The 47,933-nt window shown below is 68.6% G+C and carries 37 protein-coding genes and 2 tRNA genes (1 of these 39 running past the window's edge); 19 read left to right on the forward strand and 20 right to left on the reverse strand.

Annotated features, from left to right (window positions below; all coding sequences use genetic code 11):
- Positions 1–854 carry the 3' portion of a peptide deformylase gene (locus tag Aau02nite_RS43240; RefSeq protein ID WP_212994498.1) on the forward strand. Its footprint begins 706 nt before the window's first position, so the window shows 854 of its 1,560 coding nt (coding positions 707–1,560); the start codon falls outside the window, past its left edge; it ends in the stop codon at positions 852–854.
- Here the strand turns inward: Aau02nite_RS43240 and Aau02nite_RS43245 are convergent.
- The gene (locus Aau02nite_RS43245) at positions 851–1,960 is read right to left on the reverse strand and encodes a globin domain-containing protein (protein ID WP_212994499.1); all 1,110 of its coding nucleotides are present in this window, start codon (positions 1,958–1,960) and stop codon (positions 851–853) included. The genes Aau02nite_RS43240 and Aau02nite_RS43245 overlap by 4 nt on opposite strands.
- 156 nt (positions 1,961–2,116) lie before the next feature.
- On the opposite strand from Aau02nite_RS43245, the gene Aau02nite_RS43250 reads away from it, so the two are divergent.
- Positions 2,117–2,890, forward strand: a complete 774-nt coding sequence (locus Aau02nite_RS43250) for a CPBP family intramembrane glutamic endopeptidase (RefSeq protein ID WP_212994500.1) — start codon at positions 2,117–2,119, stop codon at positions 2,888–2,890.
- Here Aau02nite_RS43250 and Aau02nite_RS43255 read toward each other — a convergent pair.
- The gene (locus Aau02nite_RS43255; RefSeq protein ID WP_212994501.1) at positions 2,877–3,965 is read right to left on the reverse strand and encodes a hypothetical protein; all 1,089 of its coding nucleotides are present in this window, start codon (positions 3,963–3,965) and stop codon (positions 2,877–2,879) included. The genes Aau02nite_RS43250 and Aau02nite_RS43255 overlap by 14 nt on opposite strands.
- Before the next feature lie 735 nt (positions 3,966–4,700).
- Between Aau02nite_RS43255 and Aau02nite_RS43260 the strand changes: the two genes are divergently transcribed.
- A tRNA-Ser gene (locus tag Aau02nite_RS43260) sits at positions 4,701–4,794 on the forward strand.
- 54 nt (positions 4,795–4,848) lie between these two features.
- Here the strand turns inward: Aau02nite_RS43260 and Aau02nite_RS43265 are convergent.
- Both Aau02nite_RS43265 and Aau02nite_RS43270 read right to left on the reverse strand, forming a co-directional pair.
- Positions 4,849–5,529, reverse strand: a complete 681-nt coding sequence (locus Aau02nite_RS43265; protein WP_212994502.1) for a hypothetical protein — start codon at positions 5,527–5,529, stop codon at positions 4,849–4,851.
- Positions 5,526–6,071: a SigE family RNA polymerase sigma factor gene (locus Aau02nite_RS43270; RefSeq protein WP_246595873.1), complete on the reverse strand. Its 546-nt coding sequence runs from the start codon at positions 6,069–6,071 to the stop codon at positions 5,526–5,528. The genes Aau02nite_RS43265 and Aau02nite_RS43270 overlap by 4 nt, the downstream gene beginning before the upstream one ends.
- 228 nt (positions 6,072–6,299) lie before the next feature.
- Here Aau02nite_RS43270 and Aau02nite_RS43275 point away from each other — a divergent pair.
- Positions 6,300–6,375: transfer RNA gene (locus Aau02nite_RS43275), tRNA-Arg, on the forward strand.
- 359 nt (positions 6,376–6,734) lie between these two features.
- Here the strand turns inward: Aau02nite_RS43275 and Aau02nite_RS43280 are convergent.
- Positions 6,735–8,060: a helix-turn-helix domain-containing protein gene (locus tag Aau02nite_RS43280; RefSeq protein ID WP_246595874.1), complete on the reverse strand. Its 1,326-nt coding sequence runs from the start codon at positions 8,058–8,060 to the stop codon at positions 6,735–6,737.
- A gap of 172 nt (positions 8,061–8,232) precedes the next feature.
- Here Aau02nite_RS43280 and Aau02nite_RS43285 point away from each other — a divergent pair, with 172 nt between their 5' ends.
- Together Aau02nite_RS43285 and Aau02nite_RS43290 are read left to right on the forward strand one after the other, a co-directional pair.
- Positions 8,233–9,018 carry a DapH/DapD/GlmU-related protein gene (locus Aau02nite_RS43285; protein ID WP_212994503.1) on the forward strand — a complete coding sequence of 262 codons (786 nt, stop codon included), beginning with the start codon at positions 8,233–8,235 and terminating at the stop codon, positions 9,016–9,018.
- The gene (locus Aau02nite_RS43290) at positions 9,015–10,205 is read left to right on the forward strand and encodes an acyl-CoA dehydrogenase family protein (protein WP_212994504.1); all 1,191 of its coding nucleotides are present in this window, start codon (positions 9,015–9,017) and stop codon (positions 10,203–10,205) included. The genes Aau02nite_RS43285 and Aau02nite_RS43290 overlap by 4 nt, the downstream gene beginning before the upstream one ends.
- Positions 10,206–10,264: 59 nt before the next feature.
- On the opposite strand, the gene Aau02nite_RS43295 is transcribed toward Aau02nite_RS43290, so the two are convergent.
- Positions 10,265–10,738: an NUDIX domain-containing protein gene (locus Aau02nite_RS43295; protein WP_307857982.1), complete on the reverse strand. Its 474-nt coding sequence runs from the start codon at positions 10,736–10,738 to the stop codon at positions 10,265–10,267.
- Positions 10,739–11,352: 614 nt separating this feature from the next.
- Here Aau02nite_RS43295 and Aau02nite_RS43300 point away from each other — a divergent pair.
- On the forward strand, positions 11,353–12,093 hold the full coding sequence (locus Aau02nite_RS43300) for a DUF4839 domain-containing protein (RefSeq protein WP_212994505.1): 741 nt from the start codon (positions 11,353–11,355) through the stop codon (positions 12,091–12,093).
- Positions 12,094–12,108: 15 nt separating this feature from the next.
- Here Aau02nite_RS43300 and Aau02nite_RS43305 read toward each other — a convergent pair whose 3' ends face one another.
- The 5 genes from Aau02nite_RS43305 to Aau02nite_RS43325 all read right to left on the reverse strand — a co-directional run bounded on the left by Aau02nite_RS43305 (position 12,109) and on the right by Aau02nite_RS43325 (position 16,470).
- A complete protein-coding gene (locus Aau02nite_RS43305) occupies positions 12,109–12,939 on the reverse strand; it encodes a phosphotransferase (RefSeq protein WP_212994506.1) in 831 nt (276 codons plus the stop codon).
- Positions 12,940–12,954: 15 nt separating this feature from the next.
- Positions 12,955–13,098, reverse strand: a complete 144-nt coding sequence (locus Aau02nite_RS43310) for a hypothetical protein (RefSeq protein ID WP_246595875.1) — start codon at positions 13,096–13,098, stop codon at positions 12,955–12,957.
- Positions 13,099–13,416: 318 nt separating this feature from the next.
- A complete protein-coding gene (locus tag Aau02nite_RS43315; RefSeq protein ID WP_212994507.1) occupies positions 13,417–14,271 on the reverse strand; it encodes a hypothetical protein in 855 nt (284 codons plus the stop codon).
- A gap of 415 nt (positions 14,272–14,686) precedes the next feature.
- Positions 14,687–16,141 carry a tyrosine-type recombinase/integrase gene (locus Aau02nite_RS43320; RefSeq protein ID WP_212994536.1) on the reverse strand — a complete coding sequence of 485 codons (1,455 nt, stop codon included), beginning with the start codon at positions 16,139–16,141 and terminating at the stop codon, positions 14,687–14,689.
- On the reverse strand, positions 16,141–16,470 hold the full coding sequence (locus Aau02nite_RS43325; RefSeq protein WP_246595876.1) for a DNA-binding protein: 330 nt from the start codon (positions 16,468–16,470) through the stop codon (positions 16,141–16,143). Before Aau02nite_RS43325 ends, Aau02nite_RS43320 begins: the two co-directional genes overlap by 1 nt.
- Before the next feature lie 1,032 nt (positions 16,471–17,502).
- On the opposite strand from Aau02nite_RS43325, the gene Aau02nite_RS43330 reads away from it, so the two are divergent.
- The 10 genes from Aau02nite_RS43330 (at position 17,503) to Aau02nite_RS43375 (ending at position 40,673) form a co-directional block, all read left to right on the forward strand.
- Positions 17,503–18,369, forward strand: a complete 867-nt coding sequence (locus Aau02nite_RS43330) for a replication-relaxation family protein (protein ID WP_212994508.1) — start codon at positions 17,503–17,505, stop codon at positions 18,367–18,369.
- A gap of 298 nt (positions 18,370–18,667) precedes the next feature.
- Entirely contained in the window at positions 18,668–19,183 is a 516-nt protein-coding gene (locus tag Aau02nite_RS43335) for a DUF4365 domain-containing protein (protein WP_212994509.1), read from the forward strand.
- On the forward strand, positions 19,180–20,304 hold the full coding sequence (locus tag Aau02nite_RS43340; protein WP_212994510.1) for a hypothetical protein: 1,125 nt from the start codon (positions 19,180–19,182) through the stop codon (positions 20,302–20,304). Before Aau02nite_RS43335 ends, Aau02nite_RS43340 begins: the two co-directional genes overlap by 4 nt.
- 147 nt (positions 20,305–20,451) lie before the next feature.
- Complete coding sequence (locus Aau02nite_RS43345; RefSeq protein WP_212994511.1) at positions 20,452–23,319, forward strand: helicase-related protein; 2,868 nt, start codon at positions 20,452–20,454, stop codon at positions 23,317–23,319.
- Entirely contained in the window at positions 23,316–28,037 is a 4,722-nt protein-coding gene (locus Aau02nite_RS43350; RefSeq protein ID WP_212994512.1) for a class I SAM-dependent DNA methyltransferase, read from the forward strand. The genes Aau02nite_RS43345 and Aau02nite_RS43350 overlap by 4 nt, the downstream gene beginning before the upstream one ends.
- Complete coding sequence (locus Aau02nite_RS43355; RefSeq protein ID WP_212994513.1) at positions 28,034–34,414, forward strand: DEAD/DEAH box helicase; 6,381 nt, start codon at positions 28,034–28,036, stop codon at positions 34,412–34,414. The genes Aau02nite_RS43350 and Aau02nite_RS43355 overlap by 4 nt, the downstream gene beginning before the upstream one ends.
- Positions 34,414–36,552, forward strand: coding sequence for a UvrD-helicase domain-containing protein (locus Aau02nite_RS43360; protein WP_212994514.1), 2,139 nt, complete (start codon positions 34,414–34,416; stop codon positions 36,550–36,552). The genes Aau02nite_RS43355 and Aau02nite_RS43360 overlap by 1 nt, the downstream gene beginning before the upstream one ends.
- A 155-nt stretch (positions 36,553–36,707) precedes the next feature.
- Complete coding sequence (locus Aau02nite_RS43365; RefSeq protein WP_212994515.1) at positions 36,708–37,946, forward strand: hypothetical protein; 1,239 nt, start codon at positions 36,708–36,710, stop codon at positions 37,944–37,946.
- Between the two features lie 796 nt (positions 37,947–38,742).
- Positions 38,743–39,585, forward strand: coding sequence for a helix-turn-helix transcriptional regulator (locus Aau02nite_RS43370; protein WP_212994516.1), 843 nt, complete (start codon positions 38,743–38,745; stop codon positions 39,583–39,585).
- A 143-nt stretch (positions 39,586–39,728) separates the two neighbouring features.
- Complete coding sequence (locus Aau02nite_RS43375) at positions 39,729–40,673, forward strand: SDR family oxidoreductase (protein WP_212994517.1); 945 nt, start codon at positions 39,729–39,731, stop codon at positions 40,671–40,673.
- A gap of 56 nt (positions 40,674–40,729) precedes the next feature.
- Here the strand turns inward: Aau02nite_RS43375 and Aau02nite_RS43380 are convergent, their stop codons facing one another.
- Together Aau02nite_RS43380 and Aau02nite_RS43385 are read right to left on the reverse strand one after the other, a co-directional pair.
- A complete protein-coding gene (locus Aau02nite_RS43380) occupies positions 40,730–42,313 on the reverse strand; it encodes a hypothetical protein (RefSeq protein ID WP_212994518.1) in 1,584 nt (527 codons plus the stop codon).
- Between the two features lie 146 nt (positions 42,314–42,459).
- The gene (locus Aau02nite_RS43385) at positions 42,460–42,912 is read right to left on the reverse strand and encodes a winged helix-turn-helix transcriptional regulator (RefSeq protein ID WP_212994519.1); all 453 of its coding nucleotides are present in this window, start codon (positions 42,910–42,912) and stop codon (positions 42,460–42,462) included.
- Positions 42,913–42,994: 82 nt separating this feature from the next.
- Here Aau02nite_RS43385 and Aau02nite_RS43390 point away from each other — a divergent pair, with 82 nt between their 5' ends.
- Positions 42,995–43,501: a pyridoxamine 5'-phosphate oxidase family protein gene (locus tag Aau02nite_RS43390; RefSeq protein ID WP_212994520.1), complete on the forward strand. Its 507-nt coding sequence runs from the start codon at positions 42,995–42,997 to the stop codon at positions 43,499–43,501.
- 4 nt (positions 43,502–43,505) lie between these two features.
- Here Aau02nite_RS43390 and Aau02nite_RS43395 read toward each other — a convergent pair whose 3' ends face one another.
- On the reverse strand, positions 43,506–44,330 hold the full coding sequence (locus Aau02nite_RS43395) for a DUF1206 domain-containing protein (RefSeq protein WP_212994521.1): 825 nt from the start codon (positions 44,328–44,330) through the stop codon (positions 43,506–43,508).
- Positions 44,331–44,453: 123 nt separating this feature from the next.
- Here Aau02nite_RS43395 and Aau02nite_RS43400 point away from each other — a divergent pair, with 123 nt between their 5' ends.
- Complete coding sequence (locus Aau02nite_RS43400; protein ID WP_212994522.1) at positions 44,454–45,290, forward strand: phosphoribosylaminoimidazolesuccinocarboxamide synthase; 837 nt, start codon at positions 44,454–44,456, stop codon at positions 45,288–45,290.
- Positions 45,291–45,300: 10 nt separating this feature from the next.
- Here Aau02nite_RS43400 and Aau02nite_RS43405 read toward each other — a convergent pair whose 3' ends face one another.
- From Aau02nite_RS43405 to Aau02nite_RS43430, 6 genes are all read right to left on the reverse strand, one after another.
- A complete protein-coding gene (locus tag Aau02nite_RS43405) occupies positions 45,301–45,471 on the reverse strand; it encodes a hypothetical protein (protein ID WP_212994523.1) in 171 nt (56 codons plus the stop codon).
- Between the two features lie 20 nt (positions 45,472–45,491).
- Positions 45,492–45,785 carry a DUF3040 domain-containing protein gene (locus tag Aau02nite_RS43410; RefSeq protein ID WP_212994524.1) on the reverse strand — a complete coding sequence of 98 codons (294 nt, stop codon included), beginning with the start codon at positions 45,783–45,785 and terminating at the stop codon, positions 45,492–45,494.
- Between the two features lie 77 nt (positions 45,786–45,862).
- Positions 45,863–46,315 (reverse strand): hypothetical protein, encoded by a 453-nt coding sequence (locus tag Aau02nite_RS43415; RefSeq protein WP_212994525.1) that lies wholly within the window; start codon positions 46,313–46,315, stop codon positions 45,863–45,865.
- A complete protein-coding gene (locus Aau02nite_RS43420) occupies positions 46,312–46,623 on the reverse strand; it encodes a CU044_2847 family protein (protein WP_212994526.1) in 312 nt (103 codons plus the stop codon). The genes Aau02nite_RS43415 and Aau02nite_RS43420 overlap by 4 nt, the downstream gene beginning before the upstream one ends.
- Before the next feature lie 500 nt (positions 46,624–47,123).
- On the reverse strand, positions 47,124–47,321 hold the full coding sequence (locus tag Aau02nite_RS43425) for a hypothetical protein (protein WP_212994527.1): 198 nt from the start codon (positions 47,319–47,321) through the stop codon (positions 47,124–47,126).
- Positions 47,318–47,644, reverse strand: coding sequence for a hypothetical protein (locus tag Aau02nite_RS43430; protein WP_212994528.1), 327 nt, complete (start codon positions 47,642–47,644; stop codon positions 47,318–47,320). Before Aau02nite_RS43430 ends, Aau02nite_RS43425 begins: the two co-directional genes overlap by 4 nt.
- Between the last annotated feature and the right edge of the window lie 289 nt (positions 47,645–47,933).

Raw genomic sequence — 47,933 nt, forward strand, 5'->3', positions numbered from 1 at the left:
AGCGGGCCGTGCGCCTGCCCACCCGCAACCTCACCGTACGGCTGGACTTCCCGGTCGAGTTCGAGCCCCAGGTGTGGGGTGTCGAGACCTCGCTGGCCGCCGAGGTGCCCGTGCGTACCCCGCTGGAGCGCCACAACGACGCACGCCGCGCGGTCTTCGAATGGTCGACCGACGCTCCGCTGCTCAACGCCCGGTACCGCCTCGAGTGGCGGTTCCGGGGCCAGGCCGCACCGACCACCCCGGACGAAGGAGTCCCGAAGCCCCGGACCAACGGGAGCCAGTACGAGCAGCCCCACGAGCTGAGAGCGAGCCAGCGGATGCGTGGAATCGGCATCGTGCAGCGCGGCGCGGACCTGCTGCGGCAACGCGCCCGGCACTTCCAGCTGCCCCGGGAGGAGCTCGCCGCCCGCGACGCGGTCGCCGGTCTGCGGGCCACGCTCGACCGGCTGGAGGGACTGCACGACTTCAGCAAGGGGGTGGGACTGGCCGCGCCGCAGATCGGCCTGGCGGTTGCCGCCGCCGTGGTACGCCCACCCGAGCGCGGCGCGGAGTCCGTGGTCCTGCTGAACCCGCGGGTCGTCGACGAGTCGAGCGAGACCGACGAGCAGTACGAGGGCTGTCTGTCCTTCTTCGACTACCGCGGCCTGGTGGTCCGGCCGTTGCGCGTCGACGTGGAGCACGCCCGCTTCGACGGCACCCGGGTGATCACCTCCTTCGAGCAGGCCATGGCCCGCCTGGTCAGCCACGAGATCGACCACCTCGAGGGCCGGCTGTACGTGGACCGGATGGTCCCGGGAGCCAACCTCGTGCCGGTCGAGGAGTACCGCCAGACCGGCCAGCCGTGGAACTACTAGTCGGAGAAGCTGTCGTACTTGATCCGTACGGACGGGACCTGCAGCTCGGCCAGGGTCCGCAGGGTCGCCTTGACCATCTTGCCGGAGCCCGAGACGAAGAAGTCGTGCTCGTTCCAGGGGCCGTAGCGCGCCACCACGTCGGAGATGTTGCCCTGCTCGCCGGGGAACGTCGGGTCCTCGCTGCACGCGGTCACCACGGACAGCCAGGGGTAGCGGGCGGCGAGCCGGTTGAGCTCGGCCAGGTCGTAGAGGTCCTCGCGGGTGCGGGCGCCGAAGAAGACGTGCACCCAGCGGGTCCGGTTGTAGCGGGTCAGTTCCTCCAGCAGTGACTTGACCGGGGCCAGGCCGGTGCCGCCGGCGACGAAGACCGCGTCCCGGGTGGAGCGCCGGTCCAGGTTCATCGAGCCCATCGGCGCGGCCAGCCGGATCATGTCGCCGACCTCCAGCCGGCGCACCAGCGCGCTGGAGACCCAGCCCGCCCCGACCGCCCGGACGTGGAACTCCAGGGTGTTGTCGCGCCGGGGCGCGTTCGCCGGCGAGTAGGTCCGCCACAGCCGGGGCTGGAAGCGCGGGCACTCCAGGCTCAGGTACTGCCCGGCGCGGTACTCCAGGGGCTGCAGCGGCATGACGGTGAAGACCGCGATGTCGGTCGCGCGCCGTTCGTGCGCGGTGACCTCGGCATACCAGTACGGCGGGTTGGTGTCGGCCTCCGCGCCGGCCAGCATCTTGGCGGCGATCACCGCGTACGCGTCGGCCCACGCCTGGTCGTACTCGACGCCCCACTGCTCGCCCGCGAACTGCCGCATCGCCTCGATCAATGCCCCTCCGACGACCTCGTAGTGGGCTGGTTCCACGTGGAACTTGCGGTGATCACGACCGAGGGCCCGCAGATAGTCGTCGAACTTCTCCGGGTCCTCCAGGGTCTGCACGGCGGTGACGATCGCGTTGAGCAACCGCGCCCGCTGGACGTCCATGTGGACGGGGAACAGATCCCGCAGGTCCGGGTGTGACAGGAAGATCCGCGCGTAGAAGTAGCCGGCGACCTTGTCCTGATGCTCCTCGACGAGGCTCCAGCTCTCCTTGAGCAAACGCGCGAGGTCTCCCATGCCATTAGCCTGGGCACAACAGTGGGTGATGCATCGCACCCGAAGTGCGATGTACGCCGCACAATTGCCGACACCCGGCGCGTCGCTTGCCCGTTAGGTCCGAATGTGCATGAACGTGATCACCCGAACGGCTGAGCCCCTCCTACAGTGGGTCCCGTGACCGCAGCTCTTGATCGCCCCCCGGGCACCCGCAACCAGCTCCGCCTGGAGATAGTGATCGTTCTGCTGCTGTCCCTGGGCCAGTCCGCGGTCTATGCGGTGGTGTCGCTGGTGGCGAAGCTCACGGCCGGCAAGCCGCTCTCCCAGCAGACGGCCACGCTGAACCCGTCGCAGTCGCCGCGGCCGTACCTCGATCTCACGTACCAGTTGCTCGGGATCTTCTTCGCCCTCGTGCCGGTCCTGCTGGCGCTCTATCTACTGAGCCGCGACCGGCCGGACCCGGCACGCACGCTCGGCATCGACTTCCGCCGGCCCGCCGGCGACGCCGGCTGGGGCACCGCCCTGGCCGCAGCCATCGGCATTCCCGGCCTGCTCCTGGTGTACGCGGCAGCGGCGCTCGGCCTGAACGCGCAGATCGTGCCGGCCGCCCTGCAACCGGTGTGGTGGGCCGTCCCCGTGCTGATCCTGGCGGCGATGCAGAACGCCATCCTGGAAGAGGTCATCGTCGTCGGCTACCTGATGACCCGCCTGCGCGAGCTGAACTGGCGCATCGGCGCCATCGTGGCGGCCAGTGCGGTCCTGCGCGGTTCGTACCACCTCTACCAGGGCTTCGGCGCGTTCGTGGGCAACGCCGTGATGGGCGTGGTGTTCGCGCTGTTCTTCCTCCGCAAGGGCAGGGTCATGCCGCTGATCGTGGCGCACACCCTGCTCGACATCGCCGCCTTCGTGGGCTACACCCTGCTGCCCAAGGACTGGCTCAGCTGGCTGTGACCGCGCCCCGGCTCAGCGCGCGGTAGTGCACGGTCGCCCGTGCGGCCATGGCCCGCACGGCGCCCCGGCTGGTCAATGTGGCGACCAGCAGGCTGGTGCCAGGGAAGAAATGGTTGATCGCGCGGACGGCGGCCCACCCGCCGGCCTGCGCGGCGATCATCCGGCCCAGCCGCCAGGTGGCGTCGGTGAGCCCGCTGTTGTCGTAGCTGTGCTGCTCGGCCGTGGCCAGCGCCGCCACCGCATCCTCCCGGACCGGATGGACGCGGGTCAGGACCAGCAGCTCGACCGCGCGCTCCCGGTCGGTCGGGTCCAGGCCGTAGGCGGCGGCGACGTGCAACGCCAGCTCGGCGTGCGTGTAGGCGGCCGCACCGAGCAGGGCGATCGGCGCGTACGACCCGGCGACGGCGGCGAAGACGCTGCTGACACTGCCGAACCGGGTGAACTGGGAGACGGCCAGCCGGGCCAGGGCGTCGGGCGTGGCGCCGGGGTACGCGGCCCGGGTGCGGGCGGCCCACTCGCCGGCGCGCGGGCCGATGGTCTGGAGCGCGGCCAGAGCGAGCAGCTCGGGGGCGTGGCCGGGATCGGCGATCAGCGCCGGCCAGGCCTCCGTCCGGACACCGGACAGCGTGTCCGCCACGGCGGCGACGGCGGGCGGCAGGGTCGGAGCAACGGGGGCGGCTGCCCCCGGCTGCCCCGGGGCCGTAGCCGGGGGCTCGGCAGCCGGGGATGTCGCCCCGGTGCGTGCCTTTTCCTGTACGTCGGCAGCCAGGTTCGGCGTGTCGCCGGGCATCAGCTCGTCATCCGCCGAGGGAGCGTTGCCCTTCGGGGCTGTCCTCTCCCCGGCTGCCGGCTGCTCAGTCTTCGGAGCCGGCGTGGTTTCTGTCTTCGCCGGTGCCGGGGTGGCGGTGGGCGGCTCATCGGGCACTGTGGTCATGTCCGGGGTGACCACGGCCGGGGCGATCTCCGCGGCTGCTGCCTTGATGGTCGCGGCGGCTTTCTTCGCCGGCCGGGTCGCCTTGGCCGCGGCTTTCTTGGCGGGCGCTGCCTCTTCGCGCGCCGCCTTCGCCGGTGCCACCTCGGGCTGCGTTGCCTTGGCAGGTGCAGGCTCCGGTCGCGGTGACTCGGCTGGGCTTGCGCCGGCCGGAGTTGCTTTGGCGGGTGGTGTCGCCTTGCGGGGCTGGCGCTTCGCGGGTGCGGTCTTTCCTGCGGGCGTTGCCTTGGCGGGTGGGCGCTGGGCGCTTTCCGGAGTGTTCGCTGCTTGCTGGGCGGGAGCGTCCGCTGCGGCTTCGACGCGGGGCTGGGCGGACTTCGCGGCGGCCTGGGTCCGGCTGCGGCTCGGCGGGGTGGGGGCGGCCGGTGGGGTGGGGGCGGAGGCCGACTTCGCCGGGCGTTGCGGGGCCGTTGCCTTGCGGGGTGTGGACTTCGCCGGATTCCGTTGCGGGCGGGGCGACGGTGTTGCTTCTGGTGCGTCTGTGCCCGTACCGGAAGAGGGTTTGTCGGCAGCCGGTGGCCGGAAGGTCACCGCCGGGGGTGCCTTCGCGGGTTTGGCCGGAGCTGATTCGGTCGGGGGAGTGGGCTGGTCAGGCGTGCTGAACGCGGGGTTGGACGTCCGCGGACGGCGCTGTTTCGGCTCGTTCTCCTCCATGCCGAGGGAGCCTAGTCGCGCGGCGGCCGTTTCACCTGTTGGAAGACGGTGCGGTCTGTCGATTTCTCCGGATTTCGATGATCGGCGTGGCCGAGGGGCAACCTCTTTGCCGGGGCCCCGGGCGGTCCGGTATCCTCAACCGTCGGTGGCCTGCGAGTCATCGGAGGAGACTTCGCCTAGTCCGGTCTATGGCGCCGCACTGCTAATGCGGTTGGGGTTTTACAGCCCCTCCCGGGTTCGAATCCCGGAGTCTCCGCCACGCACGCGAAAGGGCCGTGAGCATCACGCTCACGGCCCTTTCTCATGGGCCGGATCAGCCGGCGCCCTGCTTCGCGGCCTTGGTGACGTGGACGCCGGCGCCGAAGTCGACCATCTGCTCGTGGCTCAGCCCGAGGTCCGCCCAGAACTGGATCTGCAGGTAGACGCCCGACGGCTGCTCGACCCACAGGGTCCGGCCGCTGTCGTTGTCGAGGCTCTGGGCGAGCACGCCGTCCCGGTCGCCGACCTCGACCTCGGTGCCGGCCGGCGGGCCGCCCTGGTCCCGGCTCTGCAGCATGACGGCGATCTTGCCTTCGAAGCTGTTCGGGTCGTAGAGCGGATCCGACGACGGGTCGACGCCCGGCTTGTTCCTGATCCGGCTGGGCGCCAGGACGATGCTGCCCGGGTCGTCCGCCTGCACGAACCAGCCGTCCGGAATCTTGTCGAGGACAAAACCCTTGGGCTGCTTGCCCTTGTAGGACACGAGCTGGGTCGTCGAGACCGCGGTGCCGCGGTCCGTCGCGGCGGGTCCGGGCGCCCCGGCGCCGAGGCCGGTCGCGAAGACGAAAGCGGCGACGACGGCGGCCGCGGCGAAGGCGGAACCCCCGAGCGTCTGAGCGGTACGGCGGCGGCGCAGCGCCCGCCGGCCCCGCGCCAGGTCGGCGTCCGCGTCGGCCGCGGTGGGGGCGACGGCCGGCCCGGCGATCGAGGCGAGCTGATCACGCAGGTCCATCACGAGGTCACTCCTTGACGAAGAAAAGTGCGGCTCTGCTCACTGGGCCGCGCCTGCAGAGCGGCACGCAGCCGGTCCAACGCGCGGGCGGTCTGGCTCTTGACGGTCCCCTGCGAGCACCCGAGCGCATCGGCGGTCTCGGCGACGTCCAGGTCGTAGAAGTAGCGGAACACAACGGCGGCCCGCATCCGCGGCGGAAGCTCACGCAACGCCGTACGCAGCCGATCGTCGAGCTCACCGGGCGGCTCGGACCCACCCGGATGCGGCCGGTCGGGCAACTCGGCGGTGGGCCGCTCCCGCCGCCACCACAACCGGCGCCGCTCATCGGTGAGGGCATTGACCAGTACCCGGCGTACGTAGCCGTCGGGGCTGTGCGCGCGCTGGAAAGCGGGCCAGGCGAGGTACAGCTTGGTCAGGGTGGACTGCACCAGATCCTCCGCGAGATGCGCATTGCCCGCGGTCAGCAGGGTGGCCGTCCGCACCAGAGCGGCCCGCCGAGCCAGCACGAACTCATGGAACTGCGCATCTCGCTCGCTACCACTCACGAGCTCTCCTCGTATCTCACAGCCCCCAGACGGATACGGGGCCGCAAGGGTTGCACGGGAGGTCGAGGAGTGCCGTGGGAGGCCAGGACCGGTTTGGGGGGCGTCCGGGACGTCGTGCTAGAGTCGTCGTCTAGCAGGTCCGGGTGCAGGAAAGGCTTGGACCAGCGGAAACGCAACCGCGACTCACTGGACGGTTCTTCACGTCCGGTCGGGGAAGTGGTGAGGTAAGCGCCCGTAGCTCAATGGATAGAGCATCTGACTACGGATCAGAAGGTTAGGGGTTCGAGTCCCTTCGGGCGCACCAGACTTGTAAGGCCGTCACCAGCGGAAACGTGGGTGGCGGCTTTCTTCTTTCCCATTTTCGGGGGCCCATTTCCCGGCGTTTGGGAGCGTGGTGCTCCGATGGTGCTCCGCCGTTCCGTGACCAGTGCTTTTGCGTCCGCTACTGCTCTTTGCGGACGACTTGACCGTCGTGAAGAGTGGAGCGACTGTTCGTGCACCCGGCCGCCTGGCGGCCGGCACCGTGGCGATTGGGTTCGCGAGCCGGACCCCGCTGCGGCAGCGTCGCCGGACCTTCCGTTGGCGGGGAGGCCCGGCGCGTGGCGCTTCTCGATAGCTCCCGGCTTCTCATATGTGTGCAGGTGGGATCCCCGATGGAAGCTGCTACGCGACGCCGACGCGGGTGGCGAAGTCGCGGATACCCGTGAGGCTGTGGCCGGTTGGGGCTTCCAACAGGTCGTGGGTGAGTTGCTGAGCCCAGGGCCGGTAACGGACCTCTTCGGGAACGTCGCGTTCGGCGGCGAGCAGCGCCTCAAATGCTGACTCTGGCCGTCCGCGGCCGTGTAGGGCGAGGGCGGTGTCCTCCCAGTAGCGGGCGCGGCGTTCGGCGTCGGTGATGGTGCGGGGATCGACCTTGCGGGCGAAGTCCACTGCGGCGCCGTAGTCGCCGAGCTTACGGGCGATGCTGATGCGGTAGACCGCGATCTCGGTGCTGTTGAATCGGCCGGAAGTTCCGGCGTGCCGTGCCGACTGCTCGGCTTCGGCCAGCAGTGTCCAGGCGGTGTCGCGGTCGTCGCGGATCGCCGCGGTGTAGGAGGCGACGGCGAGTAGCTGCCCGTACATTGCGGCGAACGCGGCGTCGGGCGCCGGGGTCGCGACGCGCAGCTGCTCGGCGGCGCTGAGCACGAGCTTCTGGGCGCTGTCGCGGTGATTGATGCGGCGCAGCACCGTGGCGGCCTGGCGCTGGCTCTCCGCCATGATCAGCGGGTCGTTGCCGGCGGCGGCGGCCTGCACGGCCCGATCGGCGGTGGCGCAGGCCATGCCGTTGTCGTGCAGCTTGATGAGCAACTGGGCGGTGACGCCGTACGCCTCGGCGAGCCGTTCGGAGGCGCCGGCGGTCTCGTCGGCGGCGGCCGCCGCGCGGCTGGACACCGCCTGGGCGAGCAGCTTCGGCAGGCGGCGAGCGAGCCGGGTGTAGCGGGCGGCCCGGTAGTCGGCGCGGGCCGCGGCGAGCTGCGCGGCGAGCTGGTGGGCCGGCAGCGGTTCAGCCGTGAGCCGGCCGAACAACACGTCCTCGATGGTGCTGGCGGTGGGCGCGGCCGCGGCGGGTGTCGCCTGCATTGCGGCGGACACGCCGACGGCGGCCGTACCTGCAAGGAAATTGCGTCGGTGCACGCTGTCGCCCCCTCCGTCTGCCCTTCCGGCCAGGTTAGACCCGTCAGCGTCTCCGGCCGCGGTAGCCAGGCCGAACAGATGCACAGGTACGTCGTACAGGTCCGCCAACTGGCGCAGTTCGTCGACGTCGCGGATGCGCCGGCGCCGACTCTCCAAGCGGGACAAGGTCGACGCCGAGTAGCCGCCGGCCGCGCCGAGCTGCTCGAGCGTCAGGCCGGCTGCCAGCCGGGAGAACCGCAGAATTGTGGCGTAGTCGCCGGCCCGTACCGCCTGCTGGACCGCCGGGTTCGCCGTCCACTGCTGAGGTGCGCTCACGGGATGCTCCGTTCACCAGCACGGGTCTTTGAGAGTGACCCGCCGGTTGCAGATCACGCAAGCCGCTTGCACAGAAAGTGACGTGCCTTCTTTGCGGCGGTGCCGGGCGGTGGACTCGATACACAGCCCGCCCCACCATCCCCGGCGGTGGGCACAGTCCCGAGGGAGCCTCATGTTGCACCCGACGACAACCACCGAGCGGATCACCGCGGCGCAGCTGGTCCAGGCTGGACTGCTCGAGATCGGCGCCGGCTGCCGCCTGCACCCCACCGCCGTGTTCCTGCCCGCCGACCTGCAGGGCACCCTGCGTCCGATCGTGCTGGCCGAGCAGGTCACCGTCGGCGCCTATGCCGTGCTGCACGGCGGGCTGCGCGTCGGCGCCCACACCCACATCGGCCACCGGGTGATCCTCGGCGAGCCGGAGTACGGCTACGCCGTTCGCGAGGTGCACCCCGGTGTGGGTGCCACCACGACCGTCGGCGCCGGCGTCGTGATCCGTGCCGGCGCGATCGTCTACGCGGACACGACGATCGGCGACGACATAACGATCGGGCACCACACCCTGCTGCGCACCGGTGTCAGCGTCGGCGCCGGCACGCAGCTGGCCGCGAACCTCACCGTCGAGCGCGGTACCCGCATCGGATCCGGGGTGCGATGCTCGCCCGGCTCGCACCTGACCGCCGACACCATCGTCGGCGACCGCGCCTTCATCGGCGCCGGCGTCCGCACGATCAACGACAAGCAGCTGATCTGGCGCGACCCCGGCAACGAACTGCCGCTGACCCCGCCGATCTTCCGTGAGGGTTGCAAGGTCGGCACTGGCGCGGTCGTGCTGGCCGGCGTCACCATTGGTGCAGGCGCCTTGGTCGGCGCGGGCTCGGTAGTCACCCGCGATGTCGCCGACGACGCGATCGTCTACGGGGTGCCCGCCGCGGTGCACGGGCAGGTGACCCGGTGAACGCGCTAACCTGGCTGGAGCCGCTGCGCAGCAGCGTGGCCGAGCTCGACCCGGCCGACTGGGCGGCACTGGAGCACTTTGACCACGACCTGCAGGTGCTGTGCCCGGCCGCGCCACAGGCGAACGACGCCGGCTGGTCGCGGTGGCTGCTCGAGCTGCGCCGCGAGCTCGCCGCCCGCGGGCACCGCGCGCCGCCCGGTCCCGCGGGCCCGGTATGGCAGACCCTCGCTCAGTTCCTCGCCGGCACTCGTGACCTCGACCTGCGCGACTGCACCGGGCTCGGCCACGGCGCCATGGTGCTCACCCACGCCACCGCTGGCACCGCCCGGGCCTGGACCCGGCGCCTGCACGCCGGCGACCTGGTCGGTATCGCCGCCAGCGAGCGCCGCGGTGGCTCCCGTATCCGGGAGATCACCACCCAGGCCCGGCTCGGCCGCGGCGGGCATTGGCGGCTGACCGGCGAGAAGTGCTGGGTGTCGCGGCTGACCGAGGCCGCCGCGTTCGTCGTGTTCGTGCGCGACCCCGACGGACGCATCAGTGCCGTGCTCGTCGACGCCGAGCATGCCGGCGTCGAGCGGGAGGTGATCGAGCCGTTCGGGCTCGGCGGCTGGGGCTGGGGCGTGCTGCGCCTGCACGACGTGCCCATCGACCCGGCCACTGCGCTGCTCGGCAACCCCGGCTCCGGGCTGGAGATTTTCCACGAGCACTTTGCCGGGTTCCGGCCGCTGGTCACCGCGACGGCGCTGGGCACCGCTGCCGGCGTGCATGGCCTGGTCGCCGACGAGCTGGCCGCCCGCCGCGATGTCGGCATCCTGCCGCGCATCCGCGACAACGCACTGATCACCCTGGGACGCGCCCACGCCGCGATCACCGCGAACCTGCTCGCCGCGCTGACCGCCAGCCGGCTGGCCGCGGCTGGTCACCCGGACGCCGGCCTGCTCGCCCGGCTCGGCAAAGCCGCCGGCATCGACACCGCCGTGCAAGCGGTGGCCGACCTGGCCCCGCTGATCGGCGCGAGCGGCTTCAAGCGCAGCCACCCCGCTGCCAAGGCCCGCGCGGATCTCACCGGCCTGCTCTACGCCGACGGCATCCACGACAGCCTTTACCGCTCCGGCGGTGTCACCCTGCTCGCCTCCGCCTCCGCCGGCGCCCCGACGCAAACGCCGGCCTTGGCGGCCGCTACCTGACCCCGTACGACAACAGGCTCCGCAGCCTCAGCTGCGGAGCCTGTTCACGTCCTCGCACGTCAGGCGACGAAAAACCCGTTCTCCAGGTAGACGACAGTTTCCTCGGCCCGAGCCCGAACCGCTGCGGCGATCCGCCGGGCCAGCAGCTCCGACAGGCGCTCGCCGGCCTCCCGCTCGGTGCACCAGGCCCAACTGCGCAGCTCCTCGACCGGCAGCCTGATCTGCGCCGTCTGCTCCGGCGTCAGAACCCCGCCGTCGAACACCATCATCAAGCCCTCGGTGCGCTCCGGACGAGGCGGCACCCAGTCGGTCACCAGCAGCCGGCCCGGCTGCACCACCAGCCCCAGCTCCTCTTTGAGCTCCCGCCCCACCGCGGTGTACGGCGACTCGTCGGCCTCGACCGCACCGCCCGGGATCTCCCAGTAGTCCTTATACGTCGGCTCGACCAGCAGCACTCGGCCGCGATCGTCGGATAGCAGCACTCCAGCTCCCATCCGCTTGCGGGGCAACGTGGCGGTGAAGTCCTTGCTCATCGCGACAGGTTAACCGCGGGCTGTGGCGCTCGGTATCTGATGAGTCTTCGCCGTCCCCGGCGACGAAGAGCACGTCGATTCCAGCCCGGTGCAGGCTGGTCTTGGTGCGTTGGAAGAGGCTGCGGTAGGTGGGCACGTCGGGAAGGGCGATCGCGGCATCGAGGTCTGGCTGTTCGTCGCGGATGAGCATGCACTTGAGTACGACCTGGGCGTACCAGTGCCTTGCCTGCGTGGCGGGGCTGGGTGGGCTTGAGTTTGCCGGCTCGGCGGGGGTCCGCCATGCCGATGGTGTCTACGACCGGATCAACGGGGCTGTCATCAGGTATGTGCTCGGCTATCGCCGAGCGATGCGCCCCCGGATCGACACCCTCATCGCCGGGCATGGAAGTCGTCTGCAGGCGGTGAGGCTGACCGGCCGTCGACAGGTACAGCGGTTCCTCGAAGAGCTCCGCCCGCGGATGTAGGCGGATGCTGCTCGTCGTGCGATCAGCCGTGGCGAGCAGCCCGAACGGCTCGATGGCGCGACATTGCGGCCAGGGCCGCATCGGTAATGTCGAAAGCCTGGCGGTGATCCCTATTCTCGCTAGGCGAGTTTCAATAGGGGGCGCAGCCGCATGGCCGACGAGATCAGGTACAAGTACACGACCGTGCGGGCAGTCCGCGGCACCGACAGCCTGGTCATCTCGAGGATGCAGAAGGATGGCTGGGAGTTCGTCGACCAGGAGCCGGGCATGATCCGGTCCACTCTCAGTTTCCGTCGGCTGAAGAAGCCGGTGCCATGGCGTCTTCTCGGCGTCGGCGCGGCCGTCCTGGCGGTTGTGGCTGTTGCCGGTGTCGTCGCCGCCGCGCTCGGCGACGAAGGCGGTAAGACTGACAGCGAGACGAAAGCCGCGCCGGCCACCATGACGGCCACTCCGAACAGGAAGCCCTCCGATGCGCCGACGCCAGCGATAAGCGAGTCGCCTGCCATCGAGGTGATCACATCGCGGAACAACCGGGCGTTCACGGCACTACTCAAGGCGGACACATGCGACGAGGCCAACGTGGACTTCGCGGCTGAGTACGCAGGCCGGACCGTCGCGTTCGACGGCTCGATCGCGGACATGGCACCCCATGGCGACTACGACACTCGATACGACCTCCTCCTGGCACCGGGCAACAAGGGACCCGAGTCGACGGTCGGACCAGCTTTCAAGTACGAGGACGTCAGCGTCTTCGACCTGAACTTGACGGGCGACGAGACCCCCGCCGCCGTCGGCGAAGGCGACAGATTCCGCTTCGTCGCCGAGGTGCGCGAGTTCAACACGGTCCAGTGCCTCTTCTACCTCGATCCGGTCTCGACGGAAGTCCGATAGCCGAGCGGCCAGACATCACGCCCGTCGACGTTCCACATCGGCACCGTGGTTCGACGCATCACGTAGCTTGTGGTTCTGCCGTCGGTACATCGACCACTGATGCGTCCACGCCGCTAGGTCATGGATCCAATCCGCGGTTGCTCCGGCCGACTTGGCGGCCCACTTCTCCGCGTTGCTTGTCGCGAAGTAGTCCAGGGCCTCGGGGTCGGTCAGCCGCCATGCGGGAAACCGAGTCAGCCATTGTTCGGCCTGTTCCGCCGAGTGTCCTGCGCTGATCAGCCACTGCATGAGCATGGCCAGCTCGACCCATGATGCGGCCTTGGCCGCCATCGCCCAGTCGACGATCCGCAGGCCGTGTGAGGTAACGATCAGGTTGGTGGGGCTGAGGTCTGTGTGTACGAGCGTGCCGCCGGCCATCGACGGATGCTCGAACCCGAGCCTCGCCTGCGGGTTGAACAACGGCACGTCCGGTGCCGGCGTCCGGCCGAGCGTCGTCAGCGCTTCGCCGAGAAGATCAAGGTCTGGGCTGCCGGGGGACAGGTCGGCATGCCGGCCGTCGCAGTGCTCGAAGCCGACCACCAGCCAGCCGGCTGCCTCGAAGTGCCAGTCGACTGCGGGTGAGAGAGACCCGTTGACGGCCTCACTCACCCGCAGTTCGTAGCGCAGAGACCGGACCCCGAAATCGGTGTGGGCCGCCTTGACGAACACCGTCCCCCGCGTTCCGGCGACGGTCGCGGCTATCTCCGCATGATCGCCGGTCACAGCGGGGATGGCGTGTGATTCGCCGACACGGTCGGCTACCTCGTCGGTGACGGCTTCGGGTAACGCGGTCCACTCACTGCGCATCGGTCAGATCGTCCTTCAGATTCCCGGGTTGGGCGGACAGCAGGAGTTCGCCTCGCCGTCCCAGAACTCGGGGTCGATGTAGTAGCCGGTCGCTTTCAAGGCCTGGCGGGTGTACTCCAGCGAGGAGCCGTCCGCCATGCCTTCGGTCAGGATCGGCACGTGGTGGACGAAGTGTCCCGCGATCTGCTGGCAGGCAGCGGTGTAAGGCTCGGTGTGTTGCAGGGATGCGTGCCAGGCCGCGTCGACCGGCTCGGTCGGGACGACCCGGTACGACCGGCCGTCCGGCAGCGTACGGCCTGCTGGATCAGTGCTATTCCGTCGTAGCTCTCGGCGGTCGACTTGACCGTTGCGAAGAGTGGAGCGACCGTTCGTGCACCCGGCCGCCTTGCGGCCGGCACCGTGGCAAACGGTCCTATGTGGGACGTCGCTGTGGCAGCGTCGCCGGACCTCCCGTTTGGGAGGCCCGGCGCGTGGCGCTCAGGCTGCCGTTGTCCCGTACCGGCGGCCGTCTACCGCTTCAGCGAAACCGCCGCTTGCTGGATCCATGTCGAGCCGGTGGCCCGCGAGCCGAGTGAGCAGCGGCTCTATCCGAAAGCGCAGCAGTCGTTGGTAGCGGACGGCGTAGACCGCGACGTGGGTGACCGCGTGGCCGTCGACATGGGCGAGGAGGGCGTATCCGATCAGCTGGTTGATCAGCTGGAGGATGTAGGCGTCTCGGTCAAGTCGGCCGCTCTTGACCTCTAGTACGGTTCGGCCGACCAGGAAGTCGGCATGTCGTTGTCCGCCGAGCAGCGGTACCTGGGCGATCGCGTTGCCGTATGACCTGAGCGCTGTCTGGAAGCCGCCGCTGAAGCTTGCCCAGAGGTCGTCGAATGCGCGCCGTTCGAACTTCGCCTCGCCGCAGTGGCGCGGAAGGGCGTCCGGATGCCGGCGAAGGAAGCGTGCGATGACTTCCGGATCGACTCGGCCGCCCCATCGCGGGTTCAGGAGCTGATTGACCTGAGCGAGTCGGTAGGCGACGAGAAAGACGTTGGTCGGTGTTGGTGCGGCGCAGGTCTTGTCGTACCCCGCGAGCCGCAGAAGCCGGGCGGCGCGGTCGTCGCCGAGGAGGCGGAACAAGTTGAGGTATGGAGGCTGGCCGCTGAGGGATAGGCCGATGGCACGTTCCATGAGGTCCCCGAAGAACGACTTGTCGGCGACGTCGACGGGAATGGGAGTGTGGCTGCGCAGGTCCGCGCCGATTTCGGCGCAGAAGCCGTGCCGAAGCGGAAGGGTCCGGTTGAGCCAGGCTTCAGCGGGGGTCTCCGGTGCCTCGTGCGGGTGTGGTGACATGGTTGTTGTTCCTCTCGCGTCGGGCGGCGGCGGTGAAGCCGCACGCGGTGGCGAGACGAGCGATCCGTCGATGCAGACGAATGCGTCGAAATGGAGAGGAGAGTGCCGCGAGCGGGGTCTTCAGCCCTCGGCAAGAATGGCCGTGACGGGCTCCGCGAGAGGAAGCGGCGAGCCGAAGCTCGGTGAGTCAGCTGTAGGGATGCGAACGGACCGCTGTCCCTCGGTCACCGTAAGCGCTCCCGGCTTCCCGCGCAATGCCCGGATCGCCCCTGCGCGCTCGGTGGACACCTTTGCCGCGGCTCTGGCCAGGATGTGATCAGAGATCAGGAATGCGGACCGGGCTCGTGGAAAACAGGGGATGGCCGTGTCCGCTCGGTCGTGGCAAAGGCACCGCCAGCAGAACTGGGCTCAGCACTCATCCCGCCTTGCGGGGAATGAGGTTCGCGGCAGCATCCGCGTTCGGTCGGCGCAGTTCGAGGATCACCGAGGTGTACGTGTCCGAGGTGAGCCCGATCGTGGAGTGCCCCAGCACCTCCTGGATCTCTTTCATGTCAGCACCACCGTGGCGTAGGTAAGTGGCGGCGCAGTGGCGCAGGTCGTGCAGCCGCACTGGCGGCAGGCCGCTCGCGGTGACGAGGTAGTCGAAGCGGTCGCTGACGATCTGGGGATGCCACGGCTGCCCATCCGGCCGGACAAAGAAGAACCCGGTGTTCGGCCACGCGTCCCCGCTGGCCTTCTGCCATTCCTGCCGCATCTTCTGGTACTCGGCGAGCAACGCGACGGTCGTCGGCCCGAGCGGGATGACCCGGTCCCCGGCGTCGCTCTTCACCTTCCGTACGACCGGGGTGTAGCCGACGGTGGTGATCTGCTGGACCACGGTCAGGTAGGCCTCGCCGAGGTCGACGTCGTGGTCGCGTAACCCGCACGCTTCCCCGCGACGCAGCGCCCGATGCAGGATGAGCGCGAAGAGCGGGTACAGCACGGGGTCGTGCCGCTGGGCGTAGTCGAGGAACTGTCCGGCCTGTTCGGGTCGCCACACCATCACCGGGCTCGGCCGTTCCCCGCTGGTCTGCCACCACTCGATCGCCTTCGGCGTCCACACCCGCGCCTTCGGTCGGCTACCGGCCTCGAGCTCAACGCCGAGCGCCGGGTTGGCCGGGATCAACTTCGCCCGGCGTACGGCGTCGTTGAGCGCCACCCGCAGCGTCGCGTACAGCCGCCGCATGCTCGCGGCCTTCAACGGCCGAACACCGCGGAACTTCATCCGTACGGTCGGATCGTCGCTCGCCCGTCCGGCGCGGATTTCTTCGTTGCGGGTGTCGAGCGCGGTGAACATGGCCTGGATGTGGCTGGTCCGCAGGTTCTGCAGCGGAATGTCGCCGAGGTGCGGGATGAGGTAAGCGCGGAGATGGTCGCCGTATCCGCGCACGGTCTTCGGTGACAGCCCGCGCCGCCCGGCGAGCCAGGTGGTGAGGTACTCGCCGGTCGTCGCCGGAGTCATGGCGGCCACACCGGCGCGCACTCGGGCGGCGACGGTGTCCCGGTCCGGCAGCGGACTGCCGCTCTTGCAGGCGTACAGCAGGTCGCCGATCTGCACCGCGAGGTGTTCGTCCCCGCTCGCGAGGGCGAGCAGCGACCGGGCGTGATCAAGCTCGCCGCGGGCGGCGTCTCGGCTGTCGAGCCCACTCCGGCGCAATTGTCGACGGCTGCGTCCGGGCGCGGTCGGCAACTCGAGCTGGTAGCCCCAGGTGCCGTGGATGGTGCTCCACGAGCCGCCCGGCCGGCGCAGCTTCGGGCAACTGGCGTTGAGCCGTTTACCCGTGGTCGGGTCCTTGCAGGTGCAGCGTTTGGTGATTGATCCTTCGCTGATCACGGTTCTCCCCGGTCGGTGTGGTCGCGGGCGGCCGTGCTTCTGACTGCGCCCAGCTGATCGACGCTCCACTCCGCCGGCGGGGTCAAGTCGCCGGCTGCGGTGATGCCCAGGGTCGTGAGGATCCCGGCGACGGGTACGCGGTAGCGGCTGCCGACGCGTAGCACCGGGGTCGGGAAGTCGTCGTTCTTGGCGAGTTCGTACGCGAGCGACCGGCCGAGCCCGAAGATGCGCCCGGCGGTCGGCAGGTCGGTGACAGCGCCGAGAGCGCGGATACGTGCCTCAGTCCAGACGCCGCCGTTGTCGTTCGTGATGTTGTTCGTGTTCACGGCGAGGGTGCTCCTGTCACGAGAGACGGTCGGATCGGCGCACCTGCCCGTAGCGGTAGTGCGCCGGCGCCCTCAAACCGGTGTTTGTCAGCTCTGGCGAACACCTGCCGATCTCACAGGAGTCTGACAACGTCTCCCGGATTCTGACACCGCAGCTCAACGCTTTGTTCGTCACGAAGATCGCTCCGCCGGCGAGTCTGACAGCCGCCCCGGCGCCAGGCCACGGACGCCGTCCCGGGACCTCTTGTCAGATCCGCCAGCCTGACAGGACCTTGGCAAAGAAACACCGGCACCGGCGGTCCGCGCGAACCGTCCAGCCCGACGACACTGAAGCCTGTGTTCGTCGTGTCCAAGTGAGACGCCGATCGGCGCCTGACATACCGGCCCGCGGCGCGACGTGACCGGTGCCCGGCGCCTCAGGGGTCTCCACCTCACACCCGTCCTGTTAATGCCCGCCGGACGAGCCGACGTCGCGGCCGCAGTCTCCGCCCCACCGGCATATGCCTTCTGAGTTGCACTGTCAGAAGTGTGTGAGACGTTGACAGACCTCTGTGCGAACGGCAGGTGTTCGCCAGAGCTGACAAGCGCCGTTTTGAGGGCGGGAGAAGCGACCGAGCCAGCGACCAGACCGGGGTTCGGGGAGCTGCCGGTGACGTCGGTGCTCGCATCGGCGGAGTCGAGTCAACGTCGCGCACCGATCGGTCGACCTCGTGTCGACTCAGGATGCGGTAGTTACCCCGGCCGCTCCGCCGCGTAGCAATCCTCCTCGCCATCCTGCCGAAGGATTCTGCTCACCCGACCCTGATGATCTTTAGGAGATGCGTGTGGCTCCCGTATCCGGCTCTCTCGTAACGGTCTCGGAGTCCGCGTTGACGTCGTTCTTGCCGTCAGCGTTGACGTCAGTCTTCAACCGGACCCCCGAACCGACCCCGACCCTCACCTCACAGTGCAGGCCAGATGGCCTGGCGTCATCCGCCGCTATTACTCCGACAGACCCTCTACGTCTTCGGGTCTCTCCCTCAGGGGTACGCCATGGATGATCCCGTCCTCCGCGTCCAGTCGCAGCTCACCGACCGCGACCGCACCCTGCTCAGCTGGCTCTACGACCACGGCGTCCTGACGACCTTCCACATCGCCGACGCGCTGTTCCCGTCCCTGGACTTCTGCCAGCGACGGCTACGCACCCTCTACCGGCTGCGCCTGATCGCCCGCTTCCGCCCCCAACGCGCCGACGGCGGCTCGTACCCGTACCACTACCTCATCGACCAGCTCGGCGCCGAAGTCGTCGCCGCATCCCGCGACGAGCGGCCCCCACGCCGCGACCACGCCCGCCTCGAACGCCGCCGCTGGACCGCTACCCGCACGCTCGACCACCGCCTCGGCGTCAACAAGTTCTTCACCGACCTCGCCGGCTACGCCCGCACTCATCCGAGCGCGCGGCTGATGCAGTGGCTGCCCGAGTCGACGTGCCAACGCCCCGGCACCTTCGCCCACCCGGACGACCCCGCCCTGCTGCTCGCCTACCAGCCACGCATACGCCCCGACGGCTACGGCGTCTGGCGCGACGGCACTGACGTCGTACCGTTCTTCCTCGAATACGACACCGGCACCGAACAGCTCGGCGTGCTGATCACCAAGCTCGCCGGCTACCGCGAACTGTTCGTCGAACTCGGCCGGGCGTGGCCGGTGCTGTACTGGCTGCACTCCGCGGCCCGGGAGCGCAACCTCCGAGCCCGACTGGCTGACCTGCCGCTGCCCGCACCTCTCGCGACAGGTGCCCGCGACCACGCCGCCGCCGGCAAGCTCTCCCCGGCGGGGCCGGTGTGGATGGTCGCCGGCGACGGCGAACATCGCACAACGTTGGGCGACCTCGCCCAACTGACCTCAAACGGGTCTTAACCCGGCCACGGAACTCGTCGTCGCGTTGCAGCCAGGAGTAGAGCGACGCCAGCTCGTGCGTCACGTTGTCACCGAGCGCGATCTTCGCCTGCACGCGGCGATATTCCTCGTTCCGCTGCGGGAACGCCAGACGTCGATGGTGTCGGCTTGACGACCGGCCCGGCCAACGCTGCCAGCTTGGGGTAGCCGAACCTCCGATAGATGGGGAGTCACGGCGGCACGAGGGTTCTCCGCGACGGTGACAAGAAGTATGTTTACGCCCACGGAGCGCGTCGAGTATGGCCCTGGGGCAAGGTGGATGAGTTACGGCAAGTACAACTATCAAGGATATTTCGGCGAGAGTTTCGTGCGGGTCCTGGCCAGCGCCGCTGGCCTGATCGCCGGTCAGCAGGACGTCGACCATACGGGCGTCGACTTCTCCATCGACTTTCCGGGAGTTCGTGGCACGGTCCGCTTCCCGAAGATCGAGGCGCAGGTCAAGTCCTGGTCCAGTCCCAAGGGGACCGACTTGCACTGGCACTACCCCATGAACGTGAACCACTACAACAATCTCGCCGGTGAGGGGTTCGCGGTGTCGCGTTACCTCTTCCTGATCATCGTTCCGTCAGATACTGATCACTACGCACACGTGGACGAGACATCTATGCGGCTCAGCCACTGTGGGTACTGGGCGTCGCTGCGCGATGCACCGGTTATCGACCCGGCTGCACAGCGCCACATCACGGTTCACGTGCCCAAGCGCAACCTGTTGACCGTCAACGGCCTGCGGTCGCTTCTCGGCGACGTCCCAGCGCAACAGGCACCCGCGTCATGACGCCGCACGTTCTGGTAGGTGACGATGAGCTTCGTGCCGCCACCGCCCTGATGCCCGAGACATTGAGCCAATACCTATCTTCCACCGGCTGGGCACCGGAGCAACGTCTCGAACGTGCGACCTTGTGGACGCGGCGCGAGGACGACGGCGACTTCCAGGTGCTAGTCCCCGGGGATCGCGCGTTGCGTGACTACGCGAGCCGCGTCTCCGACTTCCTCACCACCGTGGCGGCCGTCGAAGAACGTCCGATCCGGCTACTCCTCGACGATCTTGAAAGCGGCGGAGCGGACACCCTTTCCTTCCGGCTACTCCCGAGCGGTCCCTCCGGAACGATTCCGCTGTTCAACGCGGTGGACGCGCTCGCGGGCGTGCGAGAGCTGGTCGTGTCGTCCGCATATGCCCTGACGATCGACCAACCGATGCTGGTGCAAGGACGTCGGCCGGAGAGCGCGCTCGACTTCGCCCGCACCGTGCGATTGGGCACCCCACGCGCCGGAAGCTGGGCGATCGCAGCGCAACTCGCAGTGCCGCGCGTGGACGCGGATGCCGCCCCGCCACTCGCCCGTCAAGTGACGCTGCAGATGCATCGCGCCGTGCGAGCGTGTTTCGCAGCCTCGGGCGAGGCGCTGCGCGAGTTCGATCTCGAATTGTTCCTACGCCGAACCAGTGAGGGCGTGTCGGCGAACGTCTGTGACGCGCTGGCCAAGCTCGGCCGGGACGGTGTGCCGTACGACGTACGGTTCAACTGGGCGCGTGATCTGCCGTCATCCGTGCCGGCTCGGTCGTTCCGCTTCAGCACTCGGCGGATCGAGGCTCTCCACACGGCGGCAGAGCAGCTCAAGGTGGCAGTTCCGGACGGGGAAGTAACCGTTGAGGGGCAGGTCAGCAAGCTCCGGCGGGACATCGGCGAGGGCGGCCAGGCAACAGTGCGGGGTCCGATCCACACCGTGTACGGCTCCTCGGAACGGTCCGTTCGGGTCATGCTGCCGGACGCCCTCTATCAACGGCTTGTCGACGCGCACGGGCGGCGGCAGCACGTACGGGTCACCGGGACGGCCGTGCGCGGGCGTATCGAGCGCGTTTCCCGAGTTGAGGTCTTGGGCGGCGCCACCGAAGCCTGATCGGGCTTGGCCTGCGGCGGTTCCACCATCCGCAGATTCATGGCAACCTGAAGATCCATATAGGAGGCTGGATGGATGGTCTCATCCGTTGTTGATCTACATAGGATCAACGATGCCGTAGCGGCCCGACGGGAGAGTGGGACGACCGTGGAAAAAGCCCCTGCTGAGGCGCTGCTCGAATTGGCTCCGGGCTCGGTCGTGGTCGTCCGGGATGAGGAATGGCTGGTGCAGAGCGCGGAGGAGACCGCGGACGGACTTCTCGTACACGTCCGCGGCTTGGGCGAATTGGTGCGCGACACCACGGCCAGTTTCTACGCCTCCCTCGACCGCATCGAACCCCTCGACCCGGCAGCCGCGAGCGTGGTGGCAGACGACAGCCCGCGTTACCGCAAGGCCCGCCTCTGGCTGGAGTCCACCTACCGCAAGACCGCCGTCCCGCTCGCCGACCGCTCGCTCACCGTCGCCACGCAGGCCCTGGCGACACCGTTGAGCTACCAGCAGACCGCCGTGCGCAAGGCCCTCGACCCGGACAACCTGCGTCCCCGGATCCTGCTGGCCGACGCGGTCGGGCTCGGCAAGACCCTGGAAATCGGCATGATCCTGTCGGAGCTGGTCCGCCGAGGCCGAGGCGAGCGGATCCTCATCGTGACGCCCCGCCACGTGCTCGAACAGATACAGCAGGAATTATGGTCGCGATTCGCGCTGCCGTTCGTCCGGCTCGACTCCGCCGGCATCCAACGAGTACGGCAGAAACTCCCGGCGAACCGCAACCCGTTCACCTATTTCCGGCGCGCGATCATCTCGATCGACACACTGAAATCAGAGCGGTACGCGGCCGGCCTGAAAAAGCAGCGCTGGGACGCGGTCGTCATCGACGAATCGCACAACCTGGCCAACGCGTCCACGCAGAACAACAAGCTGGCCCGCATGCTGTCACGAAATGCCGAGACGCTGATCCTGGCATCGGCGACCCCGCACAACGGCCGCAAGGAGTCCTTCGCCGAGCTCGTCCGGCTGCTCGACCCGTCCGCGATCCCTCCCGGCGGCGACCTGGTGGCCGCCGAGATCGACCGGTTGGTGATCCGACGCCACCGGCACAGCGACGAGGTGGCCGGCGTCGTCGGCGCCGACTGGGCAGAACGGCGAGAACCGGAGAACGTGCTGGTGCCCGCAAGCCCGGCAGAGAACGCGGTCGCCCGCGAACTCCAGGACGTGTGGCTGTGGCCGCCCGACAAGCGCACCCCCTACTCCGGGCAGAACGCGTCGCTGTTCCCATGGACGCTCGCCAAGGCCTTCCTGTCGTCACCGGCCGCGCTCGCCGAGACCGTCCGACAGCGTCTGGGACGTCTCCCGCACGACCCAGCAGCGAACCTCGAACGAGCGGCACTGGACCGGCTGGCCGACCTCAACACGGCGGCGCTGACGGCGGGCTCGGCCAAATACACCCGGCTGGTCGAGCGGCTCCGGGAGATCGGCGTCGCCTCCGGCTCGCCGATGCGGGCGGTGGTGTTCGCCGAACGCGTCGCCACCCTCGCCTGGCTGCACAAACACCTGCCGGCCGACCTCGGAATGCCCGCCGAAGCGGTCGCGATCATGCACGGCGGCCTACCCGACGACGAGCAGCAGCGCACCGTCGACGCGTTCAAGCAGGAACACGCTCCGGTCCGGGTCCTGGTCACCGGCGACGTCGCCTCCGAAGGGGTCAACCTGCACGCCCAGTGCCACGAGCTGATCCACTACGACATCCCGTGGAGCCTGATCCGCATCGAGCAGCGCAACGGCCGCATCGACCGGTATGGCCAGCAGCACCCGCCCCGGATCACCGCTCTACTGCTGGAACCGGACGGCGACCGGTTCGCCGGCGACATCCGCATCCTGGCGAAGCTGGTCGACAAGGAGAACGAGGCGCACCGCGCGCTCGGCGACGTGGCTTCCCTGATGGGCCAGTACGACGTGAAGGGCGAGGAGGACGCCATCCGGGCCGTCCTGGCCGGGCAGCGGGATCTCGACGAGGTAGTGCGGACGCCGGACGAGGTGCTGACCGGCGACGACCTGTCGGCGATGTTCTTCGGCATCGTCGACGCCGACGACGCGAACGACGCGCCACTGCCCGAGACGACCGTGATTGCCGGGTCCGGGCTCTACCCCGACGAGGTCTCCTACCTCGACGAGGCGTTACACGCAGCTTTCGTCGACCCGACCAAGCCATTGAGCAACAACGGCGTCGCCTGGCGCCGTGATTCGGCCTTCGGCACCGCCGAGCTGACCCCGCCACCCGACCTGGTGCAACGTCTCGACGTCTTGCCGCAGAGCTATCTCTCCGACCGCCGGGTCACCGACAAGCTCGTTCTGGCGACCACCTTCGCGCGCGGCAAGGACCGGATGGAGCAGGCGCTGCGCGACGACACCGGGTCCAGCTGGCCGGACGCGCACTACCTGAGCCCGCTGCACCCGGTGCTGGACTGGGCCTCGGACCGGGCCCTGGCCGGGCTGGGCCGTAACCAGGTGTTCGCGGTTCGCGGTGACGTCGACAACCTGACCGTGCTGCTGCTGGGCACGCTCACCAACCGGCGCGGGCAGGTCGTCTCAGCAGCGTGGCTGACGGTCGAGTTCCCGGCACCCGACGACCCGGCGTTCGCCCCGGTCACGCCGCACCCGTCGGCCGCCGCCGCGCTGGCCGCATTGGGCTTCGACACCGCGCGGGCCAACCCAGGCTCGGTGCCCGACCCCGACGCGTTGAGCCGATTCATCGCCCCGGCCGTGCATCACGCCCGCGCACAGATGCGTGACCTGTTCGCCGCGGCCGAGAAGGACGTCGCGCACCGGGTCGAGCAGTGGTCGCACCGCCTCGCCCAGTGGCAGCACGACGCCGACGCACTCGTCCAACGCCGTGACCTGAAGCAACGCCGGGTCAGCATCGGACAGGAGCAGAAGCTGGTCGCCGACATGAACCCAGACCGGCAACTGGTCCGCCCGCTGCTGGTGGTCGTACCCACCCGGGAGGTGCCCCAATGAGCGTGTCCGACGCGATCCTGGTCGGTGAGGGCTGGATCTCCGAGCACTACTTCACCACCGACGCGACGAAGGAGTCGTTCCGCGCCCGGGTGCTGGAACGCCGCAAGACCTGGGACGCGGAGGCCGCCGAGCGCCGGCCCACCCCGCGCAGCCGGTTCACCGAAGCCCGGCAGGAGCTGGAAGCCGACCTCGCCAAGCTCAGCGAGCTGACCGACGTGGAGGCCGACCTCGGCGCCACCGACCCGCAGACCGTCGCCGCCGCGGTCGCCTCGATCTATCAGCGCATCGTCGACATCCTGGAACTTCGCGAGCACGGCCTGGTCGTCAGCGCGGACGGGCCGATCCTGCGCGTGTCGGCGCCCGGCATCACCGACCGGGCGCCGCTGGTCGTGGTGCTCGCCCAGCCGGTCGCCACGGTCGAGGACATCCTCGCCAAGGACGGCCCGACGCTGGCCGCACCGGTGCGCCTGGACGACGACGGCGACGAACTGACCTCCGCCGCACGACTGACGTCCGCCCTGTTCGTCGAGGACGACGCCGCCGACCTGGTGCTCATCCTGGCCGGCCGGTGGGCGGTGCTGGCCGAACGGGAACGCTGGGCCGAGGGCCGCTACCTCGCCATCGACCTCCAACTGATCTGCGAACGCAACGACACCCGACGCGGCGGCGAGATCGACCGCGCCTTGACCTGCCTGTCCGCGGCGTCGATCGCCCCGGACCCCGACGGCAACCTGTGGTGGAGCAGCGTCCTCGAAGACTCGATCAAACACACCGTCGGCGTCTCCAAGGACCTTCGCGAGGGCGTACGCCTCTCAATCGAGATCATCGCGAATGATGTCGTCGCCCGCCGCCGCGCCCGCGGCCTGGAACCGCTGCCCGCCGCCGAGGCCCAGCCGCTGGCCAAGCAGGCGCTGCGCTTTCTCTATCGCATTCTCTTCCTGCTGTACGCAGAAGCGTCGCCCGAGCTGGGCGTACTGCCGGTTGGCGCGCCCGAATACGACCGCGGCTACAGCCTGGACCGGCTGCGCGAACTCGTCCAGGTCGAGCTGGCCACCCCACGGGCCCGAACCGGAACCCACCTCTACGAATCGCTGGGCGTGCTGTTCCGGCTGGTCGACAAGGGTCACCAGAGCGACGAGCCGGACGACGAGGAGTCGCTGTCCGCGCCGGGACTCACCTTCAACCCGCTGCGCGCCGACCTGTTCCGGCCCAGCGCCACCGCGCACATCGACGCGGTCGGCCTCGGCAATGCCACCCTGCAGGAGATCCTCACCCACCTGCTGCTGAGCAAGGAGCGGCGGGGCAAGGACCGAGGCTTCATCTCGTACGCGGAACTGGGCATCAACCAGCTCGGCGCGGTCTACGAAGGGCTGATGTCGTACACGGGCTTCTTCGCCGAGACCGACCTGTACGAGGTCGCCAAGGGCGGTGACGGCAGCAAGGGCTCCTGGGTGGTGCCGGTGGACCGGGCAGACGGCATCGACGCCGCCGACTTTGTGAAGCTGGCCGACAAGGTGACCGGTGAGCTGCGGCCGGTGCTGCACCCGCAGGGCTCGTTCGTGTTCCGGCTGGCCGGCCGCGAACGCCAGCAGTCGGCGTCCTACTACACCCCCGAGGTGCTGACGAAGTTCACCGTCGGGCAAGCCCTGGAGGAACTGCTCGACCAGAACGGCGAGCGCACACCGGCCGCCGACATCCTCGGCATGACGATCTGCGAACCCGCACTCGGGTCGGGCGCGTTCGCCATCGAGGCGGTCCGGCAGCTCGCCGAGCAATACCTGAAGCGCCGCCAGGAGGAGTTGGCTGCCGAGGGCAAACGCATCGACCCGGACGACTACCCGAAACGCCTGCAAGAGGTGAAGGCCTACCTCGCTTTGCACAACGTGTACGGCGTCGACCTCAACGGCACCGCCGTCGAACTCGCCGAGATCACCCTCTGGCTCGACACGATGGTCCAGGGCCTGTCGGCGCCCTGGTTCGGTCTGCACCTGCGCCGCGGCAACTCCCTGATCGGCGCCCGCCGGGCCGTCTACCGCCGCAGCCAGGTCACCGACAAGTCATGGCTGGCCGCGGTGCCGGACGAGGTGCCCTTGACCGCGCTGGTCGAAGACATCGAAGCCGAGCGAGTCGCCACCGACGGCATCCACCACTTTCTGCTGCCCGCCGACGGCTGGGGCTCAGCCGCCGACGCTAAGGAGGCCGCAGCACTCGCGCCGGACGCGGCGAAGAAGCTCAAGACCTGGCGAGGCAGCACCAAGGCCAAACCCACAAAGCAAACCGTCGACGCGTACGCCGAACTGGCGCACCGCGTGGAGTCGTTGTGGCAGATCGCCTACCGCCGCCTGGACATCGCCGAGAAGCAGATCCACCGCCGCATCCCGGTGTGGGAAGCGGGGGAGCTGCCGGTCGGCGGGGCAGTGCAACGCGAGGAGATCGAGGCGGCCCTCGCCGACGAGGAGGGCGCCTACCGGCGGCTGCGCCGCGCGATGGACGCGTGGACAGCGCTGTGGTTCTGGCCGCTCACCGACGAGTCCGCCACCGTTGACGGCGCTGTGGTCACGCCGCCGACGGTCGCGCAGTGGATCGCCGGGCTGCAGGCACTGCTGGGTCGCAACCCAGAACTGCGCAAACGCAAAGCTGCCGGGACGATCCTGAGCACAGGGATGAGCTGGGACGAACTCAACGAGGCAGAACGGGTGGAGATTGGCTTCGCCGGAGCCAAGCCGATTGAGACCGTGCTGCGCGAGCACCCGTGGCTGGTGGTGTGCGAGCTTATCGCCCAGCGGCAAGGCTTCTTCCACTGGCAACTGGACTTCGCGACGGTGTTCGCCCGCAGCGGCTTCGACCTCCAGGTTGGTAATCCGCCCTGGGTGCGTCCAATCATAAACGTCGATGCGTTGATGGCTGAGGGTGATCCGTGGTGGCAGCTGGCAGTTAAGCCATCTGAAGAGCAGCGAGAGTCGCGCCGCGGCTCAACGTTAGGAATAAAGGGAATCAAGAACCTCGTTATCGATGGCGTGGCTGACGTCAAGGCGACTGCGGAATTCGTTGGCGCAGCCGTTCGTTACCCTGAACTTGATGGTCTGCAGGCGGACCTCTACCGCTGCTTTATATTGCATGCTTGGCGATCGGCTAGTTTGCGCGGAACTGCTGGCCTGATACACCTCGACAGCCATTTTACTGACGACGGTGCCGGCCTGTTCCGCGCTGCGACATACCCGAGACTTCGGAGACATTGGGAATTTATCAACGAGTTGAAGCTCTTCGAGATCCAGCACCAAAAGCATTTCAGTGTTAATGTATACGGTGCGCCTCTGGTTAAACCGCGGTTCGCACATGCAGTTTCGCTCTACCATCCCGACACGGTGCTGAGGTCATTGACGCATGACGGCTCCGGGCCGGAGCCGGGGTTGAAGGACCCTGGCGGCAACTGGGATCTTCGCCCACACCGCAGTCGGATTGCAGAGGCTACCTTCGAGACACTTCGTACTTGGCACGCAATCGCAGAAAGCTCTAGTAGTCCCGTACTTAACACTCGCATGGCATACACAGTTAATACAGCGTCAGCGATGGTCCTCGAGAAGCTATCGACGTTGCGTCGAGTAGGAGACCTGGACTTTAGTTATTCGGACGGATGGCGGGAAAACACGCATCGCAAGAAGGGATACTTCAAGATAGATTGGGGTGCGCCTTCGTCGTGGCGCGACGTCATACTTCAGGGTTCGCATATTTTCGTCGGTACCCCCATCTACAAGGTGCCCAACGAATCGATGAAGAATAAGGACGACTGGTCCGCCGTGGACCTGGAAGGATTTGACTCCGACTCAGTCCCGGCGACCATCTATAAACCTATGGGCGACCGTCAAAGATACGAACGCGACTATCACCACTGGGGCGACACTAAAGGTCGTTTCCCGGCTCGAAGCTTTTATCGAGTGGCCTGGCGAACAATGGCTGCCAATACGGGCGAGCGGACTCTTATGCCAGCCGTAATCCCACCTGGTGCTGCCCACGTACACGCAATCCAGGTGCTTGGGAGTGTCGGCGGAGATACTCGGCTGATCGTGGCAGTTCAGGGAACGATGGGTTCACTTATAGCCGATTTCGTCGTCAGATGCGTCCCCAAGAGTGCAATCAGCGCAAATGCGATAATGCGCATCCCGTGGGCGTCGCCGTCGAGTACACTTGCGAGCGCGCTCGCACTTCGCGTACTTCGGCTTAATTGTATAACCGATGCATACGCCGACTTGTGGAGTTCCTCCTACTCTGCCGATTTCTCTTCAGACGAGTGGACTAGTGGATTCGCCCATTCAAAACGTCGGCACCTTGGTGCGGTTACTTCTGAGTGGACGGGGCATACGCCGCTCCGAGTTGCCGCCGATCGCCGCCAAGCCCTGTTGGAGGTAGACGCCCTTGTTGCGCTACTACTCGGCGTGACCGCGGATGAGCTGTGCACTATCTATCGTACGCAATTTCCTGTTCTATATGGCTACGACAAACACGAGTACACCTATGACATGAACGGTCGGCTCGTCCCCAACTCGGTGCTCGCCGTCTGGCGCAGGAAGGGCGACCGGATCACCGCCGAGGAGCGCACCGCCACCAATCAGGCCGGCAACACCTACACCTATGAGCTGCCGTTCGTCACCCTGGATCGGGAGGCGGACATGCGCCAGGCGTATGCGGTCTTCGAGCAGCGGCTGCGGGGGCGTCAGTGACTGAGCTGCTGCCGACCGTCCAGGCGGCCAACGTCCGGCACAGCCTCGTCGACTACCTGACGACGACGTTCGCGTTGACCGAGGCGGACGCCCGCGACGGCCTCGACCAGTTCCTGTCCGACCCGGTCACCGGCATGTTCAAGGGACCATACGTCCGCCTGCGGCTGCCGTTCCGCCCGGCTGAGCCGGGTTGGCGGCAGCACCTCGACTGGTATGCGGGCCCTGCCCCGTACGGTCATCAGGCCGCCGCGTTCGCCCGGCTGACCTCGCTGGGCGGGCGGCGCCCGCAGCCGACGCTGGTTACCACCGGCACCGGCTCGGGCAAGACCGAGGCGTTCCTGTATCCGATCCTGGACCATGTGCGCCGGGCCCGGCTGGAGGGTGTCTCCGGGATCAAGGCGCTGATCCTGTACCCGATGAATGCGCTCGCCAACGACCAGGCGGCTCGCCTCGCCGGGCTGATCGCCGGCCATCCGGAGCTGGCGGCAATCACAGCGGCGCTCTACACCGGGCAGAAGGACAAGCCGCGGACCATGGTCACCGCGGACGGGTTGATCACCGACCGTGGGGTCATCCGCGACACCGCCCCCGACATTCTGCTCACCAACTACAAGATGCTCGACCAGTTGCTGCTGCGCCACGAGGACCAAGACCTGTGGCGGCAGTCCGCGACCAGCCTGCGTTACCTGGTGCTCGACGAGTTCCACACCTACGACGGCGCGCAGGGCACCGACGTGGCGATGCTGTTGCGGCGTCTCGGCCTGGCCCTGAAGAGCCATTGGCGCGACGGCGACCCGGCCGTTACCGAGGAGGCCTGGTCCCGGCCGCTCGGGTTGATCACGCCGGTGGCGACGTCGGCGACCCTCGGGGACAAGGGTGACCCGGCCGCAATGCTGGGTTTCGCCGAGACCGTATTCGGCGAGCCGTTCCCCGCCGACGCCGTAGTGACTGAGTCCCGGCAGGACCTTGCTGAGTGGGTGGGCGACGCGGAAACCGTCGTAGCCGAGGCTGGATTCGCCGTCGCGGACGAGTTCCGGGCCGAGGAGGTACGTGCGGCCGTTGACGCGCTCGGTGCCGACCCGGACGGCGCCGCTCTCGCCCGTACCGTTGTCGGTCTGCTCTGGTCCGGTGACCGGGACCGGCTCGCTGCGGCCGGGCCGGACCTGCTGCTTGCCCTGGCGAAGGCGCACCCGTTGGTGCAGGAGCTCGCCTACGAGACCACCGACGCGGTCAGCGTCGACGACCTGGTCCGCAGGATCGCGAATCAGGCCGACCGGCGCACCTCCAGCCTCGCAGCGGGCGGTTTCGACACCGACTGGTCGCGGGCGATCACCGCCGTGGTGGCGGCCCTCGGACACATCCGGGCAGTCGCCGGCCGTGACGCGCTCGCCGTCGACGTGCACCTGTGGGTGCGTGAACTCACCCGCATCGACCGGGCCGCCGACACCACCGCCCGGTTCCGGTGGGGCGACGACGGTCCGCCGGTGGCCGGTGGCGACACCGAGGACATCCGGCCGTCGTTCCCGGCCGTCTACTGCCGCTTCTGCGGCCGGTCCGGGTGGGGTGTCGCTCTCGCCCCGGTGGGCACTGGTCTCGCCGTCGACGACGAGACCATCCGGCGCAACCACGCCACCCGCGAAGGCCGTTTCCGAGCCTTGCTCTACGCGCCGGCCGAAGCCAACGCCGCCTACGACGGGGCCGCGTACCCCGACGGGCTGGCCTGGTTTTCGGTACGCGGCCGGGAACTGCTCACCGCCGCCCCGGGCGACGACGACCCCGACCTGCGCGACGGGTGGATCCTGCCGGTGCTCACCAGCGCCGGACGCGACGCCGACGAGGACGCGCGGCACGACACCTGCCCGTCCTGCGCCCAGCCGGACGGCATCCGCTTCCTCGGCAGCGCCATCGCCACCCTGCTGTCGGTGTCACTGTCCACGTTGTTCGGCTCAGCGTCCCTGGACGTACGGGAGAAGAAGGCCCTGGTTTTCACCGACTCGGTGCAGGACGCCGCGCACCGGGCCGGTTTTGTGGAAGCCCGCTCGCACACGCTGACCCTGCGGGCGGCACTCAACGCCGCGATCGCCCCCGGCAGCCTCACCCTGGACGCGCTGGTCGAGGACGCGATCCGGCGCACCGGTGAGAACGACTTCCAGCGCTACCGGCTGCTCGGACCCGACTGCGTCGACCGGGAGTCGTTCACCCCGTTCTGGAAGTCGAAGACACTGCGCGGGGTGCCTGCCCGGGTGATGTCGCGGGTCCGGAAACGGCTCGCGCTCGATGTGGCGCTGGAGTTCGGGATGAACTCGCGAACCGGCCGGACCCTCGAACTGACCGGGGCCGCCACCGTCGAGGTGGAGGCCGGCCAGCCGGCCCGGATGGCCGCCGCGGCCCGGACCGTGCTGACCGGGTTCGCCGTGCAGAACCCGCTCGGGCCGGACAATGCGGAACCGGCCGACGAGACGCTCGTGCAATGGGTACGCGGTGTACTGGACCGGATGCGGGCGCAGGGCGCCATCGACCATCCCTGGTTCACCACCTTCCGGCAGGAGGACGGCAACCGCTGGTCCATCTGGGGCGGGCGCCCTCGGGGCGAGGGCATGCCCGCGTTCCCCAACACGCGCCCGGCACCCAGCTATCCACGCGTCGGCGGCTCGACCAACCCGGTGCGCGACAGCGACCTGGACGCGGTCACCTCGGCGCAGTCCTGGTTCGCGCGCTGGACCTCGCGGGCGCTGTCGGTCAGCCCCGCTGACGGCGGGCGGCTCACCCGGCTGCTGCTGGACCGGCTCGCCCGTGACGGTGTCCTCACCACCGTCACCAGCCAGAGCGGCGCCACCGTCTACGCGATCCCGCCGTCCGGTGTTGTGGTCGCCCCGGCCGGGCTCGACGACCTCGCCGCCAGACGGCACCTGCTGGCCTGCGACACCTGCCGGGCGCTGGTACCGGGCAGCCGCACCACCGTCGACCAGCTCGACGGCGCGCCGTGCATGCTGGTGCGCTGCCACGGCCGGCTGACCCGCGAGGCGCTGGCCGACAATTTCTACCGCCGGCTCTACGCCTCCACGGACATGCGCCGGATCGTCGCGCGCGAGCACACCAGCCTGCTCGACGACGCCACCCGGCTGAGCTACGAGGACGGTTTCAAGAAGTCCTCGACCGAGCCGCAGGCACCCAACGTGCTGGTCGCCACCCCCACCCTGGAAATGGGTATCGACATTGGCGACCTGTCCACCGTCCTGCTCTCGTCGCTGCCCCGCACCGTCGCGTCCTACCTGCAACGGGTCGGGCGGGCCGGGCGGCTCACCGGCAACGCCCTCAACCTGGCCTATCTCACCGGGCGCGGCGACCAACTACCCAAGCTCGGCGACCCGCTGTCGGTTATCAACGGTGAGGTCCGCCCGCCGGCAACCTATCTGAGCGCCGAGGAGATCCTGCGCCGTCAGTTCACCGCCTGCCTCGTCGACGGCATGGCCCGCGACCCGCTGCACACCCATCCGACCAGCGCGAGCAAGGCCATCGGAGCTAGCGAACCGGACTCGTTTCTCGGCGAACTCATCGCCGCCGCCGAGGCAGGTGGCGCCGCCGCGGTGCGCCGGTTCACCGACACCTTCCGATCGCTGCCCGAGGCCACCGTCGCCGCGCTCACCGACTGGGTCAACCCGGGCGCCGGAGCCGGTACCAGCATGTTCGCCGGGCACGTGCACGCGGCCAGTCGCCGCTGGCAGCAGACCGTCGAAACGCTCAAGCGCCGGCAGACCGAGATCAACAAAGTGTTGCCCGAACTGGAGACCCAAGCCGCGTCGCCGGCCGCCACCGACGACGACAAGCGCGCCCTGCGGTCAGCCAAGACCACCCGCAAGCTGATCGGTGGGCAACTCGGGCATCTGCGCGGCGAATACTGGATCAGCGTGCTGGAGGAGCACGGGCTGCTGCCCAACTACACCCTGCTCGACGACACCGTCACCCTCGCCGTCGGGATCAGCTGGACCAACCCCGACTCCGGCGAGTTCGAGAGCGACAGCGCCCAGTTCCAGCGCGGCTCGGCGCAGGCCATCCGTGAGTTCGCGCCCGGCGCCACCTTCTACGCCCGCGGCTGGGAGATCGCCGTCGACGCGATCGACCTCGGCATCGACGGCGAATCCATCCGACCTTGGGTGTTCTGCCCTGCCTGTGGATACGCGGCTGACATCGCCGCCACCGGTCAGGAACAGCAGATAGCCAAATGCCCGCGGTGCGGCAGCACCGGCATCGCCGACACCGGTCAGCGCCTCGATGTCGTCGAACTGTCGCACGTCTCGGCCGAGGTGCGCCGTGACGAGGTGAAGATCTCCGACCGGCGTGACCAGCGCGACCACATCCCGTTCCAGCTCATCTCGGCGGCCGACATCGACCCGGCCGGCATCGCGGGCGACAAGTGGTTCGCCGAGAACACGGGACTGGGCTGCACCTACCTGCGCACCATGGACCTGCGCTGGCTGAACCTCGGTGTCCCCGGTCACGGCACATCGCGGATCATCTCGGCCGACGAACGCACCGGCGCACTGTTCCGGGTGTGCAGCGGCTGCGGCAAACTCGACACCGACTCCGGCCGTAACCGCCCCCACGAACACCGCGCCTGGTGCCCGTACCGCAAATCGGATGCGGAGAACACCGTCGCCGTCGCCCTCTCCCGCACCCTGCGCACCCAAGGACTGCTGCTACGCCTGCCGTACGCGGTCACCCTCGGCGACGACTTCGCCGTGCCGAGCCTGGCCGCGGCCGTCCTGCTCGGGCTGCGCGAACAGATCGGCGGGCACCCCGACCACCTGCGGGTCGAGCACGTCGTCGACCCCACCCTCAGCGACGGCACCGACAACCACGACGCCCTGCTGCTGCATGACGTGGTGCCCGGCGGCACCGGATACCTCGCCGACCTGGCCACCCCGAAACAGCTCCGCGACCTGCTCACGCTCGCCTGGCAGCGGGTGCACGACTGCGAATGCCGCCATGAGGAACGCCTTGCCTGCCACCGCTGCCTGCTGCCGTTCACCCCGCCCACCCTGCTGCGCCGCACGTCCCGCGCCTCAGCCGAACGGCACCTCGCCCACCTGCTCGGCCTAAACGAGGATGCCGACACCGCCGACGGCCCGCCGTGGACGATCGTCACCACCCCACCGCAGGACAGCCCCGAATCGCACCTGGAACAACGCTTCCGCAAGCTGATCACGCAGCGGCTTACCGCGATCGGAGCAGCCACCACGGAGGTGCCGAAACCGTGGGGCAACGCCCTGCGCTTCACCCTGCCTGGCGACCACCGCCAATGGACTCTCACCCCGCAGGTCAACGTTGAGAACTCCCGCCCCGACTTCATGCTGGAATCCAACGACACCTCCGTGCCGGCCGTCGCGGTCTTCACCGACGGGCACGCCTTCCACGCCGTCGCGTCCCGCAACCGGCTCGCCGACGACGCCGAGAAACGACAGATCCTGCGTGACACCGGCCGTATCGTCCTGGCGGTGACTGCAGCCGACATCGCCGCCGCGGAGCAGCAAACATCTGCCGCCCCGGCCTGGTTCTCCGAGGCCACCGTCGCCAGGCTGATCAAGCAGGCACCGTTCCAGACCGCGCCCAGCGCGTACGAGGGGCTACGGGCCGGCCCGATCTCCTGGCTGCTCGCCTGGGTGTCCGCGCCCAACCCAGCAGCCCTCGGGATCGTCGCGCGGGCCGTGCCGATGTTCCTGGTCGACGGCAAGTCCCGCCGCACCTGCGCCGACGGCATCAGCCTCGCCGCAGTAGGGCGGGCCACGCTGCTCGCCGAAGAACTGCCACCCGGCAACCGGACCGTCCTGGTACGGCAGTTCGGTGCCCTCGCCGTCATCGTCGAACCGACCAAAACCGCCGTGCACGCCGCGCTCGTGCTCGACGACCGGGAACAGGCCCTCGACGCCGCACACGCCGACGCCTGGCGGTTATGGCTGCAACTGTCCAACGCCATGTCCCTGCGCGATTGGCCCACCACCATCACGACCTCCAGCCGAGTGGGGAGCCCGGCTACGGCGGCGGCCGCACCAGAACCGGCCACCTCCGACGGGCTCCCTGACGGAGCGGACGAGAGCTGGGCATCCGCGTACGAGTCGGCCGCGCCCGGCGCCGAACGCGACCTGATCCGGCTCCTCGCCGTCCACGGCGGCCTCGAAGCACCGCAGATCGGCGTGGAAGGCCCCCAGGGCATCCCGATGGACATCTGCTGGCCGCGCGTGCACGTCGCGGTCGACCTGTACGACATGCCCGACGAGGACCGAGCGGACCTTAGCTCCGCCGGCTGGCACGTGGTGCAGCCGAAACCTGACGCCATCGTCGCGGCGCTGACCGGCACCATCGACCGCGGGGAGAGCTGATGCCGACGATCATCATGACCAAGTGGCCTGTCAAGATCGACGGCTCGGTCAAGGCCAAGGCAATGACCTTCCTGCAGAAACTCTCCGCCGACGACACCACCCCCGGTCTGCACGTCGAACCGATCGCCGGCGCGGCCGACTCACGCGTGCGTACCGGCCGCGTCGACCAGTTCTGGCGCGCTGTGATGTTCCGGCTCGACGGTGCCGGGGAGAGCCACTACGTCATCCACGGCGTCTGGCCCCACGACGACGCCATCGCCGTCGCCACCCGGGTCCGTCTCAATGTCAACCCGATCAACGGGCTGCCCCAGATCGAGCAGGCAGAGTTCGAGCGCGCGGAACCGGCCGCATACCCTGCTGTCGCGTCCATTTCGCCGGCCGAGCCTCTGCTGAGCCAGCTCGGGCGCACACGCGGCGACCTCGTCGACCGGCTCGGCGTCCCCGCCGACGTCGCCGACTTGGCACTGGCGGCGCCGGACGAGGACGCGATCCTCGACCTCGCCCAACAACATGAGGGCTGGCTCGGGATGATCCTGGTCGACTTGGCCACGCCGGACTCGATCGACACCATCGCCGAGCGGCTGCAACTCGAGGCGCCCGAACAGACCGGCGACGAAGACGCCGACCTGTTGCGCTCGCTCAAGCAGCCCGCCGCCCAGGCACAGTTCGCGTTCATCGACGGCCAGGAGGAACTTCGGCGTGTCATCGAAAAGGGCGACTTCGGTTCCTGGCGGGTGTTCCTGCACCCTGAGCAGCGCCGCTACGCCGTGCGCCGGTACAAGGGCCCGTTCCGGCTCTCCGGGGGCGCCGGCACCGGCAAGACCGTCGTGCTCATTCACCGGGCTCGCGTGCTGGCTCGCGAGCAGCCTGACGCTCGGATCGTGCTGACGACGTTCACCACAAACCTGGCCGACGCTCTGCGCGACGGCCTCGCCCAGCTCGATCCGACGGTTCCGCAGGCGACCTCCCTCAACCAGCCCGGCGTATACGTGACCGGGGTCGACGCCTTGGCCGCCGCAGTCATCCGCTCCGCCGGAACCGGCATCGCCGATGCCGTCCAGAGCGTCCTGGGCGATGCCCGGTCCACGCCCACCGGGCGCACTCCGAACGGCCGGTGGCGAGAGGTCATCGAAGCGTCGTCGTCGAAGCTGCCCTCAGAGATCGCCAACGAGACCTTCCTGAGCGCCGAATACGCTCTCGTCGTCCTGCCCAACCGGGTGAAGAACGAAAGCGAATACCGCCGCGTCCGGCGGCCCAGTCGCGGTGTCGCCCTGGACCGCACAAAGCGGGACAGCGTGTGGGCGCTGATCGCGGCGTACAGAGCCCAGGGCCGCGTCGACGGCACCCTCGACTTCGCAGAGGCAGCCGCCATCGCCGCCGCTCACCTCGCCACCACCGGCGGCCAAGCCGACCATGTGCTCGTCGACGAAGGCCAAGATCTGTCGCCGGCGCACTGGCAAATGCTGCGCGCCCTGGTCGTCGAAAGCGACGACGACCTGTTTATCGCGGAGGATTCTCACCAGCGCATCTACGGCAACCGGACCGTCCTGGGCCGGTACGGCATCAAGATTGTGGGCCGCTCGCAGCGGCTCACCCTGAACTACCGCACCACCGCGCAGAACCTTCGCTACGCGATGGCGGTGCTTGACGGCGGCGACTACGTCGACCTTGAAGAGCAGGCGGAAGCCACCGGCTACCGCTCCGCTCGATCGGGGCCGACACCGGCGGTAGAGGCCGTGGAGTCGCTTGTCACCGAACTCGACACGATCGCGGGTCGCGTCCGCTCCTGGCTCGACGGCGGCGCGGCACCCGAGACGATCGCCGTCCTGGTGCACGACAAGTTCCAGCGTGAACGAGTGGTCAACGCACTCAACGAGCGCGGCGTGCAGGCTCGAGCGGTAGACCGTGACAGGCCGGCGGAGGGCCGGGTGCTCGTGATGACCATGCATCGGGCCAAGGGCATGGAATTCGCCAAGGTCGTCCTCGCCGACGTCGGCTTCCAGTCGGCTGCGGAGAAGGCCAGGCTCGACGGCCTGGACGAAATCGAACGACACGACGCCGAACTGCGCGCTCGGTCATTGGTATACGTAGCCGCCACTCGTGCTCGAGATGAACTCGTCGTGATCCAGCGGCGATAGTGCTGGCGAGCTCGTTGCCCGCTCACCGAGCAGCCACAGCCTCGACTACCTTCGATGATCATGCTTACTCGACGTCAGGAAGCGCATGTCCAGGCCCGTCCGGCCGATCTTGTCGGACGTGGCCCCCAAGCTCGTGCTGGGATCAGGGGAAGACAATGACTGACCACGACAAGGCAATCGTGCCGGTGTGGACGCTGGCGACCGGTAACGTCCGGGTGCCGGCGCTGACGGGAGACGAGCCGATGACGGCTGACCGCTTGGCGGAACTGCGCAGTGCGCTGGCCGTACTCGCCGCCGAGCCGATTGCCACACTGGAGGTTCATCCACTACCCGATAATCTCGATCGCAGCCGTGGTATCCCGCTCGATGCCGCGAGTCCGTTGGCGCAGCACCTCTCACAGCTGATCACTCAAACAGCGCGGAGTTCCTCGGCGGCGGCTACCGCTGCCGGTGAAGGCCTGTATCGCATGGTGGTCCCGGCGAAGGTTGCCGCTCAGCTCGGTCAAGGCATCGTTCGCCCGATGGCGTCGAAGGCCGCGGCCGGTGGCATCTACGGCACACTCGTCAACTCGACGGGTATCGCCGCAAACGCGACCTTCGTGCCAGTCGGCAAGGCGGCAACCGTAGGCGCAGTCGGTGGAGCCGGAGCAACGGCCGGCGCAGCGGTCGCCGGCAGCGCAGCGCTCACCGTAGCCGCACCGCTCGTGCTCATGGCCGTAGCGGTCGGGGTAAGCGCGCACGCCGACTACAAGCGCCAGCAGGCCGTCGAACACATCACGGAGCTGCTGGAGCAACTGCACGATGAGAAGCTCGATGACGAGCGCAGCGAACTCGACGGGTGCCGCGACGCCATCGACAAAGCCACCGCCATCCTGCTCGACCAGGGCAAGCTCGGTGTCTCACTCGGACTCGACTCGGCAGTGCATGCCATCGGCAAGGCGTTGGCTGCCACCGACCGCCGCCTCGCCCGTTGGCAGAAAGCACTCGACAAGCTGCCCGACGGCAAGGCCGTCGAGATCGACACACTGACCAAGTCGTTTCCCGGCATCGACGTGGACGGCGGCATCTTCCGCACCCACCTCGAACTAGCCGCCTTGGCCGTAGCGCTGAAGCGGCGTGTCATCATCCTGCAGGCCGTCGACCATGCGCAGAGCGACCCGGGCAACTTGTTCGAGAATTTCACCCGTGCGCTCAGGGCCGATCAGCAGCGTCTCAACAAACTGGAATCGAACCTCGCCGGTGTCCTGGGACGGCTGTCAGCGCTCGAGCTGGGCCGTCCGCACAGTCGACTGCCTGTCTTCACGACCGGTGAAGTAGATCGCCTGATGCGCACAGCGAACCGGATTCACAGCTGGGCGACGGGGTCGCTGTCGACAGCCGCGCCACAGACATAGCTGTTGAGATTGCCCGCAATGAGGACGGCTCGGTGGTGGTCTTCCCCGCGCTGACCGCGTAGGCCTGCCTGCGTTACTTCTACTGCGGGGGACCAGGTAGGACGCGACTCCTTAGGCCAGACAGCTGATCCTCCGAGACAGCACACTGCGCGACAGGCGACGAAGTGCGCTGCAAAGCCGACTACGGGTCAAGAGATCAGCATCCGACTTCGCAGTTGGCCATTGAGCGCTTGACCCGCGGAGCGGACATCGAGCAAAGGCCCTGCAAAGGAGGCGCACCACTTGCGTTTTACAAGTAGCTCGCTCGGTGCGTCGGCGACTGGCCACGTTAGGAAACCGATGCTCAGGGGACGGCACCTCGTGGTGCTCCGGTGGTGCTCGGACGTTCGACGACGGCCCAGCACCAACGCGGACGTTCCGGTACGGCGGGTCTGATTGGACCTGAAACTGATCACGGGCGTGCGCGCGGATCGCGCGGACCAGGGAGGACGCAACGCCCCGCGGCTGGACGGCTGGCCCGGAAGGCAGCACGGCACCCGATTTACCCGGATGTGGGCGGCGGAGCCGACTACGGATCAGAAGGTTAGGGGTTCGAGTCCCTTCGGGCGCACCACACAACGAAGGCCGTGAACAGCAGCAATGCTGATCACGGCCATTTTTGCGTCTTCTTTCCGGACAGATCCCGCACGCGGGTGGGGGGATCAGTAATCCGTGGCTGGCGCCGAGTGACTGCGGTACAACGGCGATAGCGCTGATCACGCAGCCGAGACAGCACCGTACGCGGGAGGAAGCAGTCATGATCGATCGAGCCGGACTCGCAGAATTTCTGCGCCGCCGTCGAGAAGCACTGCAACCAGAGGACGTGGGCCTGCCCCGAGGGCAACGCCGTCGCACGAACGGGCTTCGCCGCGAAGAAGTCGCCGCTCTCTGCCACCTCTCCACCGACTACTACAGCCGCCTCGAGCGCGAGCGTGGACCGCACCCTTCCGAACGGCTGATCGCGTCTATCGCCCAGGGGCTGCACCTTTCCCTCGACGAACGCGACCACCTCTTCCGCCTGGCCGGCCACAACGCACCCATCCGCGGCTCCGTCAGCGAACACATCAGCCCGGGCCTGCTGCGTATCTTCGACCGGCTGACCGACAGCCCGGCCGAGATCGTCACCGAGCTCGGCGAAACGTTGCGCCAGACCCCGCTCGGCGCCGCACTCACCGGGGATCTCACCCGATACAGCGGGCCGGCCCGCAGCATCGCCTACCGCTGGTTCACGGACCCCGCCACCCGCGCTCTCTACCACCCCGACGACCACCAGCACATGTCCCGGGTCTTCGCGTCCGGGGCGCGTCGGATGGCCACGCTCCGCGGTCCCGGCTCCCGGGCCGCCCGCCTGGCGGATCTGCTGCTCTCCGAGAGCAAGGAGTTCGCCGCGCTGTGGGCCGATCACGAGATCGGCCTGGCTTTCGACGAGGGCAAGCGTTTCATCCACCCGGAGCTGGGGCTGCTCGAACTGGCCTGTCAGCACCTGGTCGATCCCGCCCAGTCGCACATCCTGCTCGTCTACACGGCTGTCCCGGGCACGGAGAGTTACGGAAAACTGCAGCTCCTCTCGGTCATCGGGGCTCAGCCCGCCAGCTCGTAGACATCCGCCGGTCGCCGTTTCCCGGCTTGCCCACAGCGGTGACCTGGCGAGCCTGTGATCGGGAGGCCCTGGATAGGTCCGCGCCGTCCGCCCAGGATCAATACGGATCCACCAAACGGGTCACGGACAGCAAGGAGCAATCAATGCCACGCACACAGGCCGACATCACCATGGCGAACCTGTCCGGGAAGCGCGCCGTGATCACGGGCGCGAGCGACGGAATGGGCCTGGGCATGGCCGAGCGGCTCGCCGCGGCCGGCGCGGAAGTGATCATGCCGGTCCGTAATCCGCGCAAGGGCGAGGCCGCTGTCGCCCGAATCCGCCGGAGCCATCCGAACGCGCAGGTCTCCCTGCGCAGCCTGGACCTGTCGTCGCTGCAATCGGTCGCGGCCCTCGCCGACAGCCTCCGCGAAGAGGGCCGGCCGATTCACATCCTGATCAACAACGCGGGTGTGATGACACCGCCGAAACGCCAGGTCACCGCCGACGGTTTCGAGGCGCAGCTCGGCACCAATCACCTGGGCCATTTCGCCCTGGTCGGTCAGCTCCTGCCGCTGCTGCGCGCGGGCCGCGCCCGGGTGACCTCGCAGATCAGCGTCGCCGCCCGCCGAGGCGCGATCAACTGGGACGACCTGAACTGGGAACGCTCGTACCGTGGCATGCGGGCCTACGGCCAATCCAAGATCGCCTTCGGCCTGTTCGGACTGGAGCTGGACCGGCGCAGCCGGGCTCACGGGTGGGGCGTCACCAGCAACCTCTCCCACCCGGGAGTGGCTCCGACCAGCCTCTTGGCCGCCCGGCCCGAACTCGGCCGCAGCAAGGACACTCCCCAGGTCCGGCTGATCCGGGCGCTGTCAGCCCGCGGCATCCTGCTGGGCACCGTCGAGACGGCCAAGTTGCCGGCGCTCATGGCCGCGACCGACCCCGGCGCCAAGGCGGGGGCCCTTTACGGCCCCAGCGGCCCCGGCAACCTCGGCGGACCGCCGGCCGAACAGCAGCTGTACCCGTCGCTGCGCAGCACCGAGGACGCCGCGCGGGTCTGGGAATTCTCGGAGCAACTGACCAAGACCGTGTTCGACGCGGCCTGACAACCGACGAGGGCTGGGCCATCCCGTACGGGATCGCCCAGCCCTCGGTCGTTCACTCAGGCGATCCCGTACGCGCGATAGATCGTCACGTCCGTGTACCCGCCGCTCTTGTACGTGGCCCGAGCCCGCAGCGACACCGCACCCGAAGCCGGGTTGGGCACTACCGCCGTCCACATGCCCTTGACCTTCTTGACCTTCACCGTGCGCCAGGTCTTGCCGCCGTCCGGGGACATCTTCACGCCGAGCGACTTGAACTTCGGGTTCTTGCCGCGCTTGGCGTCCGGGTCCTGGGTGTAGCGGTTGAGCTTCAGCGCCACGTTGGTCGTGCTGCGGCCTTTGGCCTTGTTCCAGTTGTTCAGCCCGGCCGGGATCATCGTCACCGAGTTGACCTCGGCCAGCGCGCTGATCTTCGGCTTGGTGTAGAAGCGGTAGCTGACCACGCTCTTGGTGGAGAGCATGCCGGCCGGGTACTTGATCTCCGGGTAGTACCGGGTGGCCGTGTTGGTCAGCGTGTACCAGCCGGCCTTCTTGACCTTGTAGTCGAGGACCGTCATGTCGGGCTCCCAGCCCCGGTCCTTCTTCGTCTTGACCGTCTTGCCCTTGAAGACCAGGGTCGCGGTGGCCTTGTCGCCGCCCTCGCTGCCCGTGTCGTTGCGGGTGAAGTACGGGTCGGTGAACATCTCGTTCATCATGAACGAGACCCGGCCGTAGAGCGTGCTCGGCACCTGCGTGCTCGGGCCCCACGCGGCGTTGTAGAAGCGGACCGCGTACGACTTGCCCGCGGCGATCTTGCGCTCCGCGAAGTACGAGCCGATGTTCCAGGTCTCGTTGTTCTTGGTGGTCGCGGACGTGCCCGACCGGATGGTCCAGGCGCCGGTGGAGAGCCGCAGCTTCACGCGGGTCGGCTGGTCGGCGGTCCACAGGCCGCTGTACATGTCGTCGGCGCACCCGCGCTTGATCGGCTGCACGGCCACGTCGGTGTAGTTCGAGCCTTCCGGGCCGAAGCGCGAAACCACCGACACGGTGCCGAGCGAAGAGCGTTTCACCGTACGGCGCGGAGTCTTCGAAACGCCGGTCGTCTGGTGCACGACCGCGTACGCGTCGGCCAGGCCCGAGCTGTCACTCCACGTGCCGAGCGCCGCGAAGGCGATCTTCTTGGAGCTGGTCGGGATGGCGTACAGCTCGTCGCCGTACGCCTCGACGTTGTAGCTCGCACCACTGGTCTTGGCGCAGACCCGGGCGCTGAGGTTGCGGGACAGGCCGACCGGCGCCGGGCTCACCGCGAGGTTGACCCGCCGGCCCTGGCGGGCGTCGACGGTCAGCTTGGCGGAACCGGACACCTTGACCGTGCGGCCGCCGAGCGTGGTCGTGTTGCCGGTGGTGATCGAGGTGAGCACGGCGTAGCTGCCCTTGGGCAGTTTCTTCTTCTTGTTGCTGCGGGCCGTGTACTGCGAGCCGCTGGAGAGGTTGACCACCGTGGCGGCGACCGACACCTTGGCACCGGAGCGGTTCAGCACGGTGAGGGTGAGCGTGTGGGTGGCCGCGACGGCGGCGCCGCCGGTGCTCAGCACCAGGGCGGGAACGACGGCGGTGACGGCCAGATATCGCCCGAGACGGGCACGGCTGAAGAATGAGAGCACTGGGGCTATCCCCTTGGTTGGAGGGGTGACGTCGGCCGTACGTCCGGCACGACATCGAGAAGAGGTGCCGGTGATCATGCCACAGCCGCGCCCGCCGCGTTGTCCCTCGAAGGACCGCCACCGACCACAGTGGATCTGGTGCGCCGTCAGCTCTGCGCCGGGCCGGGCAGCAGGTCGACGGTCTCGGGCGACATCGGCTGATCGCACGTCGAGCAGTGCAGCTCCACGTGGGCGATCTCGCCGCACGCGTGATGCCGGTAGAGCACCGGCGGTCCGGCATGGCCGGCTGTCCACCGGTCGCCCCACTTGGCCATGACCATGAGCAGCTCGACGAGTTCGGTGCCCTTCGGGGTGAGTACGTACTCGCTGCGTGCAGGTCGTTCGGAGTACTGCTCGCGGGCCAGCACGCCGGCCTCGACCAGCAGCTTGAGCCGCTCGGTCAGCACCTTGCGGGAGATGCCGAGGTCGGCCTGGATCTCGTCGAAGCGCCGGATGCCGACCCACACGTCCCGCAGGATCAGCGGCGACCACGACTCGCCGATCACGTCCAGGGTGCGGGCGATCGAACACGCCATGTCGCCGAACTGGGTGCGTTGCATCGATCCAGGCTAGCTCTAATGAGTTCCCTCAAGGAACTGACTCTGCTAAGTTCCCTGAAGAAACTCGCTCAGGAGGCGCACGATGACCGGATCTCTGCCCCAGGGTCACCTCGGACTGCTCGACACGCCGCTCGCCCAGGAGCTGCTCACGTCACGTATCCCGGCGCGCATGGCTTTCGTGTGGCCGGACGGCACGCCACGGCTGATCCCTACCTGGTTCCACTGGAACGGCCGGGAGATCGTCATGGCCACGTACACGGCCGGACCGAATGTCGGCATCCGTCACCCGGCCGCCCGGATCGCCGCGCTGCGGGCGAAGCCCGCCGTCGCGCTCACCATCGACACCGACGACGCGCCGCCGCGGTGCCTGACCATCCGCGGCATCGCGCAGATCACCGAGGTGGACGGGCTGGCCGAGGAGTACGCGGCGGCGGCGCGGCGCTACCTGGGCGACGACGCCGAGCCGATCCTGGCCCAGATGGATCAGCCGGGGACCAGGCAGGCCAGAATCGTGGTCCGCCCGTCGTGGGTCGGGCTGGTGGACTTCACCACCCGCCTGCCGAGCGTCCTCGGAGGCGTCCTCAGCTGACGGATCACACCTTGCGGTAGCGGGCCTGGACGATCGAGAAGAGCCCGTACGCGGCGATGCCGAGTGCCGTCAGGGCCAGCAGCCACGGTCCGTAGCTCTGCTCGGACAGCACGTTCAGCGTCGCGTCCAGGCCGCGGGCCTTGTCCGGGTCGTACTGGACGGCCGCGACCAGGAACAGGACCCCGGCGATCCCGTACGCGCCACCCTTGGCGGCGTACCCGGCGACGCCGAGGCGATCGCAGAGCCGGCGCATCTTCGCGGTCATCTGGCTCATCTTGAGATGCTTCTCGAACTTCTTCTGCACCCCGTAGATGACCAGGCCGATGCCGACCGCGGCGATCGCGATGCCGGCGAGGCCCACCGTGAGGCGGCCGCCGGTCGAGGCCATCAGGTCCTCGCTGGCCTTCTGCTGGGTGTCGGCGCTGGATGACTTCTTGCCCCGGAGCACCTTGATGCCGGTGAAGACGAAGTACGCATAGAACAGGGCGCGGGCGGCCGAGACGATGCGCTCGTACACGCGATGTCGCCCCCGCTCCGCGCGGTGGCCGATGGCCGCCTCGAGCAGCTGCCAGATGATCATGGCGATCAGCCCGATGACGATGACCACGATCAGGAACGTGCCGAACGGCTTCTCGGCGAGTTTGTGCAGGGCGCCGGACTGGTCGCCGTCGGTGCCGGAGCCGTCGAACGCGATCTGCAGGATCAGCCAGGCGAAGAGCAGATGGATGACGCCGTACCCCACCAGCCCGCCGCGCGTGAGGTGCTCCAGCCAATTGCTGTTGGCGGTACGCGAGGCCGCACCGTGGGCCTGCGAGGGTAGGGATGGCATGAACCTGCCTTTGACCGAAGCGCCAGTTCCCGAAACGTGCGCCCCGCCGAGACCGCGGAAAGGCCCCGTCGCCGGTCAGATAGCGTGACCCGTGTTGGCGTCCGGCGCGGTTAAGGGGATCTCGTGGAGCTGTTGCACTCGGGGAAGGTTCGGGATGTCTACGCCGACGGCGATGACATTCTTCTGGTTGCCTCTGATCGGGTCTCGATCTACGACGTGGTCCTGCCCACCGCCATCCCCGACAAGGGGAAGATCCTCACCCAGCTCTCCCTCTGGTGGTTCGACCAGCTCGCCGATGTGGTGCCCAACCACATCATCTCCGCCACCGACGTGCCCGCCGAGTGGGCCGGCCGCGCGGTGCGGTGTGAGCGGCTCGAGATGGTCATGGTCGAGTGCATCGCTCGCGGCTATCTCGCGGGGTCCGGGCTCAAGGAGTACGAGAAGAGCGGCGCTGTCTCCGGCGTTGAGCTCGTGCCTGGGCTGATCGAGGGCTCGAAGTTGCCGGAGCCGGTTTTCACCCCCACCACCAAGGTGGCGCCGGGTGAGGGGCACGACGAGTTCATTACGTACGCCGAAGTCGAGAAGTCCGTCGGCGCCGATGTCGCGGCCGAGTTGCGGCGGATCACTCTCGAGGTTTATCGGCGGGGGTCCGAGGTGGCCGCCGGCAAGGGGATCCTCATCGCCGACACCAAGATCGAGCTGGGGTTCGCCGGGGGGCAGCTGAAGCTCGGTGACGAGCTGTTGACGCCTGACTCGTCGCGTTTCTGGGGTGCGGACGAGTGGCAGCCCGGCGGCACCCAGCGGTATCTCGACAAGCAGTTCCTGCGGGACTGGTCCTCATCGTTGACCGGGTGGGACCGCACTGCTCCCGGGCCGGAGATCCCGGACGAGGTCGTCGAGGCCACCCGTAACCGTTACGTCGAGGTCTACGAGCGGCTCACCGGCGACCGCTGGCGCTGAGGCCCGGCGGTCAGTCCCGGGACTCGCCGGTCGGGGCGGTGTCCGCGGTGCGCGCGTCGTCGTCCGTGGCGGCGTCGTCGGCGGTGTCCGTCGCCGTCTGCAGGGCCGGGTCGTCGCGGACGATCGCCGCGGCTTCCTCCTTGGTCGCCGGGCGGGCGTCCTCGGTCGTCGGGTCGGTCATGGCGATACCTCCAGGTCAGATCAGAGCGAGGCGCCGGGACGCCGGCGTCTCGGGAGCGACCTGCGGAAGTCCGCCGCCGCGAACATCGACCCGGACCAGCGCAGGTACGAGCCGTACGCCACCGCGATGACTGCTGTCAGCAGGCCGGTCCAGCCGCCGAAGACGACACACACCGGCGCGAGCGCCCACAGCAGAACGGCGAGGCCCACCCGCTTCTTCGAGGGTGGGCCGCCGAGCTTCTTCATCCGGCTGGTGAACTCCGGGTCATCGGCGCACAACCGCGCGACGATTGCCTCGAATGCGGGATCGCGCACTGCTGACCACCTCCAGCGCGGGGAGCCGACGTCCTCAGCTACCCAGCGTCGGCGAGCCGAAACGCGCGGCCGGGATGTCAGCGGCGCAGGTCGGCGAGGTGCTCCTGCCAGCGGCGGTGCAGCGCCGCGTCGGCCGGCGGGCGCACCTGCTGGCCGGACCCGTAGATGTGCCGCCAGTCGTGCCCGGGCACGTCGTGCAGCAGCTCCTCGAACGGCAGCCGGTCGGCCACCGGCAGCACCCTGTCCCACAGCACTTCGGCGTAGAACGTGCTCTTGGCCGGATGGCCCTGCCAATGCGCGGCGGGGAAGATCACGCCGTCCGCCAGGGTGCCGCTGGCGACGATGCCGCGGTCGGCACGCTGCCGCAGCAGGAAGACCCGGTCGCCCGGTGCGGTGCCGCCGCGGCGGGAGCCGAAGGTCCAGCGGCCCGCGACGAGCCGACCCGCGGCCGTGGCGGCGATGTCCGCGGCGAGATTGGCGGGTGGATAACCGGTGTCGCTGGCGTCCCAGATGAGCAGGAACGTGCTCAAGCACCCACCGTCCACTTGAGGATGACTTTGACGTGCGCCTCGCCGCTGGATTCGGTGATGACGAAGCCCGTCTTCGTGGTGAGCTTCAGGCCCAGCTCGAGCTCGACCGCCTCCGGGGCGTCCGCGACGGAGCGCGCCTGCTGAATGACCTTGCGGCCCATCCGGACGACCTGGCCGACCGCCTCGTCCAGCCGATCGGTCGCCGTGCCGATGAGGTCGCCGGTGCCGGCGCGCACCAGATCCTGATTGCTGATCTCCACCCGGATCGACTCGTCGTCGTTGATCGGCAGGTCCATGTAGGCAGCCACAGAACCATCCTGCCCTACCTGGTCGCGGCGAACGGCGGCAGCAACGTCGGCATGTGGACAACGGCCGCCGGGGCGAGAGCCACCCGCTGACCACGGCCAGGTCGGCGTCTCCCCGGCAGCGTCCTGGTCGAGATGTCGACCATCGGCCCGGAGGTGGGCGGCGAGCTGCGGATACCCGGCAGTGTCACCCTGGTGGACGCTCCCGTGTCGGGCAGCGTCGCGACGCGGAGCCGGGAAAGCCGGCGGGGGATGTGGAAGCGAAGCTGACTCGGGACAAACCACCCTCGGTGGCGGCGCCGTCCCGGTGACCGCTTCACCCATGTGGCGCGGCTCGACCTCGGGGCGGGCGCTGCTGATGCTCTCCGGTCAGGTGGCCGTGGACGACTTCGGCGCTGTGGTGGTGCCGGGCGACATGACGGACTATGCGGCCGTCCGGCCGAAGGTCGTCCCGGGGAAGCCTCCGGCGAGCACGCCGGCCGAGGTCAACCCCGGCGTACTGATCAGGGCCCGGAACGCAGACTCAGCTCGGCTTCACGCGGCTTCGGCCACGCCGCCTTACTGCCACAACCCTCGCAGCTCAACTGGTCACCGCAGTGGGCGCACCAGTCGTTGGTGCGACGCAGGTACCAGCCCAGGGCGACCCCGGCCAGCAGACTGACCAGTCCGATCACCGCGGCGAGGGCGATGGCTCCGGTCACGAGGCCAGGCCGCCCATGGCCGCCGCGCCGTCGGTGCCGATCCGGGGGCGCCGGGTCATCAGTGGCCCGCTGCTGCGCCGGTCGAGCGCCGGGTCCTCATCGGCGCGGGAGGTCACGTAGGAGGCGGTGAACGTGTCCACGCCCGTGCCCCGGTGGGATCCGGGGCGGTAGGTCACGGTGACCGCGCGCGGGGAGGCGGCCTCGATCACGCCGGCCCGCCAGCCGTCGCGGTAGACCCAGACCGGGTCGGCCTTGTGGTAGCTGTCGGCCGGCGCGACATCCGCCGGGTCTCGCTGGGGTGGGGCTATGGACGGGGTCGACATTCGAGAGCCTCCTGTTTCCGGGACTCGGTAGTCGGGCGGACACGTCAAGCGGACACCGCGGCGTTCGTCTCAGGCGCTGAACTTGAAAAGGGACATACTTTTCAGTACGCACTGTCAGCACCCAAGCAACCGCCTGTCAGATATCATGCTCGGGATCCAGTGCGTCCGCAAGGCCGTCTGCACGTGCATCTGACTCGTGCGCGACGGTGAGGTGGCCGATCGATCGGTTTCCGGTCGAACGATCTCCCCCTTAGGATGCTGTGAGGCTAAGACCCTAGTAAATAAGGGT

Origin of the sequence: Actinoplanes auranticolor (assembly GCF_018332655.1) — a bacterium.
Taxonomy (GTDB): Bacteria; Actinomycetota; Actinomycetes; order Mycobacteriales; family Micromonosporaceae; genus Actinoplanes; species Actinoplanes auranticolor.

Excerpts from the sequence above, each read along its gene's own strand:
- Aau02nite_RS43245 (WP_212994499.1), bottom strand. The coding sequence starts at position 1,960 with ATGGGAGACCTCGCGCGTTTGCTCAAGGAGAGCTGGAGCCTCGTCGAG.
- Aau02nite_RS43285 (WP_212994503.1), top strand. The coding sequence starts at position 8,233 with ATGTTGCACCCGACGACAACCACCGAGCGGATCACCGCGGCGCAGCTG.
- Aau02nite_RS43295 (WP_307857982.1), bottom strand. The coding sequence starts at position 10,738 with ATGAGCAAGGACTTCACCGCCACGTTGCCCCGCAAGCGGATGGGAGCT.
- Aau02nite_RS43300 (WP_212994505.1), top strand. The coding sequence starts at position 11,353 with ATGGCCGACGAGATCAGGTACAAGTACACGACCGTGCGGGCAGTCCGC.
- Aau02nite_RS43305 (WP_212994506.1), bottom strand. The coding sequence starts at position 12,939 with ATGCGCAGTGAGTGGACCGCGTTACCCGAAGCCGTCACCGACGAGGTA.
- Aau02nite_RS43315 (WP_212994507.1), bottom strand. The coding sequence starts at position 14,271 with ATGTCACCACACCCGCACGAGGCACCGGAGACCCCCGCTGAAGCCTGG.
- Aau02nite_RS43330 (WP_212994508.1), top strand. The coding sequence starts at position 17,503 with ATGGATGATCCCGTCCTCCGCGTCCAGTCGCAGCTCACCGACCGCGAC.
- Aau02nite_RS43335 (WP_212994509.1), top strand. The coding sequence starts at position 18,668 with ATGAGTTACGGCAAGTACAACTATCAAGGATATTTCGGCGAGAGTTTC.
- Aau02nite_RS43340 (WP_212994510.1), top strand. The coding sequence starts at position 19,180 with ATGACGCCGCACGTTCTGGTAGGTGACGATGAGCTTCGTGCCGCCACC.
- Aau02nite_RS43350 (WP_212994512.1), top strand. The coding sequence starts at position 23,316 with ATGAGCGTGTCCGACGCGATCCTGGTCGGTGAGGGCTGGATCTCCGAG.
- Aau02nite_RS43360 (WP_212994514.1), top strand. The coding sequence starts at position 34,414 with ATGCCGACGATCATCATGACCAAGTGGCCTGTCAAGATCGACGGCTCG.
- Aau02nite_RS43365 (WP_212994515.1), top strand. The coding sequence starts at position 36,708 with ATGACTGACCACGACAAGGCAATCGTGCCGGTGTGGACGCTGGCGACC.
- Aau02nite_RS43370 (WP_212994516.1), top strand. The coding sequence starts at position 38,743 with ATGATCGATCGAGCCGGACTCGCAGAATTTCTGCGCCGCCGTCGAGAA.
- Aau02nite_RS43375 (WP_212994517.1), top strand. The coding sequence starts at position 39,729 with ATGCCACGCACACAGGCCGACATCACCATGGCGAACCTGTCCGGGAAG.
- Aau02nite_RS43385 (WP_212994519.1), bottom strand. The coding sequence starts at position 42,912 with ATGCAACGCACCCAGTTCGGCGACATGGCGTGTTCGATCGCCCGCACC.
- Aau02nite_RS43390 (WP_212994520.1), top strand. The coding sequence starts at position 42,995 with ATGACCGGATCTCTGCCCCAGGGTCACCTCGGACTGCTCGACACGCCG.
- Aau02nite_RS43395 (WP_212994521.1), bottom strand. The coding sequence starts at position 44,330 with ATGCCATCCCTACCCTCGCAGGCCCACGGTGCGGCCTCGCGTACCGCC.
- Aau02nite_RS43405 (WP_212994523.1), bottom strand. The coding sequence starts at position 45,471 with ATGACCGACCCGACGACCGAGGACGCCCGCCCGGCGACCAAGGAGGAA.
- Aau02nite_RS43430 (WP_212994528.1), bottom strand. The coding sequence starts at position 47,644 with ATGTCGACCCCGTCCATAGCCCCACCCCAGCGAGACCCGGCGGATGTC.